This is a genomic window from Desulfofundulus luciae (assembly GCF_030813795.1).
GTDB lineage: Bacteria > Bacillota > Desulfotomaculia > Desulfotomaculales > Desulfovirgulaceae > Desulfofundulus > Desulfofundulus luciae.
The window spans coordinates 1-55,583 of sequence record NZ_JAUSUX010000004.1; the positions used below are offsets into that span (position 1 = coordinate 1).

Consider the following 55,583-nt stretch of genomic DNA (forward strand, 5'->3'; position numbering starts at 1 on the left):
CACAGTATCATTTTGTCTACCACGGCTTCCAGGGTGGATCAGTTTGACAATATCACAGGGGCTAAAAATGGATCAGTTTTATAGTAGCAAATACAAGTACAACGGCGTAAGTCCACGTCCTTGATGAAAAGGTCGCATTTTTCCCGGAACAGGTGATAAAAGTTGTTTTCCCCGAACATCCGGGACAAGATCAGGTCCGGATGATAGAAGGAGAGCTGCTCTTCTTTTGATGGCCTGTACATGAGGTTTTCCTCCCTGGGTAGAAGTCATCAGCCATAGTTTGATATTCAACGTTTTTGGTTGTTTTCCTGGCGGAGAGGGTAGTTTTATAGGGGTTTATCCTGTTTTTCGTGATTTTACATGTGATCATAAGAATCGCTGTGGAAGACCATTTTCGTCCATAGCAGGGAGCAGCATTTTCCCTGGGCTATGTTAATGTCTGCCATTTAGCTGGGGGTTTTGCGACTGAATTTAAAGGTGTTTAAAGAGATTTCTCGTGAGGCCAGTCAGTTTTAATCCTACCGCTACGAAGATAAAAAAGCCTAAGTACTAATAAGTGCGGTAACGATCTTCATCAACCCAAGACATGATCGATTTCTACACCTTTGCTAAGTCCGGGTACTGGTGTCTTGAAAACAATCTTAAGAGCTTCCTCAGCTGTTACCCTTTGATCTAGCGAGGGGGTAGAACTTCGTAGTTTAAGTAAAACCTTCTCCGCATTCAGCAAGGAAGCCACTCTGTAAGCTTCTCCTTTGAGACGCGTAAATAAAATAAGTTGCGCTGTTTTTATCGGACCAACCAACGCTCGTCCATAGTGACGAATGATCTCGATGTCGGCACTAACGCTGCTAAGATACTTCTCCAAGCTGAACACTCCTACTTCCCGGTAGAAGTGCAGAGGTGTATCTAGAACTTCAAAGCGTGAATCGCGAATTGCCCGGCACCACAACTCACGGTCTTGGGAACGTTTGAATCTGGGATTGTAAGGATGCTTCAGAAACCAAGTGCGCTTTGCCATTACGGTAGGGTGTATAAAAGGTGTTCTCTTCAAAACCATAGCCGGTTCAACCCCTGGGCTAGATGAGCGAATGCCCACTACACGATTTTTATGGTCGATCACATAAGCTGCTGTCCCAAGAACATCGATTTCGGGATAAGCCAACAAGAACTCCACTTGTGTTTTGAGGCGACTTGGATGCATTATATCGTCGGCGTCCATGCGTGCCAAAAAATCACCTTTTGCCAATTCCGCAATTTGATTAAGGCGGTACGCGAGTCCTTGATTCTCACCATCCGAAATTACCCGCACCCGTTCATCCTGAATAGAATGCGCAATCTCTAAAGAGCCGTCCTTAGAACCATCATCGACAAGGATAAGTTCCCATTCCTGATACGTCTGAGCAAACACCGAATGCAAAGCTAGCGGCAGGGTACTTTCGCTATTGAAGAATGGTAAGCCTATAGATACCCTCACCATCTCTTCATATTCACCCCAAGTCTACATCAAAATTCATTTTAATCAAAAAGCAATATCTAGCAAATAATAAGGTGGACCCCTTTGTCAAGACACGATTTTTAAAATTTTAAGCGTGGAAAGATAAGCTCAATTTGGTGAATAGTGGTATGAAATAGGTTATAGACAAATTTTTCAGATTCCAGATTTGGCATAATATGTCTTAGTCCTTTCCATAGTAAACTTCTGCCGGCGTCCTGTATTTTAAGGATTGGTGAGGTCGGCGGTAGTTGTAAAACTCTAGATATCGAGAGATACCCTGCCTGGCTTCCCGGGGACTTTGATATTCGTTGAGATAAACTTCTTCGTATTTAAGGCTTCGCCAGAGGCGTTCGGTGAAAATGTTGTCAGTAGCCCGGCATTTGCCGTCCATGCTGATCCTTATACCCGCTCCTTCTAGGAGCTTTATGTAGTCCGGGTCGGTAAACTGGGCTCCCTGGTCACTATTCATTATCTCCGGCTTGGCTTTAGCCATGGCTTCTTTTACCGCCACTAATACAAAGGCTGTCTCCAAGCACTGGTCTAAGGCCCAGCTTACCACAAAGCGGGAGTACCAGTCCATGATGGCCACCAGGTACATCCATCCCCTGACTAGCCGGATGTAGGTGATGTCTATACCCCAGACCTGGTTGGGATAAGTAATGGGAAGGCCTCGCAGCAAGTAGGGATATACTCGATGCTCATGGTTTCTTCTGCTTAAGTTGGACTTGGGATAGATGGCGGCTATACCCATTTCCCGCATGTGGCGCTGGACGGCTTTGCGGTTGACTAAGAATCCCTCCCTTCGAAGCTGGGCCGTAATGCGCCTGGAACCGTAAAAGGGAAACTCGGTGTATATTTCGTCGATGCGGTGCTTTATGGCTATTTCTTCTGGGGAAAGGGGCACTGGGTGATAGTATAAGCTAGAGCGGTTTAGGCTTAAAAGCTCCGCCTGCTTTTTGATAGATAGTTCTGGATGGCCCCATTCCACCAAACCTAGGCGTTCATCTCGGCTAAGCTCAGAGGCCACTCTTTTTTTTAAGCCAGGTCAGCTCAGTGGTTAAACGACCGACTTCTGCGCAGAGGTCTTGGATTTTCTTCTCGTATTCGGATTTCATGTTCTCTATGTTTTTCGTTTCATCGGTAAAGAGGGAAGGCAGTTTCTCTACTGCCGTATTTTTCCACCGGTTTAAGACAGAGGGGTGGATGCCATATTCAGAAGCGATTTGGGCAATGGATTTTTCTTCCTTGAGAATTTCCAGTACGATTTTAGCCTTAATCTCGGCTGGATATTGTTTCCTAGTACCCATTCTGACGCTTAGGACCCCCATTTTTCGTGTCTAAATTTCTAGGTCCATTATATAATTGCTTGTGGCACTAGACGCCAACCATAGCTAAAATCAACTCTCTATCCCAACTGTAGCGGTGCAAGTCAGCGACAATGTTCTTTTATGCCATTCAACCTCAGCAAGCTAATAACCAGGTTGCGCAGGGAAGCAAATACACGTGGCTCATTTGCCGATGCGCACTTGCGAACGGTCTTCCTTAAAAGTCCCTCCCGAACGTAAAACAAACTGTTCTCGATGCTCCAGTGGCCACGCACAATGTTCATCAATTGCCTGGCATCTACGTTCTCAGCCGTTAAACTGGTATTGAAATAGGCGGTATCCTTCCTAATCCTGTCGGTTTTAAGGTCCTCAAACTGGCGTTTTATAACTGCTACCTGGGCAAGATAAGGAAAGCAGTTTGACCAACCAGGGCATTCGAGGTTCTAATAGTTCGGGTTTCCAGGCGGCCATGCCCTTTCTCAACGGTTTTCACCGACGGGGAAAAAACTATCCGGTTTCAGCTGGCAAATAGCTCCAAATAAAGTGGACTGATTTTGCTTGACCGGCAAGACATAATCGGTCCCTTTCTCTCTCACTAAGAAACGGGCGTTCTCTACCTGCGTTCGCATGGCGTCTGCAGTCACTACTTTGCCATCCAGGTCAAGGTTTGATAGCACCGGCTTAAAAGCCTTGATGCCTTGATTTCGTTGCCCTTGTACGGCACCTGATGCTTGGGTCATGACTACTTACTCCGGGTACAGGAAGGCGGTCACCAGATGTACGCTTTTTCCATCGGGGCGCACAGATCCCTTTAGCCGTCCACGGCAACCAGGTTGCATTCTTTAACATGGATAATCAACCAGACGCCAATTGCCGCATCTACTTCCTCGGGGTCAATCGCCTGCAAGATGCGGCGAATGGTGGGCTCACGGGGCGAATGTATCATTCTAAATCTGTCACTGTACCGGCAACCCAAGCGTTTTAAAACTTCCTGGAAGAGGTTAGCTACCCATTTACCGATGGCAAGGAAACTTTTCGCCGGCCAGTAAAGGACACACCGTCACCTCCTATGATTGAAACCTGCTAATGCTGGATTCCGCGCCGCCTTCGCGGGTCACGAATGCGGATTAAGTGCTACTACAAACTCTCCTAGCCGGTAAGGTTTACCATGTTGAGGTTAAGCAAGGGCTTGGTTTCGGCTGTCAAATCGGGCGCTAAGAATTCTGCGCTTAAGATTCTGGCGGGCTTTCTTGTGTAGTGGCTCGCACAAAATGGTCTTGATGCGGCCATAACCGCTGGTGCTAATCAGTTCCACCCAACCGCCAGTTTTGTGGCAGGTGCCGCGAAAACGGTGCTGCTCGACCAATGTTTGGGCAAAGAGGATGGGATGGGATGGGGGCGTGTACCGCCTCCCAATCCGATGAAAGCCCTCTCAAGTTAAGCGCTAAGGCCTTGGAGGCCAAGTTGGAAATGCGCAGAATCAAATAGCGCTGATTGTTGGCTATGAATTTCAGCCGATGGTTTTTCTGATCCTCCGTCCAACCGAGCCAGCGGTCGCGGTTGCCACACTCGTAGACCACCGAACCCCAGCCGATTAAGGCTACCCAATGGCCGTTGAGGATGGCCACGTATTTGGGAGTTTTGCCAGTAAGGTAGATGCTCAGGTAATGGTAGGTGCGCAATAAATCGTTCCAGCGCTTTTCTTCCTCCGGTTTAATTGGCCGAACTATTAAGTTGTCCAGGTTAACATAAACTGGTTGGTGGTTGTTCTTGCCCATGGTACTCATAAGCAAGATTGTAACACACCGGAAAACAAAAAGTCAGGCTTATATGTTAATTACCGGAGTTTTTAATGGGACTTATCTTTGACGGTACACATATATTCACCCCTCCCAAAGACTTCCTAGCTTTCAACGGCAAAATTAGTTGCCCAACCAAGGAGGACATAATGAGTAAGAGCAGATAACGAAAATCTCGTAACAACGATGGTGAAAAAAACGACCAAAACACTATGACCATAAACACACTGGCTCCAGGAATCAACCAAACTGCCCCCCGCCTAATCACCTGAAAGTGTGTTAATGTGCTTGCTAAACCCAACATCAGGGGGAAAACAACAATGCCTAACCAGCCAAAGTCAAGCGCAAAGTAACGCAATGCAGTATATATATTGATTATCGAATCTCCGGTGACCTGTATAGCGACGTATTCGAAATTCGGAGGTGGCAGAGTAACATTAAACCCAAGTCTATCGATAATCGAGGCCGCGCCATAAAATGTCCATTTACCGTAGCCCAAATTCTCCGGAATCAATCTGAACTCCTCCAAAAGCACATTGAAACCAGCTAAGGGACCAACCAAATACATCAGCAGCGATTCAACAGTATCTAAAGGACTTAGCTCAGGTTGGCGCAGCTTTAACGGGAGGTATAGTGCTAACGGCAATAAACCCAGAAGCACGAAAGCAAGAACTATCTGTGATTTTCTGTCGGACCTGTGAACCGTACATTCACGTCCAAGTAAGTGCTTATGGTAATAGTAGCTGAACAGGAACAGCATTAGTGCATAAGTAAACGTTGAACGTTGAAGGGTTAACATGCTCCACATCAAGCTTAAGATCAACGGAAAAAGGCCAAAAAACCACCTGCCTCGAAGCAAGTAATAGGCTCCCCAGAAGAGGGTTATATTGCCAATAAAAAGCATATACCCCAACAATCCCAACATTAGGTTTCCTGGAGTAAAGTCGGCTTCTGCTGCCTGTTCAGTCTGATTGATCAGACCACGCCTGACGTTAATGGCTTCCCCGGGAGAGAACAAACTCGATATGCCACCTAGGGACTGAATAGTGGGCCAAATCAGATAGACCTGTAGGATAAGATAGGCGACTGCCATCAGGAAACCCATCCAATAAAGCCGTCTGAGTTTGCGATCATCATAGAGAGGCCTTAATAAGATAGAGTCGTTTCGGTTTGGCCAAATAGTACGGCAAGTAATCCACATAACAAAGCTACCAACGGAAAAGGCTGCCGCGCTAAGCATCATGGCAACCAAAGTGACGAAGTTGAGAGGGCGTAAGTCTAGCGAAGGAACAAGGTAAATTAACAAATCCAGCGACCATATACTAAAATAAACGCTCACGGGGTTAATAGTACCATACCCTAGCAATTTTGAAAGCATTATACACATAAAGCCCATTATTAAATAAAGCGCAATTAATAGAAGATGCTCCATAGATTCCATAGACAATCACATCTAGCTCCCTAGTTCCAGGCGTTTTCCCAGGTTCCCTGCCTCACCATCCTTAACGGCCGTTAAGATCAACCTGAAACGCCGTAAATACCCCTTTAGCACTGCGTATAGTCCGATAATCCCTAACACCAATGCCTTATTTATCAAATATAGCAGCAGGTGTTGCCGCCAAAACCAGTACTCAAAGTACACCCGGTTTCTAATGCTGTAGTAAACTCGGAAGTCGGATTCTGCCTCCAAAACGTGTATAAACGGGGATGGGTTCCTACTCTTGTCGCACCATGAGATATCGATGTCCATCAAACGCGCTTTTGGGATAAGAAAGAGGTATCCCCCTCTTGAATATAGTCTAAAAGTAAATTCGGTGTCATCAGAGTATACAAAAAACTTCTCGTCCGGGAAACCGATCCATTGGAGTAACGACCTGTGAAAAAAAAAGTCCTCCATATGGACCATATGGGACAGAAATTATTAGTTGGTCCTTTCTAAGTTTCGATTTCTTTGAAAAGCACCGTCTCAGTTTAGAGGGTAAGTCGACGATATTAACGCTCAAGAAGCTTGATCTGGTCGGATACACACTCGTAAGAGGCTCTCCTTCAGTTAGGCGTTTGTAGAAGTTCCGATCCTTTCTGAGCGCCAAAAGGGCTAAGCGATCAGCAGGGTACAGCAGGGACAGGTTTTCATAACTATTCAGGAGTTGTCTCAAGGCATCATCTTGAGGAACGTTATCATCATCTAATAACCATAAAAACTCGCACCCATCAAGATTCAGGGCAAATTGTAGCCCAGCCTTGTAGCCAGCAGCAGAGCCAAGATTTTCCTGGAGCGCTATAACATGGCATTTATCAGGCAAATTACCATGTAGAGTTTCTAGCCTTGCCTTACTTTCCAATGAAGCTCCGTTATCTACAAGAACAATCTTCCAAACACCATTACGGAGACAACCGTCAACTACCCTAGACCAAAAGTCATATCGGTTCCCGTAGGTAACAACAACAGCGCAAACATTAGGTTTTAAGGTCAAGTTATCCGCCATACAAAGGCTAACCCCCTAATATTGGACAATTAGACTTTAGATCTCACGATTTCACAGAATTTAATTCTATGCGGCGGCTTTTTGACTGCCACACCTCACGTGGTTTATTGAAGTCACCGACGGGAAGCCCCAGGGAACATGCCATAAATAGATTGGCCCCCCGTCCATCATTCTATTATACAACGTGCGGGGTCACCGACCGTCAAGGTTACCATGCGTCGCCGTCCAGAAAACCCTCAAGGGCTCATAAGGGAATATATAGGTCTTCCGGCCTACCAGTCCTTTTCCAACCACCCCATCAGTCTGGAGCTAATCCACCAACCGGGTACCCTCAAGGCTCGGGGTCCTCCACCAGAATGAGCATCTTTAGTCATTCATCCTTAGTCATTCCATACTTCCCGGATCCGTTGCCGGTCCTGGGGTTGATGATCACACCTAATCACAGAGATTTCGATGATCCCTGCTTTAGTTGTTCATCCATTACGTAAAATAGATAAGGACTTGCTTCTGAGGAAATAAACTGCTTGGCTCGGATTAAGGTCATAGGCCCTAGTTTTTTGCCCTTATCGTCGGAGAGAATCAGCTCCTCAATAACCTCATTTCTCATAGCTTATGCGGTATTAAACCTCACGTGGTCAATAAGCCATTGGACGAATAGTGCAAGCCCATCTTTGAAACCCACTTTTGGTCGATACTTTAATAAACGTTCGGCTTTAGTTACATCCGCCCACGTCTGAACCACATCACCGGGTTGCGCTGGTTGGAAGTCCAGTTGCGCCTTTATATCTAGAACCTCCTCAAGGGCCCGTACCATCTCAAGTAGGCTCACCGTCCGGTTATTGCCTAGGTTGATTACCTCATAGGAAATGCTATTACACTCCATGGCTGCCCGTACGCCCTGAATAATGTCATCGATGTAAGTATAGTCCCGACGGGTGGAGCCGTCCCCGTAGATGGGGATAGGCTCGCCCTTCAGCATCTTCCGGGCGAACTTATGGATGGCCAGGTCGGGCCGCTGGCGGAGTCCGTAAACGGTGAACAGACGAAGGGCAATAAACCGGATGCCGTAGAGGTAGCTGTAGACGTGCCCCAGGAGTTCCCCTGCCACCTTGGTGGCTGCGTAGGGGCTTATGGGCATGAGCACGCAATCGTCCTCCCGCCAGGGCACATTGGGGTTTACGCCGTAGACGCTGGAAGAAGAGGCGAAAACGAACTGTTTTACACCCCACTCTCTGGCCAGCTCCAGCAGGTTCTGCGTACCGCGGACGTTCACTTCCTGGTAGCCGATAGGATCGCGTATGGAAGGACGGACACCGGCCTTAGCAGCCAGGTGAACTATCACATCGTACTCCCCGGAGAGGCGCTGCCGGAGAGTCTCCATATCCCTTATGTCGGCTTCAACCAGGGTATAGTTGCTGTATTCCAGGTGGGGCGCTATGTTCCTGCGCTTGCTACCGGGGTCGTAGAAGGGATCGAAGTTATCTACAACCGTGACCCGCCAGCCTTCGGATAAAAGGCGGTCTACCAGGTGACTGCCTATAAAGCCGGCCCCTCCTGTTACTAAAGCTGATTTCACCGGCCCACCCCCAGGTAGGTCCATCCCGCTCGTCTGGCTTGTTCAGGGTCAAACAGGTTGCGCCCGTCCACCAGCACCGGGGTACGCATCATTCCGGCCAGGCGGGCCAGGTCAAGATGCCGGTACTCGGGCCATTCTGTGGCCAGCACCAGGGCTTCGGCCCCCGAGGCCAAAGTGTAAGGATCCTGGAAAAACTCCACTTCTAATCCTTCTAATGCCCGCCGCGCGTTGTCCAAGGCTACCGGGTCATGCACCCGCACGTGGGCGCCGCGATCAATCAGTATTCGGACCAAATCCATGGATGGAGATTCCCGTATATCGTCGGTTCCCGGTTTAAAAGACAAACCCAATACCCCCACCACGCGGCCCCGCACTCCTTTCAGGGCTTCCTGCAGTTTTTCTACCACCCGGAGGCGCTGGCGGAAGTTAATCTCCCGGGCAGCGGCCACAATCGGCAAGTCGTAGTCGTACTCCTGCCCCATGGCCAAAAGGGCGGCGGTATCCTTGGGAAAACAACTTCCTCCCCAGCCCAGTCCCGCGGCCAGAAAACGTAGCCCAATCCGCGGGTCCAGGCCGATGCCCCTGCTTACCTCGGTCACATCGGCCCCCACTTTCTCGCACAGCCCGGCAATTTCGTTGATGAAGCTGATCTTAAGGGCCAAAAAGGCGTTGGCCGCATATTTAATCATCTCGGCGCTGGTGGGATCGGTGGTAATCAGCGGGGGCAGGGCATAACCTTCGGGCCGGGGCAGAAAAGGAGGCGGGTCAAAGGTCTGCTCCAGGATGGGCCGGTAGAGCCGCCGCAGCATTTCCACCCCCGCGGCCTCCCGCGCACCCACCACGATGCGGTCGGGATAAAAGGTATCATAAAGGGCCATGCCTTCTCGAAGAAACTCAGGGTTGGAAACTACGTACGCGGTTACCTCTTTCGCGAGACCACGCTCGTTCAGCACCCGGTTTACCACATAAGCCACCCGGCGATTAGTACCAACAGGCACAGTAGATTTAACCACAAGGATGTAATTGCGCCCAGGCAACAAGCTTGCGGCAACCTCACGGGCCGCTGCTTCCACAAACTGGGTATCAGCCTCCCCATTGGCTTTGGAGGGGGTACCCACTGCAATTAAGATAACATGGGCTTCGGCCACTGCTTCGGCAGTAGAGTGAGTAAAAAACAGGCGGTCTTGAGCCAGCGCCAGAAGAGTTTCGAGCCCTTGCTCACGAATTGGGCTTTTGCCGGAACGCAAAAGCTTTATTTTAGACACATCTTTATCCACTCCGGTGACCTGGTGCCCTAAATAGGCCAGGGCAGTTCCGGTAGCTAAACCTACATAGCCGGTGCCAATCATGGCCACTTTTAGGGGGTTAAATCCATCCACAAGAAAAACTCTCCCTAATTAGTTTCTAGTCGAATGGCATTTGGTCATACAATTTTACCAGGTTCCAATAATTACGACGTTTAGGTATGTGTCCCTCGCTGAACCAGGAGCATTTTACAATTTCTGGCTGTTCTGTGCCGATATACCCTCACGCTTGGACAGGTCCAGTGGATTCCGCTGGAAATACTCGAGTATAAAAGCCATAAAGATACCACTCATTAACCCCAGCATCCCGGCCAGGGCTACATTAAGTTTTTTATTTGGCTTAACCGGGTAAACCGGTTCCCGGGCGCCGCGGATGACCTGTACATTTTTCAATTCATTGATTTCTTTCTGCAATGCCAGGTAACGGTCCAGAAGCTCAATGCGCTGAGACTCTTCACTCTGGAGGTACTCCAGGGTGCGGGAACGGCGCAGGTCCTTTTCCACCGGCGAAATGCCGCTGGCGGATTCTATGGCGTTCAATACCTCTCGTGTTTTCTTGATATCTGTTTCAATGGCATATAGACGGGTTCGAACTGAATTGAGCTGGTTGGCCAGTAACTGCCTGTGCTGCTGGTAGGAGGGCTCGCTGCGTTCTTTAAACAGTTCAACCATCTTTTCTACTATAGCTTTTCCCTCAGCTCGATTTTGGGTTTGCACGGAAATCTTGAGGAAATTGGTGTCCTTGATTGATTCTATCTTGATAGTTTCTTTAAAACTCCTGAATTTTTCCCTGGGAACGTTGAGCTTTAAATCTTTGATAACAGTAAGCAATAGTTCATCGCTTAACAAGATTTCCCTGGCCGATGCCTGACTGGTGTATGTAGGGTCGGGGAAAACACCCAGCGCTATGATTGTGCTCACTTCATAAGTTGGCGGGATTATAAAGCTGATTGCTGCCGCGGCAAAAACCGCGGTGATGAATATGCCCAAAATTAGACGACGTCTTTTCCACAGAATAAGGATTAGATCCCTCAGATCCAGTTCTTCTTCCAAGTGCTTCATCCTCCTAAAGCGTGGGAATCGTTTTTAATTGCTGAAAGGCAGCTTCCAAACTTTTGTTTATCTGCCCGGCTTCCTTCACCAGCTTTTTCGCTTCCTCCGTTTTACCCTGCTTTTCTCTCACCAGGGCCAGCCAGAGGGATGCTTCGCCTTTCAACTGATTATCCTGCATTGCGGCCTGCAGGCTTTTTTCCGCTCCCGGCAGGTCACCCAGCAGGTACCGGGCCTGCCCCATCCCCAGGTGCACCCCGGGCGTAACGGAAAGCATGGGGGCGACGGACCAGAGCTTCTTCTCTTCTTCCCCCAACCCCGCCACCCGGGCCTGGATCATCTCCGGTACCTTCAGGGCTTCCTCCAGGTGCCGACGGGCAGCGTCTTTATTCCCCGCCTGCAGTTCACCCCTGCCGGCGGCGGCACAGGTTGTTGCAAAAGTTTCGTACCAGGCAATTTGATAGGGCGCCAGCTCCAATGCCCGGCGGGCATAGTTGACAGCATCCGGGTACCTGCCAGCGGCCAGGGAGGCCCGGGCCAGGTCGGCCTGCCGGGCGGCGCTGTAACGGCTTAAAGCGGCGGCCCGGCGGGCCTCCTCCAGGGCCTGCCGGGGCCTGTCCGTACTGAGGTAAATGCGCATCAGGACGGTATGGTAGTCGGCATTGAAAGGATTATAAGCGGCTGCCTTCTGCATGGCGGCCAGGCCCTGCTGGACGTTTCCCTGCTGCAGGTATCCGGCCGCCTGGGTGGCATAGCTGTTGGCCGAGGCCAGGAAGAAGGCAAAAAGGAACACTATGGCGCCCGCAGCGGAGGCTGCGGCCAGGGCTACGGGGTTTGAGGGCCAAATGCCACCTTTTTTTGCTGCTTGCAGTTTATTGCTTGGAACTTGAGCAGTATCTTTAGCGCGATTATAACCTGAAACCCTGACGCAGGCAAAGAGAGTCCACAACGCCAGTGTTAGAGCCGAAAGGGACAGGTCGAAGTCAACTGCTGCGTGCAGGCCCACGGCCAGGGCCCCGGCGGTCACGGCCCAGACCATGGCCCGGCGGGTACTGACGGCGGACGCGCTCCAGTACGCCCGGTGGGCGGCCCACAGGAAGGAGGCCCAGATGCCCGTCATCACAAGCAGCCCCACCATGCCGGTCTCCACGGCCACCTGGAAGTAGTGGCTGTGCACCTCGTTGGAGTTGTACAGGTAGCCCTGGTAGGCCCGGTAGGCCTCTTCCCAGCCGCCCCCACCCCAGCCCAGAAGGGGGCGATCCTTGATCATGATCATGGCATCTTTAACAAAATAGGCACGTGAAAAAGCGTTGCGCAAATAAGTAAAGCTGGTTACCTTTTCCATAACCTCGGGGTGTGCAGCCAGCACCGCCGTGCCTGCAATCAGGCAGGCGATTACTATAGAAGCCAGGGCCGCATTCACCCGTTTTTTATCTTCCAGCCACGGGGATAAAAAGCGTTTTTCCGCAAAACCGTAAACCCATTGCCCGGCCAGAACCAGGGCCAGCCCTCCCAAGATCCAGAGCCAGGCCGCACCCACCTGCCTGGCCATGGCCGCCGCGATGAACTTATGGGATGCAATATAACCGGGGCCGCCCACATATAGCGTATGCAGCAGTACCGGCAGCCGCTTTTGCCAGTGCAGCCCGATCAGGTAGAGTACGAACACCGCTCCGGTGATGAGCAGGCCACCGCGGGATTTGGTGCCGAAAAGCACGGCCAGGATGATAAAGTTGGCCGCGGCGTAAAAATACCCGTACGGCCGGCATTCCAGGAGGCGCCGGGGCAGGGTTTTGAGCAGCGCCCGGTCGGTGATGGTTTCACCCACAGTGCGGGAACCGTAGTGCGCCCACAAGAACAGCCCCAGGAAGCCCGCCAGGGCCAGGTAGCTGGCCAGGGCGTTGGGGTACTGGAAGGTGGAATAAATGCGCCCGTTTAGAAAACCGTCCTTTATATACACCAGACCGGTGGCCGTGAAGAGACCGGCCAATGCTACACCGGCGGCTGCCAGGTAAATGACATGCAGCAGCCGGCCGGCGTCTTCTTCATGCTCCACCACCTGAACGGCCACCCAGTAGGCCAGGAAATACAGGATGTTCTTGACGATCTCGTCTGCGGCCAGGCCATAGTTGACCGCCCCGAAGGCGGCAATAACGTACACCAGCGGCAGGGCCAGGGTGAAATAGTCCAGCGGGTGCGATAAAAAGCTGTAATCCCGCTGCCCGTGCTTCCAGAGCCAGGTGAACCAGAAGATTACCGCCGCGCCCATCAGGGCCAGTTCCTGCTCGGGAGGGAAGAAGAGGCCCCGGAAAAAGGGTGGGAAAAAGAGCAGCGCCGCCAGTCCCCAAAAGGCGACCTGGTAGGTCCAGGGGCGGACAGTCGCCGTCATTGCCGCCAGTTCCCTTGTGCGATTTACCCGGGGGGTTGTGGCAGTTGCTTTGGCCATGGTCCAGCTCCTTTGTGTTACAAAATTTTGTCAGGACTCTTAAGGCACAAATTACAGCATTCTACAATAATTCCGTAATTCCTGCGTCCAACTCCTTTTTTTAAAATCTTCCTGCAGAAAAGTACATTCGATCCGTTTACTTTTCAAGGCGGGGTTTCTACCCGCCTTGGTTAATCAATGCCGCGTTCCCAGCTGTTCCACCCGCTCTTCCGGGCTGATGATGCTGGTGATGCGCACCCCGAAGTTTTCGTTGACCACCACCACTTCCCCCCGGGCCACCAGGGTGCCGTTCACCAGCACTTCCACCGGTTCATCCACCAGTGAAGAAAGTTCCACAATGGCTCCCGGAGTTAGACCCAGTACCTCTTTAATTGGCCGCCGGGTGCGCCCCAGGACCACGCTGACCTTCAGGGGAATGTCCAGCAGCAGTTCCAGCTTGCGCTGCTCCTCCTCGGTAAGGGAGGCAAAAGTGCGCCGCCCGTCGTCCGGGGGTGGTGCCGCCTGCGCAGCCACTGCCGGCTGTGGTTCGGGGGGCGGAACGGCCTCCTGCCTTCCGGCCGCCGGTTCCGGGGCGGGGGCTGCCGTTTGCGCCATTAACTGCTCTAAAAGGATGGCAGCCTCCTCCTTGGCCGTCTCCAGGCTCATGATCTGCATGATTTCCGTATCCACCAGATCGCCGATGGTCATTTTAAAAGAAACCACGACAATGGGGTCTTCGGTGGGCAGCCGGTAACCCGCCCCTTCTCCGGACACCTCAAGCACCGTGGTCCGGGGTGGGGAGATGTTGATGGTACGGCGGAAGATGGTAGCCAGGGAGGTGGAGGCGGTGCCGATCATCTGGTTCATGGCCTCCGAGGCCGCCGAAAGCTCCAGTTCGGAGATCTGTTCCGCCACGTTGGTGCCGTCGCCGCCCATCATCAAATCGGCCATGATCATGGCGTCCTTTAACTGGATGATGAGCACGTTGAACCCCTTGAGCCCCTCTTTGAACTCCACCTGGATGATCACGTAAGGGACCTTGAAGCCCGCAAAAAACTCCTCCTGCGTGCAGGTAATCACCCGGGGGCTGGTAATGGTTACTTTCTGGTTCAGCAGTTCGGACAGGGTGGTGGCTGCGGAACCCATGGAGATGTTGCCGATTTCCCCCAGGGCGTCCCTTTCCTCGGGGGTCAGGTCCACCGCCGGCCTGCAGCCTGCGGTCAGGGGGCTGCTTTCCGGCGGCGCTTCACCCGCTGCCCGGCTGGCGCCTGCCGGTTCCCCGGGTGCCCGTTCCGGATTTTCCCCGGGGCCGGCTGCCGGGACCTCCACTTCCAGGGCAGGCGCAGCCGTGGCCGCCACTTCTTCCGCCCCCTGCCCGGCCTGCGGCTCATCTTCCGGCGAAGGTTCCCCGGCAGCAGCCTTTAACAGGGCGTCTATTTCTTCCTGGCTTAAAAACTGGTTATTATCCGGCACCATTCATTTCCTCCCCGGTTAGCGATACCACCTGCACCGCCAGGTTTTGTCCCACCCGGCCGGCCTGCACGCCGAATTTACGCTCCCCTTCCACGTAAAGATCCAGGTCCTGGTTTAGATGGCGGTTAAGCACTATCACGTCTCCTTCCTGCAGTTGCAGCAATTCATGTACGGTGATTTCCGTTTCCCCCAGGATCACCTGTAGTTCCACCCGGGAAAAGCCCAGCCAGTAGCTCAGCCGCTCCTGATCCTCGGGGCGGGGCCCCCCCACCTGGCGGCTGAACTGCTGGCGTACCGAAAGCCGGGATATCACCGGCTCCATCAATATGTACGGCAGGCACAGGTTGATAAAACCCCTCTCTTCCTCGTTGATGGACACGGCAAAGGTGATCAGGGCCACCACCTCATTTGGTGAATAAAGCTGCTGCATTCTGGGGTTGGTTTCGATGGCCTGGACTTCCGGCTCCACGGAATAGAAATCGTGCCAGGCCTGGGCCAGGTGCTCCAGAATGCGTTCTACCAGCCGTTTTACCACCGTCACCTCGATCTCGGTCAGTTCCCGCATCTGATCCGTGGAGGTACCCGGCCCGCCGAAAAGCAGGTCCAGCATGGGGAAAACCACCTGGGTGTTGATTTCCATCAGTGCCGAACCTTCCAGGGGGTTCAAACTGAAAACGGCCAGGGCCGTAGGGCTGGGAATGGAGCGGATGAATTCTTCATAGATCATCTGCCCCACCGAAGCCAGTTCCACGTTGGCCGCGGCCCGCAGGTAGCCGGAAAGGAAACTGGACAAAAGCCGGGCAAAATGCTGGTGCAGCATTTCCAGGGTGCGCAGGTGTTCTTTGGAAAATTTATTCGGCCGGCGGAAGTCGTAGGATTTTACCGCGGGAGCCGGGGGTTTCTTTGCCTCCTCCAGGCTCAGTTCACCGGAGGTGAGGGCCGCCAGCAGGGAATCTATTTCCCCCTGGCTCAAGACTTCCTGCATCCAGTACGCCTCCCTTTTCCTTACTTGCGGGAGCGGGCCAGTACCCGCTCAATGGCCTGCAGGAGACGGTCCTGCTGGAAAGGCTTGACGATGAAATCCCTGGCCCCGGCCTGGATGGCGTCCATGACCATGGCCTGCTGGCCCATGGCGCTGACCATGATGATGCTGGCGTTGGGATCGACGGCCCGGATGGCCTTCACCGCCTCAATGCCGTCCATCTCGGGCATGGTGATGTCCATGGTGACAATATCGGGCTTTAATTCGGCGTACTTCTCCACGGCCTGCTTGCCGTTTTCAGCTTCCCCCGCCACTTCATAGCCGTTTTTGGTGACAATGTTTTTAATCATCATGCGCATGAAGGCGGCGTCGTCCACCACCAGGATCCTTTTACCCAATGCTGTTTCCCCCTCACATATATTAAGAGCTCTACCCTTCGCTGAAACCGAGAGCGGCCATCAGCCGGTCGATGGCACCCGGTTCGGTGAGCAGGAAAAAATGCCCTTTAATCAATGTTTCCTCATCGTGGAATAGCTCGGTTTCAATAACCAGCACCTGGTCTTCCACCCTGCCGGCGGCCACCATCAGGGAAGTCAGCACCGCCCCCAGCATGTCGAAGGCAAACAACGGCACGGTGGTGACCATGTTCAGGCCGGTCATCATGCTGATGGCACTGACAAAAGAGCCGGTTAGTACGTTGCCGATTTCCTTTATTGCCGACTGGGCCATTTCGTCCAGTTCCCCGGTCGTCCCCACCGGCAGCCCCATGAGCATGTCCACCAGGTGGAGGGTGCTTTCCCCGTCGAAGATAAACAGCACTATTCCCGGCGCATCACCCAGCACCCGCAGGCTCACGCACCCCACCAGCTCCTCGTAGCCCCCCACCAGCTCAATCATTTCTTCAAAGGGCAGAAAGCTGCTGCGTGGCACGCGCATGTTCACCCGCCGGTTAATCAACTGGGCGAGGGAAGTTACGGCGTTGCCCAGCCCGATATTGCCGATTTCTTTAAGGGCGTCCAGTTCCACCGGTGAAAGATGCCTGTAGCTCAAGAGCCTCCCCCCTTTGCCCCCCGCTTGCGGTAAAAACAGGTACGCAATTTTTCCAGACCCAGTTCCTGATAATTAAAGATCATCTCGCTTCCTCCAATAAACAGTACCCCTCCCGGGGCCAGGGCCCGGGCAAGTTTCTCGTTCAGCCTGTCCTGGGCTTCCCGGGTGAAATAAATGGTTACGTTGCGGCACAGGATCAGGTCGTAACCCTGGCCGAAGGGATCGTTCAGCAGGTCGTGGCGCCGGAAGGCCACCCGCCGGCGGATATTTTCATTAATGATAAAAGAACCGTTTTCCCGGGTGAAAAACCGGGCCAGCCGCTGCGGGCTTACGTTGCGTACAACCTCGGGAGGATACCGGCCTTCTTTTGCTTTGACCAGGACGTTTTGATCTATGTCCGTGGCCTCCAGGTGGTGCGGGCGTCCCGGGGTAAGTTCTTCCAGGATGATGGCCACCGAGTAGGGCTCGGCGCCCGCCGCGCAGGCGGCGCTCCATATTTTCAGCGTTCTTTTTTCCTTTAAAAGGGCGGGTAAAACAATACTTTCCAGCTCCCGGAACCTTTCCGGATCTCGGAAAAACTCCGATACGTTGATGGTCAGGTAATCCAGGAAGGACTGGTAGGCTCCGGGGTCGTTTTTGAGATTCTGGAACAATGCGCCGTAGCCGGAAAGCTGCCGCCGCACCAGGTAGGCGTCCAGGCGCCTTTTGAGCTGGGTTTCCTTGTAGCTGTTCAGGTCCAGGCGAAAATGCTGGTGCATCATTTCCTTGAACCGGGCAAAATCCATCTCAGATCACCTTCAGCTTGCTCCCCAGCATGCGGATGCTCACCTTGCCGTTGCTGGTGTCGAAAATCATGGTCCGCCCCCGGTTGCCTCCCACCTCTTCCGCCAGGATGGGAATACCCGCATCCTTCAACAGCGCCCGGGCCTTTTCCACATTGCGCTGCCCGATATTCAGGATCATTTTGTTGTCCAGGCCGGAGAACATCTGGGCTCCCCCCACCAGCTTGGCCTGCAGGCGGCCCGGCTGGGCGCCGTGTTTTCTCAATTCGTCGATTAACAGCGGTATGCCCAGGTCGGCAAACTTGGCCGGTTTGGTGACGTTGCTGAACTGGGTGCTGTCGGGGAGCATCAGGTGTAAAAGCCCGCCCAGTTTGAGCACGGGATCATAAAGGCTAACCCCCACGCAGGAACCCAGGCCCAGGGTAATCAGCCGGGCCGGGTCCCTGCCGATTTTATAGTCCGCTATGCCAACCTGTATTTCCACAGGGTCGCTGGCGGCTTTGGCCGGCTCCATTCCAGTCCTCCTTTTCAAACTGCCTGCCGGGGTTTTTCGGGTGTCCCGGGCAGGTACCGGTTTTACTTGCGCAGGTTGTTGGCCATGCTCCACATTTCATCGGCCGTGCTGATTACCCGTAAATCCATCTGGTAGGCGCGCTGGGCTTCGATAAGTCCGGTTAACTCGATGGTCAGGTCTGCGTTGGAGGCCTCCAAACAGCCCTGGATTAAAGTACCCGTGCCGCCGGTTCCCGGGTAATATTCCGCCGCTTCGCCACTGGCTGCCGTGGCCAGGTAGAGGTTTTCCCCCCGGGCGGCAAGACCCGCCGGATTGGTGAAGGAGTAAAGGGTGAGCCGGCCCACCTCTTCCTGTTGCCGATCACTGTTTATTATCGTCACCCGCCCGTCGGAATGAAGGGTGACGGACTGATATCCGGGGGGCAAAATTATTTCCGGTTCCAGGGGATAACCATGCTGGGTGACCAGGCGGCCGCCCGCATCCACGGTCAGCCTGCCGGCCCTGGTGTAGGCGTATCCGCCGCCGGGAAGAAGCACCCGGAAAAAACCTTCGCCCTGGATGGCCACATCAAGCGGCCGGTTGGTACGGACCAGACCGCCGGGGCGAAAGTCCCGGGAAACGGCGGCCACCCGCACACCACTTCCCTCCGGGGGCGTGGGGCCGGGGGTGTTTGCTCCCGGCGGGGTCTCCCTTTCGGCGGGTATACCTTCCCGGCCCATTTCCTGGTAGAGCAGGTCGGCGAAACTGACCCCCTGCTTTTTGTAACCGTATGTGTTTATGTTGGCCAGGTTGTTGGCGCAGGTGTCCAGGCGGATTTGCTGGGCGGTCAGCCCCGCAGCACCGGTCGAGAGGGCTCGCAGCATGGGATCACCTCACAAGGATATGTCTTATCACCCGGGCAGCAGGTCGTTTCCATGTTAAGGAGCGGCGTTACCGCAGCGCTCCCACCCGGTTGACCGCCAGGTCCAGAAGCTGGTCCTGGGCCTGGAGCAGGCGCTGGTTGGCCTCGTAGGAACGGATGGCGCTGACAAGCTGCACCATGGAAGCGGCGGGATCCACATTGGCTCCTTCGAGATAGCCCTGGCGCACTTCGGGATTGGCCGCCGGTTGGGCGCTACCAGCCGGAGCCGTATAGTAGTTGTCTCCGGTTTTGGTCAGCAGGCTGAGATCGGCAAATTGTACAATACGCAGGCGGTCTATCGTTCCCTGCCCGGGCCGGGTGATTTCTCCCCCGGCAGTTATGTGGAAATCGTCCTTCTCCACCTGCACCGGGCCGGCTTCTCCCAGCACCCGGTTGCCCTGTGAGTCCACCAGATAGCCCTCGCCGTCTATCGCCAGGTCGCCGTCCCGGGTGTAACGTTCCCCCTGTGGTGTCTGGACCACCAGAAATGTATTGGCGGTGGCCAGGGCCAGGTGGGTGCTTTTGCCCGTGGCTTTGAGGGGGCCGGGGGAAAAATTGGTTACCACCCGGGTGACCGCTGCGCCCTGGTTGGTTACGCCCACGTAGCGCCAGCGGGGCCCGGTGGCTGCGGGTCCCCGGTCCTGCTGTTCCACCAGCAGGAGTTCGGGAAAAGGTTTTTGAATGACGCCGTCCGCCTTGAAGCCGCTGGTGGAGGCGTTGGCCAGGTTGTTGGCCAGCACGTCCAGCCGGGCCTGCTGCACCCCCAGGCCGGAGGCGGCGGTATAAATGCCACGGATCATGATTGGGGTTCCCCCTTTCAGCTCAGTTCCGCCAGCTTCTTGCGCAGGCGGTTGATGGCCCGGCCGTGCAGCTGGCATACCCTTGATTCGGAAACCTCCAGCACGGCACCAATTTCCTTTAAGGTCAGCCCCTCCTGGTAATACAGGGACAGCACCAGCTGATCCTTTTCCGGCAGGCTGGCCACGGCGCGGGCCAGAAGTTCCTTGTTTTCCTCCTCGGTGATGCGGTCCAGGGGGTCGGGGCTGGTTTCGTCGGGCAACAGGTCCCCCAGCCGGACGGGCTCACCGTTGCCCGTGGCCACCATTTCATCCAGGGAAAGGGTGAACAGGCGGTACAGCTGGTTGTCCAGGTAGTGCACTTCGGCCCGGGTGATACCCATTTCCCGGGCCACTGCCTCCATGGATACCTTTTCCTGGTGCAGGCTTTCCAGTCTCTCCCGGGTGGCCCTGAGCCGCTGCAGCTTGTACCACAGGGTGCGGGGCATCCAGTTGGCCCGGCGTACCTCGTCCAGCATGGCTCCCCGCACCCGGATACTGGCGTAGGCTTCAAAATCGCACCCCATATCGGGGTCGAATTTGTCGATTGCTTCTATTAATCCAAAAACACCACAGCTTTCCAGGTCCTCCTGGCTCAAGCACGCAGGCAGCTTGACGGCCAGCCGGCCGGCCAGGTACTTGACCAGCCAGAGATAAGAGAGGATGAGCTGGTGGCGGATTTCCGGGCTCTTCGTTCGCTTGTACTCCTGCCAGAGCTTCTCCTTATTATCCACGCTCTCACATCCTGGTGAGCCGGGCCTGTTCGGCCATGCACTGGAAAATGTAGCGCATGATCAGATCCTGCTGGGCGGTTGTAATATCCACAAACTCCAGGGCCACGTGGTATTTTGAATTTTCCCTTTCCTGAAGACGCACCACCCGGCCCCGGAGTTCCATCTTCCGGGCACCGGTGCGCAGGGGCAGGTTGAACTCCACCAGCAGTTCCCTGCCGGGCAGGACCGGTTCGTCCATGGCCAGAAGCATACCCCCGCCGCTGATGTCCACCGTAAAGGCTTTTTTGTACCGGGGGCGGCGGTTTTTCTCCGGAGGATGGGCGTAGTGGACCTCGAGGAGAGTCTTCAACCGCACGTGCTGGCGCTGTTGCACCCGCTGGCAATCTCCCGTGGGAGCCAGGCGGTAAAGGGGTATGGCTTCTATGGTACGCCCCAGGCAGCGGGCGGGGAAAATGAAGCTGGCGTTTTCGTCGAAAAAACGGACCTTTACATTATCGCCCGGCGTCAGGACGAGCACATCCCCCCGCAGGCGGGGCAGGGCGATATGCAGTTCACCGCCTTTGATGTCCTGGATGGTGGAGGCATACCAGTCCCTTTCCCCCTCCCTTGCCACCTGTATCTTCTGGTTGATCCTGAGCTGGTCCAACAATATGCGTAACCTCCCGTACAGTTTCCCTAACGGTCAAACAGCCTGGCCAGGCGCCGGACAAAGCCCCGTAATCCCGGTCGGGGCGGTTCCTCCCGGGATCCGCCGCCGGTGAGGCAGCGGGCCATGGCGGCAACACTTCTGGCCGGCTGGGAGCGGGGCTCCGCCAGGTAAAAAGGCCTCTGGTTCCGCACGGCCCGGATCACCGCCCGGTCCTCATTAATGGCACCCAGGTAGACGACCGGCAGGCCCAGAAAGCGGTCGGCCGCCATTTCCACCCGCCTGACCGTGGCCCGGGCCTCCTGTTCGCTGCCGGCCCGGTTGACCACGAGCAGCACCTCCCGGTGGGCCTTGAAGCGGGCCAGCACCTTGATCAGGCTGTAACCGTCCATGAGGGAGGTGGGTTCAGGGGTAAGAACCACAATTACTTCCCCGGCGGCGGCCAGAAAGCCCAGCACATTTTTGGAAAGACCCGCCCCGGTATCGATGAGAATGAAATCGGCCAGGTTGTCCAGAAGGGCCAGGGATGTAAGCAGCCTTTGCCAGCGGGCCCGGTCCAGGTTGGCCAGTTCCAGAAGGCCGGAACCGCCGGAGATGAACTGCACTCCACCCGGGGCAGGCACCAGCACTTCCCGGATATCCCGGTCCCGGTAGAGGCAGTCGTAGAGGGTGCAGGGAGGGCTTACTCCCAGGAGCACTTCCACATTGGCCAGGCCCAGGTCGGCGTCCAGGATAATCACCCGCTGGTTTAAAGCGGCCAGGGCCAGCCCCAGGTTTACCGTCAGGTTGCTTTTGCCCACCCCGCCTTTGCCGCTGGTGACGGCGATGACCCGGGCCACGGCAGCCCGGGGCTCCGCCGGCGGGACCACGTCTTCGTCCGGGGTGACGCCTGCCGGGGGGCTGCCACCCGGGACGCGTCCGAAGATGCGCCCTCCCCTAGCCCCGGAAGGCCGCCCCCACATTGTTATCGACCCCCTCCAGGAGAAGGGCGGCCAGCCGCCGGGGGGTCATGCCGGCAATATCGTCGGGGACATTCTGCCCGCCGGTAACATATGCCAGTGGACGGCGCATCTGGTGGATCAGGTTTAACGCCCCTCCCCGGGTCTGGGTTTCATCCAGCTTGGTGAAAATGAAATCCGAGTATCCCACCCGGGCAAATTCCCGGGCCATATGTAAAAGATCCCGGTTGCGGGTGGTGGCGCTTAAGACAAGGAAAATCCGGCGGGACGGCGGCAGGGCGTCCATGAACCCCTTTAACTTGAGCAGCTGGCTGGCATTGCGGCAGGAAATGCCCTCGGTATCGACGAAAACGGCTTCCTTGTCTTGATGGGCTTCCACTGCCGATGCCAGTTCAGCCGGGGTCATCACCACTTCCACCGGTACGCCGATCGTCTGGCCGTAAAATTTCAGTTCCTCGACTACCCCGAAGCGGTGGCTGTATACGGCGATTAGCGCTATTTTTTTCTGGTCGAAAAGGGCCTGCCTGGTGGCCAGTTTGGCCAGGGTGGTGGTTTTGCCCGCTCCCGTGGGGCCGATAAAGGCATGGATTTTGCTGCTGTGGTCCCGTGCAGAATAGACATCTTCCACCAGGGAGGCCAGCCGCCCCTTTAATTGCAGGAGCAGGAAGTCCTCGCCGTCCCCGGCGGTGTCGTTTACCTCGAGCCCGCGTAAAAGGTTTTCCACTACTTCTTCCATCACTTCCATGTTCAGCAGGTGCCGGCGCCATTTTTCAAGAACGTCCCCGTCCATCATGGCTTCCTCCTGTTGCCTCAGGATTATATTAAAGGAGGAGGGATTGTTTTCCTCCTTTTCCGGTCCTGGATTTACACCGTGAGGTAATATTTGTCCAGGGCCACCTTTGTTGAAAGTACTTTCTCCCGGGAGCATCACCCCTTCCCTCCTGGTCCGCTGCACCGCCGGGGGCGTAGCCGAAGGCGGGGGAAACGTCCCGGGAGTTACCACTTCCCCCGTGGCAGGAGGCTCAGCCCCGGGCGGCCTTCCCGGAGGCAGTTCTGCCGCGGCGGGGGGCGCAGGCAGCTCGTCCAGGGCCGCGGTTACTTCCAGCTGCGGCGGGCGGAAAAAATCAAAAATGCTCTTCCTGGGCAGGCGGTAGCTGCCGATAATCACCGCATCGGGTCCCATATCCTCTTTGATCAGGCGCATGGCTTCCTGCATTTCCCTGACGATATATTTTTTAATTTTCACTCTACAATCACCGTCCCCACCACTTCCACTTCGATACCGGGTGCGATTTCATTCAGGGATAATACGGCCACTGCCGGCAGGCTGCGTTCAATCAACCGCCGGAAGGGCAACCTTATCCGGGGCGAACAGAGCACCACCGGGGTCAGGCCCTTCAGGCTCATCTTTTCGGCCTGCTCCTGCAGCCTTTCCAGGATCTTTCTGGCCAGGCCGGGTTCCAGCACCGGGTAGGCCCCGATCTGGGTCTGCTGGATGGAATCGGTAATGGTTTGCTCCAGCCGTGGATGGAGGGTGAGCACCGCCAGCTTGTTTTCGGGCGTCAGGTAGAGCCGGCTGATGGTGCGGGAAAGACGGCTGCGCACGTGTTCGGTAAGAAAATCGCTATCCCGGTTTAAGCGGGCTCCATCGGCCAGGGCCTCGCAAATGGTCACCAGGTCCCTGATGGGTACCCTTTCCCGCAGGAGATTTTGCAGCACCTTCTGCACTTCGCCCAGGGTCAGCAGATCGGGAACCAGTTCTTCCACCACCGCCGGGTCCTTTTCCTTAATGGCTTCCAGGAGTTCCTTCACTTCCTGGCGGCCCAGCAGCTCGTGGGCGTGGGCCTTGATGAATTCCGTCAGGTGGGTGACCATAACGGTGGAAGGATCCACCACCGTAAGCCCGGCCAGCTCCAGCCTTTCCTTTTCACCGGCCGGCACCCACCAGGCCGGCAGTCCGAAGGTGGGTTCGGTGGTGGGTATGCCCGGGATACCGGTAGCCTGGCCCGTGGGGTCCATCGCCAGGTAGTAGCCGGGCATCAGTTCTCCACTGGCGGTTTGTTCCCCCCGGATTTTAAAGACATAGGCGTTGGGTGATAGCTGCAGGTTGTCCCGGATGCGGATGGGACGCACGTAAATACCCATTTCTACGGCGCACTGCCGGCGCACCGCCGCCAGCCGGTGCAGCAGATCCCCGCCCTGGGTCTCGTCGGTCAGGGGAATGAGGTTGTAGCCGATTTCAATTTGCAGGGGATCCACCTGGAAGTACGTGGTCACGTTTTCCGGCTCCCGGCGGGTTTCCTGCATCTGCTGCCTGGCCCTGGCCTCCTGCCGGCGGGCCTCCTCCCTTTGCTTTTCCTGAACCAGGGTTCTGCCGGCAAGGAAACTGATTCCCGAGAGCAAAAGGAAAAGGATATTGGGCATGGCCGGGATGCATCCCAGGACGAAGAGGATCCCCGCCACCAGGTAGAGGATCCGGGGAAAACCGGTAAACTGCCGGGAGATGTCCGTGCCGAAGCTGGCATCGGAGGTGGCCCTGGTGACCAGGATGCCGGCGGCGGTGGAGATGAGCACCGAGGGCACCTGGGTTACCAGCCCGTCGCCGATGGTAAGCACGGTGAAGGTGCGCAGGGCTTCGGACACGGGCATGCCCATCTGCAGGGTGCCGATGGCGATGCCCCCCAGGATGTTGATCAGGGTGATGATGATGCCGGCGATGGCGTCCCCCCGCACAAATTTGCTGGCACCGTCCATGGCACCGTAGAAATCGGCCTCCCGCTGCAGCCTCCTGCGTCTTTCCCTGGCCTCGGCCTCGGTAATCAGGCCGGAGTTGAAGTCAGCATCAATGCTCATCTGCTTGCCGGGCATGGCATCCAGGGTGAACCGGGCGGCCACCTCGGCCACCCGGCCAGCACCACTGGTGATTACCACAAACTGGATTACGGTAATGATGATGAAAACAATGAATCCCACCACGTAGTTGCCCCCGGCCACAAAGTGCCCGAAGGCGTCGATGACGTTACCGGCGTAGCCCTGTCCCAGGATCAGCCGGGTGGAGGAGATGTTCAGGGCCAGCCGGTACAGGGTGGTTACCAGCAACAGGGCCGGAAAGATGGAAAACTGCAGGGGCTCAGTGGTGAACATGGTAATCAGCAGGATCACCAGCCCCAGGGTGATGCTGATGGAAAGCAGTACGTCCAGAGCCCTGGGGGGCATGGGGATGATGATCATCAGCACGATGCCCACGATCAGACCGGCGATAAGCAGGTCGGTGTTGCGTTTCAATTGTGATCTCAAGGTTGTGCCGGGTGCGGGTATGGTTTATCCCTCCTTAACTTACACCGGCCGTTTTTTCAGGCGGTAGACCAGGGCCAGGATCTGGGCTACGGCCTGGTAGAGTTCCACCGGGATTTCCTGCCCGATTTCCACCTGGTGGTAAAGGGTCCGGGCCACTTCGGGATTATGTATGATTGGTACTTTATGCCCGGCGGCCAGTTCCCGGATGCGGCGGGCCAGGTCCCCGGCTCCTTTGGCCACCACCCGGGGAGCGGACATTTCCTTTTCGTCGTAGCGCAGCGCTACCGCCAGGTGGGTGGGGTTGGTGATTACCACCGTAGCCCGGGGCACCTCCTGCCGGATGCGGTTGAGCAGGATCTGCCGCTGGCGGCGCCTTTGCCAGCTTTTGATGGTAGGATCTCCTTCGGTCTGTTTGAGTTCATCCTTTACCTCCTGTTTGGTCATGCGCATGCTGCGCATATATTCCCACCGCTGGTAGAAGAGGTCAATTACCGCCAGGAGCAGGAAGGTACCGCCCGCGGCCGCTGCCGCCGCCAGCAGGACGCCGGTCACCGTACCGAAGGCCGCCCGGGGGGCACGATGAAAAACCAGCAGCAGCTCGGGCAGGTGCGCTTTGACCACCAGGTAACTGACCCCCGCCACCACCGTGACTTTGATAGTGCTTTTGCCCAGTTCAACCAGGGTGCGCAGGCTGAACATGCGGGAAAGGCCGCTGACCGGGTTCAGCCGCTCCAGGTTCGGTTTAATCACCTCCGGAGCAAAGATGAAGCCTGTTTGCACCAGGTGTACCGCCAGGGCTGCACCGGTGAGCACCAGAAAAAACGGCGTGCACATCCATATCGCCCCGCGGGTGACATCATAAATTACCCGGGGCAGGTGTTCGGGTGCCAGATCAAAGGCCAGGCAGTTGCTGAAATACCAGGTGAGCTCTTTCTGCCAGTTTTCCATGGCCGGACCCCTTAAAAGGTAGGCCAGGATGACAGCCGCCATGAGCACTACTGCCGCGGCAAAGTCCCGGCTCTTCGGCACCTGGCCCCTGCGCCTGGCTTCCTGCAGTCGCCTTGGGGTTGGGGCTTCGGTTTTCTGCTGGGCGCCGCCGCCGTGGGCCAATCTCCATCCCCTCTTCCCAAATAAGTTAATAAATCAGGTGCCTGGCACGCAATTTATTAACTTATTTCGTGTCACCCGGAAAGCCCGCGGATCACTGTATACAGGTCCTGCTCCATCATGCGCACCATGGCCCGGAAGACCACGCCAAAGAGCGGAACCATCACGCTCAAGGTGATGATGCCCAGGGCGATCTTCAACGGAAAGCCCAGCATGAAAATGTTCATTTCCGGAGCGGTGCGGCCCAAAAGGCCCAGGCAGATATCGATGATCAGCACCACCGCCACCACGGGGGCGGCAATCTGGACGCCCAGGGCTACCATGCGCGCAAAAATTTTGACCACGGCCAGGGTGGTGGTTCCGTCCAGGGCGGCACCGGCCAGGGGTACCAGTTCGTAACTCCTGGCCAGGCCGGCAATGAGCACGTGATGGCCGTCCAGGATGAGAAAGAGCACCATGCCCAGAAGGTACAGGAAACGGGAGCTGATGGTGGCCTGGTGGCCCATGGCCGGGTCGAAAAGGTTGGCCATGAAAAAGCCCATCTGGATGTCCATAATCTGTCCCGCCATGGCCAGGCTCTGGAAGACCAGGCTGGCGACGAAGCCCAAAACCAGACCCACCCCGGCTTCTTCTGCTGCCGCAAGGGCAAACCCCAAAAGCCCCCCTGGAAAGTCCGGTTCCACTCCCGGCACCACGGGGAAAAGCACCACGGCCAGCACAAAGGCCATGAAGGCCTTGAACGGCCGGGGCACGCCGGGGAAGAAGAACAGGGGTCCCGCCGCCAGAAAAGCGCCGGCCCGGACGAAGATCAGGAGGAAGGTTGCTACCGCTTCATAGTTGAACAAGATGACTCTCTCCTTACCCCGTCAGGCTGGGCAGGCGACTGAACAACCGCGTGGTGTAACCGGTCATCAGCCGGACCATCCACGGAGCGGTGATGGCCAGCGTCAGGAAGACGGCTATAATCTTGGGCACGAAGGTCAGGGATTGCTCCTGCACCTGGGTGGTGGCCTGGAGGATGCTGATTACCAGCCCCACCAGCAGCGACACGGCCAGGGTGGGCAGGGACAGGATCAGGATCATCATCAGTGCTTCCCGGGCAATCTGGGTGACAAGGGTATCGGTCACAGCGTGTTCCCCCTCCGGTTGTCGGTTTACCGCCGTTTTGTTAATGAAAGCTTTCCACCAGGGACCGGACCACCAGGTACCAGCCGTCCACCATCACAAAAAGCAGCAGTTTGAAGGGCAGCGAAATCATTACCGGGGGCAGCATGAACATGCCCATGGACATCAGGGCGCTGGCCACCACCATATCGATGACCAGAAAGGGCACGTATAAAAGAAAGCCCATTTGAAAGGCGGTTTTTAATTCGCTGATCACGAAAGCCGGAATAACCACCGTTATGGGCAGGTCGTCCGCATTCCGCGGCCGGGGCATTTTGGCCAGGCTGACGAAAAGGGCCAGGTCCTTTTCCCGGGTTTGTTTGAGCATAAATGCCTTCAGTGGTTTGGCCGCGGCCTCAAAGGCCTGCTCCTGGGTCACCTGGTTGTTTAAATAGGGCTGCAGGGCCTCCCGGTTGATTTCTTGAAAGGTTGGTGTCATGACAAAAAACGTCAGGAACAGGGCCAGGCCGATAATCACCTGGTTGGGCGGCGTTTGCTGTATGCCCAGGGCTCCCCGCAGGATGGACAGGACCACCACAATGCGGGTAAAGCTGGTAACCATGACCAGGAGGCCCGGGGCCAGGGCCAGCACCGTGAGCAGGACCAGCAGCTTGACGCTGTCCACCACCTGGGCCGGGTTGTCCGTGGGGGTGATCCGCAGGTCGATGCCCGGCAGGGGCTGCGCCCGGCCTGCCGCAGGGAACAATATAAGGGCCAGCAGGAACACCAGGGCCGGCAGGCTGTAAGGCCAGACGGGGCGTTTCGAGATTTTGCGATTATCTCTTTCCGGCAGTGTTTTCATCTTTCCGTCCATCCAGATGGCTTTGATGTCGGTTCAAGAAACGCTTTTGCCCGTTATCCGGCGCAGCCGGTTTTTCGCCGGTGAACCGTTCCTTCAACCGGTTAATGGCCAGGGATAGATCCCGGCGGAATGAAGCCGGCCGGAGCCCGTCCCCGGCGGGCATATCGGGAAACGGCAGCACTTCCGGAAGGCGGTCGAATTCCTGCAGCAGGGTCACACCGCTCTCCTGCTGGGCCAGGAGGTAGTAGCGCCGGCCCACCTGCACGAGAGTCAGGGCGGCCTTCGGTCCCAGGGGTATCTGCTCGATCACCCGCATGTGCCGTCCCCGGTTGACGGCCAGGCGGCAGCCCAGCCCGTAACGCACGGCCAGGTAGGCCAGGCCGGCCACCAGGGGCAGGCTCACGGCAAGCTGCACCACCGCCCGGAACAGGTCACCGCCGCTCATTGTTTTTCCCCACCCGGCCGCGTTTTTCTTATTTCATGGATGCTTTCAATACGGACGCCAAAGTTGCCGCCCAGGACCACCACTTCCCCGCGGGCAAAAGGCTGGTCATTGATCAGCACTTCCGCCGTGTCGCCGGCCGGGCGATCCAGTTCTACCACCGAGCCTTCGGAGAGGCGCAGTATGTCCCGCACTTTCATGGTTGTGTTTCCCAGTTCCACCGTTATGGTTACAGTCACGTCGGTCAGGTAATCGAGGGGTATTTTCAGGCGGTCAGCCCCCGCCGGGGCGGTCAGGGGAGGAAAGCTTACTTTTTTGACCGTTGGTTGCCGCCCTTCCATACGCTCAATCATATCCTTGATTTCATCTTCGGTAATCACGGGTACCGCCTGCTTTCATCAGTAGTTAATCAGCCGTTCGGGGCCTGGCGCCGGTCCGGGCTCATTGCACCAGGAAATCGGTAAAGTACAGCCGTTCCACCTTGCCGTGCAGAAGCTGGCTGTTGATGTGGTCGAGTATTTGTTTTTTAATGGCCTCCTGGTTTTTCACCGGGAGCACTTCATCCGATGTTTTGCTGCGCAGAATGGTCAGCACCGCCTCGGTAAGCATGGGCTGTTTGGCCTTGATTTCCTCAACCAGCTTTTTATCATGGGGATACTCCAGCACCACCTGCACCCGCAGGTAACGGCTGGGACCTTCGTCGGCCAGGTTGATTACCCTGTCCCCCAGGTCCAGGGTTTCCATGGGGCGCTCTTTCGGCGTGGCCTGCACCGGTTTGGACAGCGGGCCGAAGAACCAGAGAGCACCGAAGGTTGCCCCGCCGCCGATAATGACGGCCAGGAGCAACAGGAGGATGGTGCGGCCGCGGCCGCCCCGTTTTTTCTCATTTTCATCGCCGGTTTGTTTTTTTCTGCTGACAGGCATTTGGAAACACCCTTTTTGTGGCTGCCGGTTCTTAATTATGAGTGCCGGCAGCCGGAATTTTTTAGCGGCGGCACCCGGCAACGGCCTGCTGAAGCCGTGCGGCTTAATGGGGTCATAACCGGACGCCGCCGGTGGTTCCATCATGGGCGGCGGTCGCCCTTTACCGCTCATATGCCCCCGGGATGACCGCCACCCGTGCGTCATGTAAATATTTTACAATACATCTACTACCGCTTCAGGTTGATCAGTTCATCCAGCATGGTGTCGGAAACGGTGATAATCCGGGCGCTGGCCTGGTAGCCGCGCTGGGTGGTGATCATGTTGGTGAACTCGTCCGTCAGATCCACGTTGGACATCTCCAGGTAACCGGACTCGATGGTGCCGTAACCGGCGGAACCGGGTTTGCCCGGGGTTGGCGTGCCGCTGCTTTCACTCACCACAAACAGGTTTTTATTCACCCTTTGCAAACCGTCCTGGTTGGAAAAAGTATAAAGGTTAATCTGGGCGAAATCCGCATTGGTAACGGTGGCCGTTCCGTCCTCCCATTCCAGCATGTTGCCGTTGCTGTCCGTGCCCGTGATCACCCCGTCATTGCTGATGTTCAGGCTGGCCGCCGGCCCGTTGATCAGCTGGATGGCTCCCGTGTATGTGTTGCCCGGGTTTTTAACGATGCCGGAAGGCAGGCCCAGGTAGGCCGCCGCGTCACCGCCGATCTCAATCTCCGCGTCGGTGCCTGTATACACGGTCCGCAACACCAGTCTATTCTGTTCATCCTTTGAAGCCCTTACACCCACGTTGGCCGTCTGGGCGTTAATCTTGGCGATTATGGTGTCCACATCATCGCCGGTGCCGGAGGCACTGGCAAAACCGTCAATAAAACCGGAGTTGGTGCCGGTGAAGATATTCTTCGGTGCTCCGGTACCATCTTTGACGGTAATGGAAAGGCTCACCTTTGGGCCACAGTCAGCGGTTCGAAAGCCAAATCCTTCATTGCCATCCCCGTCCAAACTGGCGGCTGTAACCTCGTTGCCGTTATCCGTATAATACATTTCAATTTTCCCTCCCGCACCTGCTTTGGCGGCGGCATTGGAAAGGGCCGTCTTGAAATCGTCAAGCGTACTGGTGGTGCTGACAATGCCGTTGGCCAGATCGGCAGCCGCAGCAACTTTCACCTTAAACGAGATGTTTTCATTGGTATAGTTGTTTTTAAGATTAAATACTATTTCATCATTAACGGCAAGAGTAGGAAATAAAGTACTCAACTGGTTGGTGGCATTTGCAGCAATAGAATAACTCTCACCCGCATTGATATCCGCCTTCCGGGCAGTGTCAATGGTGAAATCCGTGCGCTTGCCCAGTGGGCCGTCCTTTCCCGTTACTTTCAAGATAAGGGATGAGGTAGCCTTCTGGTAATCGGCAGTAATGTTTACACCCGCTCCAGGGGCGGTGTTAAAGGTGATTTCGCCGGTGGCATTATTTACGCTAAAATCTGTTGTCGGTGTACCGTTCAGGTAGACCTTAACACTGCCGTCCACCACTGGTGAATAGCCAAGGCTGAAGGTCGTGGTACTGCCGTCCCCCGTCCCAATGGCCTTCCCGGTAACTTGTAATTCACTGACGTCTACTTTGCTATATACTTCCGTAGATCTGGCGGCCGTGATGTTTCGCAGTTCCCCTACCAGCCGGTACCCGCTGGAGTTGACCACATAACCGTTCTGGTCGATATAGAAGACTCCGTCGCGGGTGTAGTATTCCTTGCCGCTGCCCGGGTCAATCACCTTGAAGAAACCCTCACCGTTGATGGCCAGGTCCAGGGTGCGTCCCGTGGACTGCAGGCCGCCGGGGCTCATGTTGCTGCTAATGCCGGCCAGGGAGACGCCCAGGCCCACCTGGGCCGGGTTGGTGGATGTGCCGGCGCTTTTCAGCGTCTGGTAGAGCACGTCTTGAAAGTTGGCCCGGCCGCTTTTAAAGCCCACGGTGTTCACGTTGGATATATTGTTGGCGATGACGTCCATACGGATCTGGTGGTTTTTCATGCCGGCGACGCCGGCGAAAAGAGAGCGGATCATTTTAATCCCTCCGGTTTTATTAGGTAGCCCTCTTTATTACAAAGCAGGGGTTGATGGAAAAAGGGTAGCTGTTTTACCATCCTTGCGAACTGGCCTGTTCTCATTAACCTTCGCAGGACGAACCATCATACAGCATATGACGAAATCCCGGTTGAATCTTAACGCTTCAGCTCAATGGTTTCCCGGAGCACCTCGTCGGAGGTGGTGAAGACCTTGGCGTTGGCTTCGTAGCCGCGCTGGGTGACGATCAGGTTGCCCAGTTCGGTGGCCAGGTCCACATTGGACATTTCCAGGCAGCCGGATTCGATGGTGCCGAGGCCGTCCTTGCCAGGTGTCCCTTCGACCCTTTGCCCTGCGGGGCTGTCTCCACCACCGCTTCCCGAAGTGTTATTGTCGGTATACAGGTTGCCTCCCACCCTGGTCAGGCCGTTGGGGTTGGGGAAGCTGAACAGGCCGATTTGTTTAACATCGCTGGCGGTACTGCCGTCGCTGTAGGTGACGGAAATTTTCCCCATGCTGGAAACATTTATGGAAGCAATGGGTTTGGAAACATCCAGTTGTATTTCACTTCCGCTGTCGTCCACCAGCCTCAAGCCGCTGGAGTTCACCAGGTAACCTTCCTTGTCCACTGAAAAAGAGCCTTCCCGGGTATAGTAAATTTTGTCTCCGCTTTCATCGCTTGCTTTTACCCCGAAAAAACCGTTCCCGTTAATGGCCAGGTCCAGCGACCGGCCGGTTGACACAAGCGGCCCCTGGTTGAAGTTATTGAGCACAGCGGCCAGCGTTACGCCCGTTCCCATCTGGGAAGGGTTGCTCTGGGCCGTGCCGGCGCGTATGGTTTGATAAAGGGTATCCTGAAAACTGGCCTGGGCCGCTTTGTACCCCGGGGTGTTTATGTTGGCGATGTTGTTGGCCAGAACGTCCATGCGCGTGCGGTGGCTGAGCATACCGGCCAGGCTGGTATATATGGACTGGATCATTTCTATTCTCACCTCACGTAGATCCACGGTTATTCTGAATGCTTTTCCGACTTCCGGCATCCGATGCCCGACTTCCATTCAGCGCCGCCTCCGTCGTTCAGCGGCTGCGCGGCCTCCTTGCGGTCCGGCCGTTACTCGACGATTATGGCTCCGTCAATGTTGGTGAAAATGCGCCCGGCTCCGGCAGTGCGGTCCAGGGCCGTCACTACCGTGCGGTTCTTTACACTGGTTACCAGTGCCAGGTCGTTGTATATAACCAGTGAATTCCTCACCCCTTTGCCGGCGGCCAGGCTCACCGCCCGGCTGATTTTTTCCATGTCGGCTTCATTCAGGGTGATGTTGCGCTCCCGCAGGCGTTTTTCGGCATGGGCCGATAGTTTCAGCCGACTCCCGTCCATTTCCCGGCGCAGCATTTCCCTGAAAGAGCCCGTTTGGGATGCCTTGTTTTGTTTTTCAGGACGGCCTTCCCGGGAAACCTGGAGAGTTAACGGTGCTGGCAAAAGTCCGTGAATTTTGACGTCCATGTCAACCCCGGATCTCCTTTACCCTATCATAATCATAGGGAGTGCCGTTGATCACCAGTTTGATGCCATTTTCGTTAATAATGAGCTTTTCCACCGTTCCGTCAACGTCCCGGCCGTCCTCCCCCACCGCCGTCACCTGCTTGCCGACAATGTTGGCGGCCAGCGAGAGCTCCTGGGTCCGCAGAAGTACCTCCATATTCTTGTTGAGGTTCATGATCTGCTCCAGGGCCGTAATTTGCGTCATCTGGGACATGAACTGGTCCTGGTCCATGGGACTCATGGGGTTCTGGTAGCGCAGCTGGGCGACCAGGATTTGCAAAAAGGTGTCCTTGTCCAGTTCCTTTTTGGCCGGTTGAAATTTGTCCTGCGGATGGTAATAGATGTTGCTTGCCGGATTAACTTCCATTGTACATCCCACCTTTAAACGAAAAGGTTGATACCACCCGGTAATGGATCTGCCGGCGGTTCATGTCCGGCACTGCCGCCCGGCCCTTCGCCGGATCCACTGTGCCGCCGCCCGTAATTGTATCCCGGTTGGTGGAAATCACCCCGGGGCGGGGGACCGCCCTCGTGTCCCACCGACACCGAAGCGCTCTGGAGGTGCAGATTCTGGGCGGCCAGGGCCTCGCGCAGCTGGGGCAGGGCACTTTCAATGGCGTCCCCGGCGGCGGGGTTACTTGCGAGGAAGTGGGCGCTCACATCCCCGTGCCGGTAGACCAGGCGGACCATAACCTCACCCAGGTGCTCCGGCTCAAGCTTGAACCAGAGGTGGGTTTGCCCCTCGACATGCCGCGCCACGGCCTGCCGTAGCACCCGGACGATTAGAGCCGGCATTTGCAGCGGGTTTACATTCTCCTGGTGCATTACTGGATTGGACAAATTATGGGAAGTTCCGGTAATCCCGCCTCCGCCGGGATTGGTTGACTGGTACTGTGCCGGGTTGTGGTCCGGGATGCCGGCGCTGCCATTACGGGTCATGACGGGAGAAGTTGTATCCTGTGCGATTTGCGGGGGTACCACACCGCCCCGGGTATTTGGAGCCTCCACTTGATCCGGGATGCCCCCCGGGTTTGTGCTTTGTGGGACCACCTCGACTGGTACCCGCACATTCTTAAACACAAGCCCGGTGTTGTTATTCAACAATCCTTCTTCCCCGGAACCGGCCTTTTTCTGGAGAACTTCCCCTCCATTTTGTTGCATGAATTGAAGCAGGAAAGGTTTTAACTCGTTAATTTCCACGTCATGGAAGACATCAACATCATTTTGCTGCAAGTCAAGCAGGGCTGGCTCCTTCAGCACTAACCCCCGGGACTTTATGTTTTGCTCGACCTGCCCGGCCCCATACGCAGCCTTCTGCGACGGTGAAGGGAGAAATTCTGCTGCTCCCTGGAGTTGGCTTGACGGGGCAGCTGCGGCAATTGCGGGGCTACTTTTGTTTCCGCTGTTATTACCGGCACCCAATACGGATTCCAATATTTTGTTTTCCGGTTCGTTGTAAAGGTTTAAGATTGCCGCCAGAAGGGCTGCCCAATCACTGAAAATCTCCGTCCCATTATTGCTTGCTTTTTGTTCCTTTGTCCCCTCTGAGCTACTGGTTACTGGTGGTAACGGTTCTCCGGAGAGAATACCTGCGGGCGACAACAGGGAAGCTATATCCGCAAAAGCTGCTTTAAGAACGCCGGCGAGTGGTCCCGGGGTACTACCGTTTTCCGGGTCCCCGCTAAAATCCCCACCGGCTGTGTTTGCAGCGGCTGTACCTTCCCCGGTTGTGCCCAGCAGTTGTATTAATAAGGAAAGAAACGTGCTGGAACCGGATGCGCCGGCAGCAATGCCCCCTGGAGAAAGTGGCTGTTCCGGCGCCGGGGGGACAAAATTAATTTCCACAGATCGTTTCACCCCCTTTTTCTAAAATCTTCCTTCTAGTTTTTCAGCCATCACCTCCCCCGGGTAGCTCAAACACTGCAGCACTTGTCCGGCAGTATCCTGCTTTTCGCCTGCCGGGTCAAATGATCCCGCGGGCGTCTAGCTGCTTAATTCCGGCGGCACCAGAAGAGCCTGAGCCCCTGTTCGTCCGTTTCCTTTTGCTCGGCCCGGTTTGCCTCCAGGATGTGGGCCTGGAGCTGCTTTTCCTTCAGCCTCTGCAAAATCATCCTCTGGCGCCGGGCTTCAAAGGCTTCCATCCGGCAGCGCTCCAGTTTCTCATTGGCCCTGGCCACCTCTTCCCGGCGGCGGTTCCGGTCATTTATAAGCCACTCCCGCCAGAGCAGCAGGTGAAATTCGTTCTCCGGCCGCATTGGCCCCACGCTGCAACCGGCAAAGCTTTCTTCCAGCAGGGAGGTTGTTCTGTTCAGCTCTTCCACCCGGTCCATGTATTCCCGCTGTGCCCGGGAGTGGGCCAGGACGGCCTGCTCTTCCTTCTGTTCCCTGAACTGCAGCACGGGCTGCAGGCGAAAACGAAATCTGCGCATGTCAGACACTCCTTAAGCTTCAGGTGTGCCGCAAAATGCACCGAAAGCGGCGGCCATTCTACCGCCGGACGGGCTAATCGTTTATCCGGGATCGGGTAAGGTCTTCATCGTTTCCTCAAAGCTGCTGTACTCGTGCATGTCCTGGCGTAGAAACTGCACAATACGGGGATAGGCCTTTACTGCGGCGTCAATCCGGGGGTTGGACCCGGCTACGTAAGCGCCGATGTTGATTAAATCCTCCGACTGGCGGTAGGTGGCCAGCAGATCCCGCAACCGGCCGGCCCGGGCCAGGTGTTCTGCGTCCACTATCTCCGGCATTACCCGGCTCACGCTCTGTAATACATCGATGGCCGGGTAGTGATTCTGGGCCGCCATTTCCCGGGACAGGACGATATGACCGTCCAGAATGCCCCGCACGGCATCGGTTATCGGCTCGTTCAGGTCGTCCCCTTCCACCAGCACGGTATAAAAGGCGGTGATGGAACCTGTGGCTCCCATCCCCGAACGTTCCAGCAACCGGGGCAACAGGGCAAAAACCGACGGGGTGTAACCGCGGGTGGCCGGGGGTTCGCCGATGGCCAGGCCCACCTCCCGCTGGGCCATGGCAAAACGGGTGATTGAGTCCATGAGAAGCAGTACGTCTTTACCCCGGTCACGGAAATATTCGGCAATGGCGCTGGCCAGAAAGGCGGCCTTTACCCGCACCAGTGCCGGCTGGTCCGAAGTGGCGGCCACCACCACCGAACGGGCCAGGCCTTCCGGACCCAGGTCCCCTTCAATGAAGTCCCGCACTTCCCGGCCCCGTTCCCCCACCAGGGCGATCACATTTACATCGGCACTGCTGTACCGGGCCACCATGCCCAGGAGCGTGCTCTTGCCCACCCCGCTGCCGGCAAAAATACCCAGGCGCTGTCCCCGCCCGCAGGTGAGAAAGGCATCGATGGCCCGTACCCCGGTGGAAAATACCTGCGTGATGCGCTGTCTGGACAGGGGGTTGGGTGGGGAGTTGTCCACCGGTACATAACACTGGTCCGGCGCAATGAGTTCCCGGCCGTCCATGGGCAGGCCCAGCCCGTCCAGTACCCGCCCCAGGAGGTGTTCTCCCACCGCCACCGACAGGCCCCGGCCCCGGGGCACCACGCTGCAGCCGGGGAAAATGCCCCGCAGTTCCCCCAGGGGCATGAGCAGGGTGACATCTTCCCGGAAACCCACCACCTCGGCCACCACCGGCGCTTCACCGGGCACGTGGATGTTGCAGATTTCACCGATACGGGCGGCAATGCCCCGCACCTCCACGGTCAGGCCGATGACCCGTACCACCTGCCCGGTGGGGCGCAGCAGTTTGGCCGCCCGCACCCGCCGGCGCCAGCGTTCCAGGTCGATTTGGGGTAAAGCCATCTGCGTTATCCCCGCTTTCCAATCCAGCCTTTATGGCTCTCGCTTACTCCGGAAAGCTTCCAAAAACTATGAGGGATCGGCTCTGCTTTGCCCGGCGACCTGCAGCCCTGTTTCCCTCAACACTTCCTCCAGGGCTTGCCAGCGGGCATCAAGGGTGGCGTCCACCCTGCCGTCGGCCGTTTCGATGCGGCACCCACCCGGTTCTATGGCCGGGTCGCCTATAATATTCAGGACCGTTCCGGGGGGCAGGGTAAGGAGTATTTCCTCCCGTCTTTCTTCCATCAATTTCTTCTGTTCCGGGTTTACATAAATAACCACCTGCCCCCGTATCCGGGCCGCTTCCAGGGCTTCCCGCACTATATTCAGCACTATGGCGGGATCGATGGTCAACTGGGCGGCCACAATTTTTTCCGCCATTTCCCTGGCCAGGGCCACCACTTCTCCCTCCAGAGCTTCCAGGGTTGAGCGGCGGATTTCTTCGGCCTGCTGCAGTACCCGGCGGGCTTCTTCCCTCAAGGCCCGGGCCTCGGCCGCGGCATCTTCCACGGCCTTGCGGTAACCTTCCCGGTAGCCTTCCTCCCACCCTTCCTGCAGCCCTTCTTCCCGGGCCCTGGCGGCCGTTTCCCGGGCCAGCGCCTCCGCTTCGTGCCGTGCCTTTTCCAGGATGGCTGCGGCTTCCCTTTGAGCCGCAGCCAGGATTTCTTCGCTTTTTGCCCGGGTTTCATCCGGAGAAACCATTTCCCCCCGGCTGTTCCCGCTGCCCTCGTGGTGTTCGTCCCGGTTTAAAGGCAGTACGGGAAAATCGTATCGGAGAGCTATAAAGACGGGGTCCTCATCGCAGGATACGCTCCCCCGGATGATCCTAAATGATGATCGCATCCTCTCCACCCCGTGCGATGATAATTTCGCCCGTTTCGTCCAGGCGGCGGATAATCTGCACTATGCGCTGCTGGGCTTCTTCCACATCCCGCAGGCGCACCGGCCCCATGAACTGGATTTCCTCCCGCAGCATATCGGCCGCCCGGCGGGACATGTTCTTGAAGATACGCTCGTTGACTTCCTCGTTGGCCCCCCGCATGGCCCTGGCCAGATCTTTGGTATCCACTTCCCGCAGAACCCGCTGGATGGCCGTATCGTGAAGCTTGACGATATCCTCGAAAACAAACATCATCTTGCGCACCTCGTCGGCCAGGTCGGGGTCGGAAACCTCCAGTTCTTCCAGGATGGTTTTTTCGGTGCTGCGGTCCACCCGGTTTAAAATGTTGACCAGAGTTTTTACCCCACCCACCGTCTGGTCCTGTTGAACCACCATCGAGAGCTTTCTTTCCAGAACTTTTTCTACTTCTTTTACTACCTCCGGGGGTGTGCGGTCGATGACCGCTATCCTCCGGGCGATATCGCTCTGCTTTTCCGGAGGCAGGGAGGAAAGGATCAGTGCCGCCTGCTCCGGCACCAGGTGGGTGATGATCAGGGCGATGGTCTGAGGGTGTTCATCCCGGATGAAGTTGAGCAAATGTTTGGGGTCGGTCCGGCGCAGGTTGCTGAAAGGAACTTTCTGAATGGCTACCGACACTTTGTTAAGGATTTCCTCCGCCCGCTGGGGACCCACGGCTTTTTCCAGTACTTCCCGGGCATACTTGTAACCGCCGTGCATCAGGTATTCCCGGGCTTTGTTCAACTCCAGAAACTCTTCCAGCACCGCCTGCTGGACTTCTTTGGGCACGCTTTCCAGCATGGAGATTTGCTGGGTAAGCATTTCTATTTCATCATCGGGAAAATGTTTCAATACCCTGGCGGACAGATCCGCACCCAGGGCGATCAGGACGATGGCTGCCTTTTGTAAGCCGGTCAGCTTGCCAACCACGGTGCATCTACTCCTTGAGCCACACTTTTAAAATCTCGGCCACTTGAGCCGGCTTTTCCCGGGCTATGTCCCTGATCTGCTTGGTCCTGCTGGGCTGTGCGGGCGTTTCTTCAGGTGCGGGCACATGCCCGGTTACTACCGGAGTTTTCGGCACCTCTTCCACAGCTTCCAGTTCATATGCCCGGCGCCTCCGCCGGCGGATGAACAGGATCAACAGGAGCAGGCTCATTAACAACCCGGCTGCTCCCACCGCCACGGGCCAGTATTTTTTCAGACCGGCCAGCATGGTGGGGGGTTGTGCCATTTCCCGCTGAAGCTGGTCCAGGTAAGAGGTATCAAAGGGCATGGCCGAAACGTTAATCTGATCCCCCCGGTTTTGCTGCAGGCCCACCGCTGCCGAAACCATATCCTGGATCTGCTGCAACTGGGGTGCGCTGTAGTTGCCGTTTAAAACTACGGCTACCGAGAGCCGGCGCAGGGTTCCCGGCGCGGCGACCAGGGTTTGCTGCTGGCTGCCCAGTTGATAGTTGGTGATGGTCTGCTGCTTCTGGTACTGGGAATTGCCGCCTGTCAGTGCGGGAATGGTATTTCCTGGTGGTTGAGAGCTTGGAGGTCCCGGTACCCCACCTGCACCCGTGCCCGAGCCGCTTTCGGTAATGGTTTGCTGGCTCAGAGTTTGTCCCGGCTGGACGGTGGTGGTGGTGGTCTGGCGCTGGTCAAAATCCAGGTCGGCCGTAACCATGGCCACCGCTTTGTTCGGTCCCAGGATTTTGGTCAGCATCTGCTGAATGCGGGTCTCCAGTTCCTTTTCATACTGCCGGCGCACCTGGTATTGATCCATGGACAGGCGGGCCAGCTTGGCCCGCTCGTCGGCCAGGGCCAGGTTGTCGCTTAAGACGTTGCCCTCCATGTCAATGATGTGTACGTTTTCCGGCTTCATTCCCTGGACGCTGCCCACCACCAGATCCATAATGCCCTTTACCTGTTCGGGCTTCAATTCACCCTTGAGTTTTAAGGCTATCGAAGCAGAAGGTTCCACCTGGTTGTCCAGGAAGAGGCTTTCCCGGGGCAGCACCAGATGCACCCGGGCCTGTTCCACCTCCTCCAGGCTGGTGATGGTGCGGCGCAGTTCCTCCTGCAGCGCCCGCTGGTAGTTGACCTGCTGCTCAAAATCGGTGACACCGAACTTTTGCTGGTCGAAGAGCTCCCACCCGGCCCCCGAATCGGCCAGCACCCCCTTGCTGGCCAGTTGAATTCTGGTGCTGTACACCTGCCCCTCCGGCACGGCGATGGTTTTACCCTCGTCTTCCAGCCGGTAAGGTATTTTCATGTTTTTCAGTTCTTCGGCGATTTTGCCCGCCTGTTTGGGCTCCAAACCGGTGAAGAGGGGAGCGTATGCAGGTTGGGAGATAATAACGGCCAGGTAAATTACGGTTGCCAGCAGTCCCGCCGCAGCGGCAGCGAAAAGGACCTGCCGGGACCGGGGCAGCGCCTGCCACCGCTCCTTGATGGGGAGCAGGATCTGTTTGGGGTCCATCAATTACAACAGCTCCTTAAACCTGCATGCGCGAAATTTCCTGGTAGGCTTCTACTATTTTATTGCGCACCTCCACAGCCAGGGACATCATGATCCGGGCTTCTTCCATGGCAATGGTCACCTGATGCAGTTCCTGCACCCGGCCGGTAAGGAAGTCGAGGCCCACCCGGTCGGCCCGCACCTGGGCGTTATTCACCTCTTCCAGGGCCCGTTCAAGCATCCGGCCGAAACCGGGGGCGCCGGCAGCAGCGTCCGGTTTTGCGGGCTGACTTACCGTGGGTGCCAGGGTTAAGGGGGAGACGGGTAAAATTTGCATCTATGAGTGCCCCTTTCGTCAGCAATATGAATAATTAGCCCCTGCCTATTTCCAGAGCCCTCAGGGCCATATCCTTGGCTGCGTTCAAAACCGTGACGTTGGCCTCGTAGGCCCGGGTGGCTGCAATCATGCTGACCATCTCGTTGGCAATATTGATGTTGGGATAGGCCACGTATCCCGTATTGGGGTCGGCCAGGGGGTGGGAGGGCTCGTAAACAAGCCGGGGCGGGGAAGGATCCTCCACTACTGCCGCCACGCTCACGCCGGCGGCGTTGAAGGAGGGTTGGCCGGGCGGGGAGTCCAGGGCCTGGCGCAGTTTCTCGGCAAAGACGGGAACTTTCCGGCGGTAGGCCGGGTTCAGGGGGTCGTTGGGCCTGCCCGCCGTTTGCAGGTTGGCAATATTGTTGGCCGTAATATCCAGCCACAGCCTCGATGCTGTTAAGCCTGAGGCACTAATGCCGAATACATCTAATAGAGGCATCGCCTGTTACCTCCCCCGGATGACATAGGTTAACAGGGACAGGCGGTCGCCCAGCGCCCGGGCGGCGGCCTGGTACGTCAGGGTATTGGCGGCCAGGTTTACCATTTCCTGATCAATGTCCACGTTATTGCCGTTGTAACCCATGGTGGTGCCCTCCTCCTTCACCACCGTGGGTTCCACCCGGGCCAGCGGGACCGGAGCCCCGATATGCCTGGGGTCACTGGTAACCAGCGGCAGGACGTCCTCCCCCAGCGCCCGCCGCAGTTCCTCCGTAAAGCTGACGGAAGATTTTTTAAATCCCGGCGTATTCACATTGGCCACGTTATGGGCAATTACCCTTTGGGTTAGTGCCGCTGCATCCAGCTGCTTTTGCAGCGCCACCAGAATGGGACTGGCGAAAAGATCCAAAAAAACCACCTCCCGGCTGCCGTGATCTTCTTCGGGGGCCGCTCCCCGCAATGTACCACCTATGTAAATTATTGTTAACAAAAAACCGACCCGGAGGTCGGGAAGCATTGTCGCAACCCGGCTGCCTTAGCGAGAGTCCGCTTTAGGCCCGTGGCTTTGCGCCCCTCCCTTTCGGTGAAGTTTGCCCCTGGACAATGTGCTAAAGGTCAGGTTATTTTCTTTTGAAAGCAGGTTGACTTTGGTAACTAAGTGGTAAATTATTTGACACGTTCTCCCAAATTCCTTCTATAGAGAAGAAAAAAACACAAAAAAATAACAAAAACTTGAGTTTTTCAAAGCAAGACACGGAGTAAAACCGGAGAAAAGTGTCGAATAAAGTCGAAGAAGGAGGAAGTTCCCTTTCACCTTCGTGCCCAGGCTATAACCCTGCGTACCGCCGCGATCACGTCCCGTACATCCCCGTCACTCATGGCCGGATAAAGGGGCAGGGTGATAATCCGCTCGTACAGCTCTTCCGCGTGGAAACAGTAAAACCCGGAAAGGCTGCAGCTGTCCGGGTCCCCCAGCCAGCGGTAGTAGGGATGGCGGTACACGGGGATATAATGCACGTTTACCCCGATGTTTTCCGCCCGCAGGGCTTCGAAGACCTGGCGCCGGTCGAATTTTAGATGCTCCAGTTTTAAAGCCAGCACGTAAAGGTGCCAGGACGAACGGCCATATGGCGCCTGGTACGGGATTTCCACTTCGGGCAGGCCGGCAAAGGCTTCGTTATACATACGGGCGATCTGGCGCCGCCGCTCCAGGAAACGATCCAGCTTGCGCAGCTGGCTCAAACCCAGGGCGGCCTGGATATCCGTGAGGCGGTAGTTGAAACCAACGTCCAGCATTTCGTAGTACCAGGGGCCCTGATCCTCCACCATCAATTCCCGGTCCCGGGTGATCCCGTGGTTGCGGAAAAGCAGCAACCACTGGTACAGTTCGCCGGAATTGGTGGTCACCATTCCCCCTTCCCCGGTGGTGATGTGTTTCACCGGGTGGAAGCTGAAGACGGTCATATCGCTCAAGCAGCCGATGGGCTGCCCTTTATATTCCGCCCCCAGGGCGTGGGCGGCATCTTCGATGACCACGAGATTGTGCTTTTCAGCCAGGGCGTGAATGGCATCCAGATCACAGGGCTGTCCGGTGAAATGTACGGGAATGATCGCCTTTGTTTGCGGGGTGATCTTTTTTTCTATTTCCACCGGGTCGATATTATATGTGCGCGGATCTATGTCCGCAAACACGGGTTTCGCCCCCAGGTAGAGGGCGCAGCTGGCGCTGGCCACGAAGGTGATGGGGCTGGTGATCACTTCGTCACCCCTGCCCACACCGGCGGCAAAGCAGGCCGCGTGCAGGGCCGCCGTCCCGCTGGAGAAGGCCACGGCATAACGGGCGCCCACCCGGGCGGCAAATTGCTTTTCAAATTCGGCCAGGGTCGGGCCGGTAGTCAGCCAGTCGCCCCGCAGTACCCGGGTGACGGCCTCGATGTCGTCTTCTTCAATCCACTGCCGGGCATAGGGAAGATACGTTTCCCGCACGGGTACACCCCCGGCAATGGCGGGTATTTGTAGATCAAGGTGGTCGGCACGAGTTCCCATGTGCAGGTTATTGCTCCTTTTTCAAGTTTTTTGATAAACTATACACAAGGCTTAACAAATTCTGCCGGTGAAACAATGATAATACCCTGGAACTCTTTCAGGGCTAAGAGGTGCTCATCTCCGGAAACAATGTATTGAACCCCACCCTCCAGCGCGCACTCCAGAACTCTATTATCGTCGGGATCATTTTCTATAACGTTTAACTGGAAATCAGGAGATACCAAAACCGTATTTTCCAGGTCAAGGAATTGCTCTAAAATACCCTGTCTCTCATTGATTGTACCTACCTTATTAAACTTTGGACGCAGCAATACCTCCAGATATTCCTCCAACAGTGACTGGCTTATAACAACGGTGAGTTTGCCTTTCGCCCAAAAATCTACAATCATTCCAGGAGGCCCGTTAGGAACGAAAATACCGGATATAATAACATTAGTATCCAGAACTACCCTCATTGCCTGTATCCTCTTTTTCGGTTCCTTACGAGCCGTACCTCTTCCAGAACATCCTCTTCCGTAATCTTTGCCTTCCCGGCACTTGACCTGATCTTTTCCATCGCCAGCTGGAGGGCTAAACGTTTACAATCTTTTTCAATTTTTCGGAGCCGGCAATATTCCTCATAATTAAGCAGCACGCTTTTGGGTTCACTGTTAACGGTGAGTATAACCGGCTCCGCGCCGAGGGTCAGTGATTCGATAATGGACGTGAGTCTGGGCCGGGCCTCGTTAATCCCGATAATCCGTTCCATGATTGATTCCTCCATTAAAGAATAATTTAATGTTAACATTATTGTATTCTTTAATGTTTCCGCTGTCAAACCCTGCATTCATTGAGTCCGCGTCAAGATCACGGGCTTCTCCCCTCCCGGCACCTGCTGAAATCTTACGCGGCTGCTATCTGTAGAGCAAAGTTGCACAAAAACGAAAACGGCCAGCCCGATGACTGACCGGCCTTAATCTCCTTGCGGCCTGATTACCAGGGTCGCCATTTGTACCGTGAAACGGGCGTCCTCCATCGCCCTAGATGCATCATCTTTCGTATACTCTTCCGTGGGAATGAAGTCCACATCGCCGTAAAAGGCAAATTCCCGCTCTTTCCGCAGCCACTTGGATATTTTGGCCAGCCTGTGCGCTTCCCGCCCAACTTCAGGCGGCAGGCGGTCTTTGAACTCCACCAGTAAATAGCCCACATCGTGCTGTTTGGGCGGATCTACCCCGATCTGGCGCAGCATGCCTTTCAGGGCCAGCTCCACAATTTCCTGGGCTTCGCGGATTACGTCGGAATAGGTTTCTTCCTCAAATAGAACGGGCAGTATTTTCAACCTTTTGGTGGCTTTGAGCAGGTAACTCTGGGCCAGGGTGGTGCTGGTCAAATTTCGATCACCTCACCCTGTTTGTAATCCTTCTTTAATACCCAGTACCAGGCGCCGCCGTGGTAAATTTTCCGTGCACCCAATTGCTGCAGTTTTTCCCGCAGGCGGGCCAGGTAGCGGGCCAGAAATTTTCCCCGGTCGTATAAAATTTTTACATCGTCAACCATGTCCAGAAACAGCAGGCTGCCCTGCAGCACTTCCTGTTTTTCCTTAATTACAGGGGACAGGTCCAGCACTATATGAGTGAACCGGGAAGATTCCTGCTGCATTTTTTCTTCCACCCTGGCAAATTCAGCCATTCTCTTCATCCGGCCCCGCGGCAGGTTTTCAGCCACCAGCAGCAGGTCGATGTCCGAATCCGGCCGGGGCGTACCGCGGCCCACCGAACCAAAAACAGCCAGGGACACCAAACGGGAGCCGTAAACCTCCTTTACGGCCGGCACCAGCAGTTCAAGGACCAGTTCAAATTCCCGGCGGTACATGATATCACCTTAAAACATACGGGTGGCTTCAATTTTTTAATATCGTATCATACGGCGGCACGAACATCAAGGAAAAGGAATCGTTACCTGAAGACAAAGTTGCCCGTCTATAATGATTCAAGGTATAATTTAACTACCGTGGAACTGCCTAATAAAAATTCCCTGCCGGAATACGCGGGAGTGAAATTCATGCCCGGCTATGAGAAATATATCGCCAGCTGGAAACACCGGAGCTGATGAGGTGAACCTTCGATGACAGCGAAAAATTCCCTTCCGGAATTTGAGCAGAGAAGTCTGGAGCAGGTGGCCGAAAAACATGGTTTGGCCATGATTTTGTTTTTTGGCTCCCGGGTTACCGGAAAGCACCGGTTCAACAGCGACCTGGATGTGGGTGTCATTTAACGATAACAATACTACCGGGGAGTAACGCCGTCACAAAAGCTTAAATCCCCGGAAATAAAAATTTTACCGGCGAAACCGGCTCAAGACCTAAAGAAACTTGACGTTGCTTCCGAACTATAGAGTAGAGGCTGCAGAAAGACTGCCGGCCGGAAAGCGGCCTGCAGCCGGTTTGCAGAAGGAGTAGATGGGCGATGAGGATAAATAATCTTGATCCCGGACAGGTGGCGGACGTTTATTTCAAACGCTTGAAGATAAAAGAACAGGATAAAAAGGATAACGTTACCAGAAGTTACTCCCAGACCGACTCCGTGGAAATCTCCGACCGGGCCCGGGAATTACAGCTCTACCGGGCTCACTTAAAAAAGCTTCCCGAACTCAGGGATGAACTGGTTGAATCGGTAAAAAAACGGCTTGCAGAAGGCACCTACCTTATCGACCGGGAAAGGGTGGCGGCGGGTATCATGGAAGAACACCGGCTGGACAGGAAGGTTTGATGCCGGGTGACGGTGGGCAGGCTGGTGCAGCTCCCGGTGAAGCGGCCGGTCGGGCATGGGTGGTGCCGGAGTGGTGAGCCGGGTTGAGCGCAGGTGTAAAAAGCACCGCCGGTTTTTCGCCGGCGGTTTAATATTGCCGGCAACCGGGTTTTAAACCCGGCAGCGCCGGCAACTGAAACTCTTTTTACCGGCCATTTCCCGCGCCGCAGCGGGTCCGGTGCTAAATAAACCTGTCCAGGATCAGGCCCAGCATCCTTTTCACGCTGGCCACAATTTTCAAGGCCCACTCCGGAGGGATCTCCCGGATCACTTCCTGCGTCTCGGAATTAATTACCTTTACCATGATCTCCCCGCTTTCCTCGTGCAGGACGAACCGCAGTTCCGTGCGGTAGAGTTTCATAGTCTCGTTGATCCGGTTGACGGCCTCCCGCACCTCCTGGACGGAGGGCCTTCCGTCCTTCCCTTTTTCTTCCACAAAAAGCGCCTCTTTATCCCTTTGTTCCCCGGTGCCGGGGACATCATTCTTGAAGGTTTGGGACATTCTTACCATGGAGGAAAGATCCGGCCTGCCGGCTGGTTCCACCTTGCTCATCTTCATCCTGCCTTTCACTGGATAAACTTGTTGTTTTTTTATTCGTCAAATTCGGCAAAAAATTTAAGGTGCCAAAAAGTTTTTCGGAAACGGGAAGCTCAAGGATATTTTCCCCCTGCCGAAAATAAACAAAGAAACACTTTTTTGATGAGCGGTGGCCGCTTATGCAGGAACTTATGGAAGAACTGGTTTCCATTTTAAAAGAGGAACTGGCCGCGCTGGAAAAGATGGCAGCGGCGGCAGAAAAGCAAAACGCCGCCCTGCGCAAAAACAGCGGGGACTCGTTGAACGAGGCGACAAGGGAGCTGGAGTTCCTGGCGCGGCAGATGGAGGGGTTGAAGGCGGCCCGCACCAGGGTGCAGGAATACATCGGTCGGGCCTGCGGCCTGTCCCCGGGGGCACCGCTGGCGGAGCTGGTTGCCGCCATGCCGCCGGTGCCGGGCAGGCAGGAAGCAATGAACCTGGTGGCAGACCTGCGGGGGAAGGCCAGGGAACTGGCGGAACTGGTCAGGCTGAACAACCTGCTGGCCCAGAACGCCCTGCGCTTCTGTGAGCGCTTTTTAAGGGCCGTTGCCCCGGCCCCTGCAAGGACATACCTGCCGGACGGCGCCATGGATAAAGGCGGCACCGGCCTGTCTTTTGTTGATAAGTCCGTATAAACCCCTCATGAGAAGAGGTGCATTTTTAGCATGCCCGGAACGTTCTTCGGTCTGGAAATTGCCCGGCGGGGGCTGCAGACTCACCGCACGGCCATGGACATTACCGGCCACAACGTGGCCAATGCCGACACGCCCGGCTATACCCGGCAGGAGGCGGTCATCGCCGTCACCGGCCCGTACGCCAACCCGACACTGGGCAGCAGGCTGATCCCGGGACAACTGGGCACCGGCGTGGAAGCGACCATGATCCGGCGCATTAAAAACGAGTACCTGGATGTGCAGGCGCGGGACAGCATTTCCTCCCGGGAGTACTGGCAGGTGCAGGAGGAAATCTTCGGCCGCATTGAAGCCGTCTTCCCCGAGCCCGGCGCCAGCGGCATTGCCGGCACCCTCACCAGGTTTTTCAACACCTGGCACGACCTGAACAACACCCCCCAGGACCCCGGCGTCAAGGCCGCCGTGGCCGAGACGGGTGACGAGCTGGCCACCATGATGCGGGAGGCGTACCAGCAACTGGAAGATATTTCAGGGAGTATTTTGAAGGTCGATTCCAGCAACAACGTTACCGGCGGCCAGCTTAAAGACCAGGTGGACGCGGTGAACGAAATCCTGCGGCAAATTCGGGAACTGACGGAATCCATCAAGCGGGTCTACGCCCAGGGCAACCAGCCCAACGACCTCCTGGACAGGCGGGACCTGCTGCTGGACAGGCTGGCGGAGTACGGGCCGGTGAGCGTCACTTACCTGACCAATGGGGGTAAGCCGACGGGTGAAATTGCTTTGACCTTCTTCGGGGTGGATGTGAGAGCTGCGGACGTTGCGGTGGAGCTGGTACCGGTCGTCGAACAATCTTCGGGGAAAGTGAAAGAGGTAAAGTTGCAGATTGGCAATAATCAGCCGGTTTCCCTGACCAACTACCCGGCAGATTTGCCCAGGGCGGGCAGCCTGGCGGGGCTGGAGGAAACCCGCGCGAGGATTGACGGCTACATCGATCAAGCCGGCAATAAAGTAGAGGGATATAAAGACAAACTGGAAAATTTGGCCGGGGCACTGACAAGCGTTCTCAACCAGGCCCTCAACTACGGTCACGATACAGATCCCAGTACCCCCAACCCGGATAAAATCGACTTTTTTACCGGCTCGCTGGCCGGGAAAGACTTTGCCGTAAACCCGGAGATTATGAAAGACCCCACGAAGATCGATGGTACAAACGCCCTGTACGTGGCCAGGCTGGCCACCACCGGGATGGACGGCACGCAAGGCTTCGTGCTGGGAGAAGACGCCGGCGGTAACCCGGTTAAAGTAGACCTGGCCAACCTGAGCGGTACCACGTTCAATGAATACTTCAACGCCCTGCTGGCCGACATCGGCGCCCGCTCCGGCAGCGCTTCGGACATGGCCGACACCCAGCGGGCCGTGGCCGAACAGGTGGAATCCCTGCGCCAGTCCGTATCCGGGGTCAACCTGGACGAAGAACTTTCCCGGCTGATCCAGTACCAGTACGGCTACCAGGCCAGCGCCCGGGTGCTGGCTACCATCGACGAGATGCTGGACTACCTGATCAACAGGACCGGTTAAGAAGCAACATCAGGAACGATGTACAGGCGTGGAAAGCCCGTGTTGCCGTACGCCTGTAATTACGGCAAAAAGATAAATCCCTGATTCGGAGGGAAAAACAATGCGTGTCACCCACATGCTGGTTGCCCGGCGCACCCAGAACTACATCCAGGATGCCATGGAGAGGTTGGCCCGCACCCAGGAGCAAATGTCCACCGGCCGCAAGGTCCTGCGCTTGAGCGACGACCCGCCGGCCCTGAGCCAGCTCCTTAACGTGCGAACGGCGGTGGAGCGGAACAAGCAGTACGCGCGCAACATCACCGACGGCCTGAGCTACCTGGAGGGGGCCGACACCGCCCTGGGCACGGCGGGCGAACTGCTGCAAAAGGCCATTGAATACGCCATCCAGGGCGCCAACGGCACCCTGGAACCGAACGACATGGCCGCCATCGGCGAGCAAATCGACAAAATGATCGACGAAATGGTGGACATCGCCAACACCACCGTAGGCGGGAAGTACATTTTTGCCGGCACGAAAAACAACCAGCCGCCGTTCTGGCGGGATGGTGACAAGATATATTACCGGGGTAACCTTGAGCGCGTTTCCCGGGAGATCCTGGACCAGGCAAATTATACAATTGATGTTCCTTCTGTTACCTATGCAGCTGTAGATCTTGGTCGTCCTCTTGACGGTGGGACAGGAATAGATAAGGATGAAACTCAAGCTAATACTGATGGTAAGTTAATAATTAATGGGGTTGATGTACCATTTTCAGCCGGGGAAAGTTACACAGATATTGCGAAGAGAATTACCAGCACGGTTCCTGGTGTTTGGGCTACTTTTATTGATAACGGACTCGGCAACCAAAATGCATTTATAATTAAAAGTGCCAGCGGAACACTCAGAGTAGAGGAATCCAGCGACGGAACCCTGGGCGCTTCAACTACTTTTGCGTCAAGGCCTGAAACCGAAGATGTTGTCCCTGGAGTTTTCGGCTTTTATAATGAGAATAGTCATGCAGTAGTTGGCGGCGTTTTCGACGTACTGATGAAGTTGGCCAAAAGCCTCAAAGATGGTGATGTGGCCGGTGTTCAGAGCTCTATTGGTAAATTGAACGACCAGCTCGACCACATCCTGCGCTATCGGGTGCAGGTGGGAGCTCGCACCAGCCACTTCGAGTCGGTGCGCAGTCAACTCCAGGACCAGGAGGTACGCCTCACCCAGGTGCTGAGCAGCCTGGAGGACGCCGATGTGGCCCGGGTGGCCGTGGACCTTTCCCGCCAGCAGCTCTCCTACCAGGCGGCCCTGGCTGCGGGGGCCAGAATTTTGGAAACGTCTTTGCTGGACTATTTGCGCTGACCGTTTTTACACTTGACCCGGCCCCCATCTTTAAGAATAAGCTGGAAGTTTACAGAAAACTTCCAGCTTCTTTTCTGCATTTCCGTAAATGCGGCGGGTCAACGGGACTGCTTTTGACTGATTCTATTATATTTTCTCAGGAAACGGAAAATGGTATAATAGTGCCGGGATGCAGAAGCGTGGGGGGGTTACCTTTGCCGCCAAAAAGCAGGTGGTGTTGTTATGCGGGAAATAATAATCAAATCCGATAAATGGTATACCTATGAAGATTATTTACAGTTAGACGATGAGTACGAATATGAAATTATCGGGGGAAAGCTGTTCATGACGCCAAAGCCGCGGCCGCTGCACCAGGAGGTTGTTGGCAGGTTGTATGTCGCCCTGCACAACTTTCTCAAGCGGCGAAATATACAGGGGAAAATTTTTCTGGATGTGGACGTAGTTTTTGGCAACCAGGTGGTTTCTCCCGATATAATTTATATCACTCATGAACGTTTGTCCATTATATCAGAAACAAACATTCAAGGGCCACCGGACCTGATCATTGAAGTCCTTTCCCCATCCACACAAAAATACGACCGCAAACAAAAAAGCCAGTTATATTACACCAACGGAGTAAAGGAATACTGGCTCATAGATCCGGCAACGCAGCTTGCGGAGGTTTTTGCCCGGGAGGATAAAGGCTGGTACCGGGCAGGTGTTTATGACGAAGAGGATACGCTGGTTTCCCCCCTCCTACCGGAGCTGGAAATTAAGCTGAAAGAGATTTTTGACGTTTCTTAAGAGGGGCCGCGGCCATTCTCGAACATAAAATCCGCCAACTGCGCCATTTCCAGCATCGTGGATATCCCGGTTACAAGGGACGTGGAACGATGAACAATTACCGGAAATACCTGCAGGGCCACCTGAAAGAAGTGGCCCGGGAAGAAAAAGAGCTGGAGCAAAAAGCAGGCCTGGCCCGGGAAAAGGCCGGGGAAATAGCCCGGCAGCTGGCCCGCCGGTTCGGCGTAACAAAGGTCTGCCTTTTCGGCTCCCTGGCCACGGATGATTTTGATCAGTTTTCGGACATAGATCTGGCAGTGGCCGGCCTCCCGGAAAGGGAATACCTGAAGGCCTACGGGCTGGCGGAAGAGATAGCCCGCCCTTTTGCGGTGGATCTGGTGCTCCTGGAAAATGCCGTGGAAACATTAAAGGAACGGGTGCAAAAAGAAGGGATCGTCTTATATGACCGCCAGGGAGAGGAAAATAGCCCGCTTAAAACGCCTGATATCGGAAATAAATGAAGACTTGCGGGCAATTGATCAGATTGCCGGTAAAGCCCAGGCTTTATTAGAGGAAGTGAATGCCAGAACCGGTCCCGTGCCCGACCGGGATCTGATGGCCATGGCGGCCTATTTGCATCATTTTTACACCGGTGTGGAATCAATGTTCGAGCGCATTTCGCGCCAGATAGATGGTGGTCCGGTTAAGGCCGGAGACTGGCACCGGGAACTTTTAAGAAGCATGGCCGTAGAACTGGAAGGACTGCGGCCCGGGGTCATATCCCGGGAATTAATGGAAGAGCTGGATGAATACCGCCGCTTCCGCCACCTTTTCCGCCATGCCTATGCCGGTGAGCTGCGCTGGCTGAAAATGTGCCACCTGGCGGAAAATATGGGCGATATCCTGGGTCTTTTAAAGGGCAAAATGGACCAGTTCAAGGCATTTGTCACGGGTGTGATCGAAGAACTGGAAAAGAACATTGAATAATCGCTTTTATACCAGTCGGCCTGTTTTTTACAAAAAGGCATTTACCGGGAAAATATCTCTCGCCCTTGCTTCCAAACCGGGCAGCACCGTGGAAGCGATGAACTCTTCATCCTCTTCCTCGTACACCCCGGTGCGCTGCCAGTCTTTTTCGCCGGGAACAAAGACTTCCACCAGCCGTTCCTGCGGGTCTACAAGCCAGAATTCCCGCACCCCGCTCTTGAAATACTGCCGGCTTTTCCTGCCCCGGTCCCGCCGGATGGTGCCCGGGGAAAGAACCTCCACCACCAGATCCGGGGCGCCGTTGATCCGTGTTTCTTCTATAATGCCCAGCCGCTCATTACTGATAAAAATTATATCAGGCTGGAAAGTGTTCATTTTTAGCGGTTCGTCTAAAACCACATCCAGGGGGGCAATAAAAACTTGCCCGGAGCTGGTTCTCTGGGCATATTGATCAATTATCTTAAAAAGCCTGCCCACCAAAAGCTGATGTCGTGTGCCCGGCGATGGCGCCAGGACCAGTTCCCCCTCGATCAGTTCATAACGGTTGCCATCGCCTATCTTCAAATAGTCGTCGTAAGTATAGAACTTTTTGACTTCTTTAGCGGGCTGAGTCACCATGGGCTATCCCCCCTTTCATCGCAATGCTGCTCCAGTCTTCCTTTATCATTTTCACCCTCGAGGAAGCCGGGGCCGTAACTAACAAATTTAGATCGCCCCGATCTCTTGCAGCGCCTCCACCCCGGCCGGGGGCGGGTCCTGCCAGAGCCAGGCCGTTTTAAGCCAGAGGCCGGGGATAACTTCGGAATGGTAGACTCCTTCGGCACCGGCGGTGTGCAGCCGGTAGCACCCGTCTTCCCCCAGACGGTAAAATTCCGCCTGCTGCCGGTCGGGATCGATCAACCAGTACTCCTTTACCCCCGCCGCCTCGTACTCCACGTACTTTTCGCCACGGTCCCGGGCGAAACTTTCCGGGGAGGTGATCTCCACCACCAGGTCCGGAGCACCGTCGAAATAGGTGGGCTTCAACCGGTGCAACCGCTCCCTGCTGATAAACACGATGTCCGGCTCGCGCCCTCGTTTTTGTGGTGCAGGCAGCTTGATGGTAAAAGGCGCCGGAATTACCTCACCCAACTGCCGCATGAGAACGAAGTTTCCCAGCAAATCCACCAGGAACCTGGCAATTCGCTGGTGCTTTACCGCCGCCGGGGTAAGGACCACCACCTCCCCGTCCACCCACTCCACCCAGATATCCTCGTCCCCCCACGCCAGGAATTCCTCGAAGGTCATGCGACTTAGTGACTTTTCGGATTCACGGTCAACCGCGTAAGCTACGGTGGTCTCCCGCACCGCTTCTTCTTTTTTTTGACAGCTCACGGCCTCACCTCCCGGTCAGCATAACGGGCGGCAGAAATCAGAAGTTTTCCTTAGCAACATTATACCATTCAAATGCTTCTCCTAAAAAGGGTTCATGCCAAAAACCCCCTTCAAGATGTCGATAAACTGTTCCTTTGTCAACCTGGCATAAATCTTTCTCCCCCGCTCCTGCAAATGCACCCACCCTTCATCCGGTGATAGGAAAAGGAACGTTAGTAATTTTTTTAAGGAGCGAATTCTTCTTTCCGGTGGAGAAGCTCTTGTTCCAACACCGCAGCCAGGTAGCGCAGGTAGGAGGCGCCTTGCGCCTGTGCCTCGCGGGACTCCAAAATACATGGATTTTTATATATTCATAAACAAGTAAAACAAGTAAAAAATGAACTATGGTTTTATATTGAAAAAATGCACGTTTATATTTAATTGCTAATAATAAACTAAAGAAAAAGAATACAATTACAAATTCAGTTATATGAGTAACTAAGTATAGCAGAATAACGATTAAGGTAAAAGCTATACTCCTTAATGTAGTTCCGCTTGTTATGCTTCCATCTGGATGGTCATATATTAGTCCATAATACTTTTCTCCTACATGTAGCCTTTTATATAAATTGTAACTAACACTGCCCCCATCAACTTTTTACGATCAGTTGCGCTAGCAACAAGTCCATCTCCCCATCAATATCCACCGACCTCTCCCGGGGCATGATGTAAGCATATGTCCCCGGACCGTACCAGTTATCACACTTGCGGATAAAATCCCAGCGTGCCAGGTAAATGGCGCCGTTGAGACGGTAGTACCTGGGCAACTCCTGGCGGTTGGCCGGAATGCCGGGTCTGAGGAAATCTTTCATACAGCCGTCTACGGGCAGGGTGTTGCACCACCACGGGTGATGGTCGACTTCACAAACGGAAACGATGGCGTCGGCACTGCGTTCGATCAAAAGATCCAGTGCGTTCGTTATATCCTCTGCGGAACGCAGGGGGCTGGTGGGCTGCAGGGTCATTACACAGTCATACTTTTTGCCCCGCTCTTCCAGCCAGGACATGGCGTGGTAGAGCACGTCAATACCCCTGGCGGTATCGGTGGCCAGGTCGGCCGGGCGCATAAAAGGCACGTCTGCCCCGGCCTGCCGGGCAATCCGGGCGATCTCATCCCCGTCGGTGGAAACCAGCAGGTAGTCAAATACGCCGCTTTTTCTGGCCGCTTCTATTGTATGAACGATCAGCGGTTTGCCGGCCAGTAGCCGGATGTTCTTTCCGGGAAGCCCCTTTGAACCTGCTCTGGCCGGAATAAAGCCCAGGACAGATAGACCTTTATACAATTGTTACCCTCCAAAACCCATGGTTTCAAAGAACTTGAGCGTTTGCTGATATTCGTCCCATTGCCCGATGTCAAACCAGCGGCCATGATGCGGGTAAACTCCGATCTTGAATCCCTGGTCCTGCGCGGCATGGATTAACTCCGGCATGTCAATTTTTGTCCCGCCTGGCACCAGGGGCAGCACGGCGGGTTCCAGCACATAAACCCCAGTATTCACCAGGAAGTGAAAATTCGGTTTCTCCTCGATACGGAAACTGTTATCCTCTGTACGCAAAACACCGTAGGGAACCACAAATTCTTTCAACGCTCCCACTATGGTTATAGAATTTTGCTGCTCCCGGTGGTACTGCAACAAATGGGCATAATCCATTTCCACTATAATGTCACAATTGGTTAGCAAAAAAGTATCATCAAGATAGCCATTCAGCAGGGAAAGGGCGCCGGCCGTACCGAGAGGGGAATCTTC

Annotated in this window: 63 protein-coding genes and 1 riboswitch (1 of these 64 running past the window's edge); of the genes, 8 read left to right on the top strand and 55 right to left on the bottom strand. The window is 55.7% G+C overall.

The features are described 5' to 3' along the window. Positions 1 to 38 precede the first annotated feature (38 nt). The 50 genes from J2Z49_RS03230 to J2Z49_RS03475 all read right to left on the bottom strand — a co-directional run bounded on the left by J2Z49_RS03230 (position 39) and on the right by J2Z49_RS03475 (position 45,609). Positions 39 to 242, bottom strand: a complete 204-nt coding sequence (locus J2Z49_RS03230) for a hypothetical protein (RefSeq protein WP_307399804.1) — start codon at positions 240 to 242, stop codon at positions 39 to 41. A 332-nt stretch (positions 243 to 574) separates the two neighbouring features. After that, the gene (locus tag J2Z49_RS03235) at positions 575 to 1,477 is read right to left on the bottom strand and encodes a glycosyltransferase family 2 protein (RefSeq protein WP_307399806.1); all 903 of its coding nucleotides are present in this window, start codon (positions 1,475 to 1,477) and stop codon (positions 575 to 577) included. Between the two features lie 199 nt (positions 1,478 to 1,676). After that, a protein-coding gene (locus tag J2Z49_RS03240; RefSeq protein WP_307399807.1) for an IS3 family transposase occupies positions 1,677 to 2,802 on the bottom strand; the annotation gives its coding sequence in 2 pieces (ribosomal slippage) (positions 1,677 to 2,534 and positions 2,536 to 2,802; 1,125 coding nt in all). 497 nt (positions 2,803 to 3,299) lie between these two features. Continuing rightward, complete coding sequence (locus J2Z49_RS03245; protein ID WP_307399808.1) at positions 3,300 to 3,560, bottom strand: hypothetical protein; 261 nt, start codon at positions 3,558 to 3,560, stop codon at positions 3,300 to 3,302. 71 nt (positions 3,561 to 3,631) lie between these two features. Continuing rightward, a complete protein-coding gene (locus J2Z49_RS03250; RefSeq protein WP_307399810.1) occupies positions 3,632 to 3,766 on the bottom strand; it encodes a hypothetical protein in 135 nt (44 codons plus the stop codon). Positions 3,767 to 4,121: 355 nt separating this feature from the next. Then, positions 4,122 to 4,598, bottom strand: coding sequence for a Druantia anti-phage system protein DruA (locus J2Z49_RS03255; RefSeq protein ID WP_307399812.1), 477 nt, complete (start codon positions 4,596 to 4,598; stop codon positions 4,122 to 4,124). A gap of 55 nt (positions 4,599 to 4,653) precedes the next feature. Then, entirely contained in the window at positions 4,654 to 6,060 is a 1,407-nt protein-coding gene (locus J2Z49_RS03260) for an O-antigen polymerase (protein WP_307400065.1), read from the bottom strand. Positions 6,061 to 6,439: 379 nt separating this feature from the next. Beyond that, complete coding sequence (locus J2Z49_RS03265) at positions 6,440 to 7,105, bottom strand: glycosyltransferase (protein WP_307399813.1); 666 nt, start codon at positions 7,103 to 7,105, stop codon at positions 6,440 to 6,442. A gap of 610 nt (positions 7,106 to 7,715) precedes the next feature. Then, complete coding sequence (locus tag J2Z49_RS03270) at positions 7,716 to 8,681, bottom strand: GDP-mannose 4,6-dehydratase (protein ID WP_307399815.1); 966 nt, start codon at positions 8,679 to 8,681, stop codon at positions 7,716 to 7,718. After that, the gene (locus J2Z49_RS03275) at positions 8,678 to 10,060 is read right to left on the bottom strand and encodes a UDP-glucose dehydrogenase family protein (RefSeq protein ID WP_307399816.1); all 1,383 of its coding nucleotides are present in this window, start codon (positions 10,058 to 10,060) and stop codon (positions 8,678 to 8,680) included. Before J2Z49_RS03275 ends, J2Z49_RS03270 begins: the two co-directional genes overlap by 4 nt. 114 nt (positions 10,061 to 10,174) lie before the next feature. Beyond that, positions 10,175 to 11,047 (bottom strand): Wzz/FepE/Etk N-terminal domain-containing protein, encoded by an 873-nt coding sequence (locus tag J2Z49_RS03280; RefSeq protein ID WP_307399817.1) that lies wholly within the window; start codon positions 11,045 to 11,047, stop codon positions 10,175 to 10,177. A gap of 4 nt (positions 11,048 to 11,051) precedes the next feature. After that, positions 11,052 to 13,481 (bottom strand): O-antigen ligase family protein, encoded by a 2,430-nt coding sequence (locus tag J2Z49_RS03285; protein ID WP_307399818.1) that lies wholly within the window; start codon positions 13,479 to 13,481, stop codon positions 11,052 to 11,054. Positions 13,482 to 13,655: 174 nt separating this feature from the next. Then, on the bottom strand, positions 13,656 to 14,936 hold the full coding sequence (gene fliY / locus J2Z49_RS03290) for a flagellar motor switch phosphatase FliY (protein ID WP_307399820.1): 1,281 nt from the start codon (positions 14,934 to 14,936) through the stop codon (positions 13,656 to 13,658). Next, a complete protein-coding gene (gene fliM / locus J2Z49_RS03295) occupies positions 14,923 to 15,918 on the bottom strand; it encodes a flagellar motor switch protein FliM (RefSeq protein ID WP_307399822.1) in 996 nt (331 codons plus the stop codon). Before fliM ends, fliY begins: the two co-directional genes overlap by 14 nt. A 20-nt stretch (positions 15,919 to 15,938) precedes the next feature. Then, positions 15,939 to 16,313, bottom strand: coding sequence for a response regulator (locus tag J2Z49_RS03300; RefSeq protein WP_307399824.1), 375 nt, complete (start codon positions 16,311 to 16,313; stop codon positions 15,939 to 15,941). Positions 16,314 to 16,344: 31 nt separating this feature from the next. Beyond that, positions 16,345 to 16,965: a chemotaxis protein CheC gene (locus tag J2Z49_RS03305; RefSeq protein WP_307399825.1), complete on the bottom strand. Its 621-nt coding sequence runs from the start codon at positions 16,963 to 16,965 to the stop codon at positions 16,345 to 16,347. Continuing rightward, complete coding sequence (locus tag J2Z49_RS03310) at positions 16,962 to 17,750, bottom strand: CheR family methyltransferase (protein WP_307399826.1); 789 nt, start codon at positions 17,748 to 17,750, stop codon at positions 16,962 to 16,964. The genes J2Z49_RS03305 and J2Z49_RS03310 overlap by 4 nt, the downstream gene beginning before the upstream one ends. 1 nt (position 17,751) lies before the next feature. Continuing rightward, positions 17,752 to 18,261, bottom strand: a complete 510-nt coding sequence (locus J2Z49_RS03315; RefSeq protein ID WP_307399827.1) for a chemotaxis protein CheD — start codon at positions 18,259 to 18,261, stop codon at positions 17,752 to 17,754. Positions 18,262 to 18,323: 62 nt separating this feature from the next. Beyond that, positions 18,324 to 19,124 carry a flagellar basal-body rod protein FlgG gene (flgG, locus tag J2Z49_RS03320; protein WP_307399828.1) on the bottom strand — a complete coding sequence of 267 codons (801 nt, stop codon included), beginning with the start codon at positions 19,122 to 19,124 and terminating at the stop codon, positions 18,324 to 18,326. A 67-nt stretch (positions 19,125 to 19,191) separates the two neighbouring features. Further along, on the bottom strand, positions 19,192 to 19,962 hold the full coding sequence (locus J2Z49_RS03325; protein WP_307399829.1) for a flagellar hook-basal body protein: 771 nt from the start codon (positions 19,960 to 19,962) through the stop codon (positions 19,192 to 19,194). 17 nt (positions 19,963 to 19,979) lie between these two features. After that, a complete protein-coding gene (locus tag J2Z49_RS03330) occupies positions 19,980 to 20,732 on the bottom strand; it encodes a FliA/WhiG family RNA polymerase sigma factor (RefSeq protein WP_307399831.1) in 753 nt (250 codons plus the stop codon). Positions 20,733 to 20,736: 4 nt separating this feature from the next. After that, positions 20,737 to 21,381 carry a flagellar brake protein gene (locus J2Z49_RS03335; RefSeq protein WP_307399833.1) on the bottom strand — a complete coding sequence of 215 codons (645 nt, stop codon included), beginning with the start codon at positions 21,379 to 21,381 and terminating at the stop codon, positions 20,737 to 20,739. Between the two features lie 26 nt (positions 21,382 to 21,407). Further along, complete coding sequence (locus J2Z49_RS03340) at positions 21,408 to 22,340, bottom strand: MinD/ParA family protein (protein WP_307399835.1); 933 nt, start codon at positions 22,338 to 22,340, stop codon at positions 21,408 to 21,410. Then, positions 22,315 to 23,583 (bottom strand): flagellar biosynthesis protein FlhF, encoded by a 1,269-nt coding sequence (locus J2Z49_RS03345; RefSeq protein WP_307399836.1) that lies wholly within the window; start codon positions 23,581 to 23,583, stop codon positions 22,315 to 22,317. Before J2Z49_RS03345 ends, J2Z49_RS03340 begins: the two co-directional genes overlap by 26 nt. Beyond that, the gene (flhA, locus tag J2Z49_RS03350) at positions 23,580 to 25,622 is read right to left on the bottom strand and encodes a flagellar biosynthesis protein FlhA (RefSeq protein ID WP_407650038.1); all 2,043 of its coding nucleotides are present in this window, start codon (positions 25,620 to 25,622) and stop codon (positions 23,580 to 23,582) included. Before flhA ends, J2Z49_RS03345 begins: the two co-directional genes overlap by 4 nt. A 51-nt stretch (positions 25,623 to 25,673) precedes the next feature. After that, positions 25,674 to 26,744 carry a flagellar biosynthesis protein FlhB gene (gene flhB / locus J2Z49_RS03355; RefSeq protein ID WP_307399837.1) on the bottom strand — a complete coding sequence of 357 codons (1,071 nt, stop codon included), beginning with the start codon at positions 26,742 to 26,744 and terminating at the stop codon, positions 25,674 to 25,676. Positions 26,745 to 26,815: 71 nt separating this feature from the next. Further along, positions 26,816 to 27,586 (bottom strand): flagellar biosynthetic protein FliR, encoded by a 771-nt coding sequence (fliR, locus tag J2Z49_RS03360; protein WP_307399838.1) that lies wholly within the window; start codon positions 27,584 to 27,586, stop codon positions 26,816 to 26,818. 13 nt (positions 27,587 to 27,599) lie between these two features. Next, on the bottom strand, positions 27,600 to 27,869 hold the full coding sequence (gene fliQ / locus J2Z49_RS03365) for a flagellar biosynthesis protein FliQ (RefSeq protein ID WP_307399839.1): 270 nt from the start codon (positions 27,867 to 27,869) through the stop codon (positions 27,600 to 27,602). Positions 27,870 to 27,909: 40 nt separating this feature from the next. Next, positions 27,910 to 28,707 (bottom strand): flagellar type III secretion system pore protein FliP, encoded by a 798-nt coding sequence (fliP, locus tag J2Z49_RS03370; protein ID WP_307399840.1) that lies wholly within the window; start codon positions 28,705 to 28,707, stop codon positions 27,910 to 27,912. Beyond that, positions 28,682 to 29,152 carry a flagellar biosynthetic protein FliO gene (fliO, locus tag J2Z49_RS03375; protein ID WP_307399842.1) on the bottom strand — a complete coding sequence of 157 codons (471 nt, stop codon included), beginning with the start codon at positions 29,150 to 29,152 and terminating at the stop codon, positions 28,682 to 28,684. The genes fliP and fliO overlap by 26 nt, the downstream gene beginning before the upstream one ends. Beyond that, entirely contained in the window at positions 29,149 to 29,529 is a 381-nt protein-coding gene (gene fliN / locus J2Z49_RS03380) for a flagellar motor switch protein FliN (protein WP_307399843.1), read from the bottom strand. The genes fliO and fliN overlap by 4 nt, the downstream gene beginning before the upstream one ends. A gap of 61 nt (positions 29,530 to 29,590) precedes the next feature. Beyond that, the gene (locus J2Z49_RS03385) at positions 29,591 to 30,073 is read right to left on the bottom strand and encodes a flagellar basal body-associated FliL family protein (RefSeq protein WP_307399844.1); all 483 of its coding nucleotides are present in this window, start codon (positions 30,071 to 30,073) and stop codon (positions 29,591 to 29,593) included. A gap of 227 nt (positions 30,074 to 30,300) precedes the next feature. After that, positions 30,301 to 32,142, bottom strand: coding sequence for a flagellar hook-basal body complex protein (locus J2Z49_RS03390; protein WP_307399846.1), 1,842 nt, complete (start codon positions 32,140 to 32,142; stop codon positions 30,301 to 30,303). 158 nt (positions 32,143 to 32,300) lie between these two features. Continuing rightward, on the bottom strand, positions 32,301 to 33,182 hold the full coding sequence (locus J2Z49_RS03395; RefSeq protein WP_307399848.1) for a flagellar hook-basal body protein: 882 nt from the start codon (positions 33,180 to 33,182) through the stop codon (positions 32,301 to 32,303). A gap of 71 nt (positions 33,183 to 33,253) precedes the next feature. Beyond that, positions 33,254 to 33,646, bottom strand: coding sequence for a TIGR02530 family flagellar biosynthesis protein (locus J2Z49_RS03400; protein ID WP_307399849.1), 393 nt, complete (start codon positions 33,644 to 33,646; stop codon positions 33,254 to 33,256). A gap of 1 nt (position 33,647) precedes the next feature. Beyond that, on the bottom strand, positions 33,648 to 34,052 hold the full coding sequence (locus J2Z49_RS03405; protein WP_307399850.1) for a flagellar hook capping FlgD N-terminal domain-containing protein: 405 nt from the start codon (positions 34,050 to 34,052) through the stop codon (positions 33,648 to 33,650). A 14-nt stretch (positions 34,053 to 34,066) separates the two neighbouring features. Next, positions 34,067 to 34,945 carry a flagellar hook-length control protein FliK gene (locus tag J2Z49_RS03410; RefSeq protein ID WP_307399852.1) on the bottom strand — a complete coding sequence of 293 codons (879 nt, stop codon included), beginning with the start codon at positions 34,943 to 34,945 and terminating at the stop codon, positions 34,067 to 34,069. A 731-nt stretch (positions 34,946 to 35,676) separates the two neighbouring features. Then, complete coding sequence (locus J2Z49_RS03415; RefSeq protein WP_307399854.1) at positions 35,677 to 36,114, bottom strand: flagellar export protein FliJ; 438 nt, start codon at positions 36,112 to 36,114, stop codon at positions 35,677 to 35,679. A gap of 81 nt (positions 36,115 to 36,195) precedes the next feature. Then, the gene (gene fliI / locus J2Z49_RS03420) at positions 36,196 to 37,512 is read right to left on the bottom strand and encodes a flagellar protein export ATPase FliI (RefSeq protein ID WP_307399856.1); all 1,317 of its coding nucleotides are present in this window, start codon (positions 37,510 to 37,512) and stop codon (positions 36,196 to 36,198) included. A gap of 66 nt (positions 37,513 to 37,578) precedes the next feature. Then, the gene (locus J2Z49_RS03425) at positions 37,579 to 38,391 is read right to left on the bottom strand and encodes a FliH/SctL family protein (protein WP_307399858.1); all 813 of its coding nucleotides are present in this window, start codon (positions 38,389 to 38,391) and stop codon (positions 37,579 to 37,581) included. Beyond that, the gene (fliG, locus tag J2Z49_RS03430; RefSeq protein ID WP_307399860.1) at positions 38,375 to 39,376 is read right to left on the bottom strand and encodes a flagellar motor switch protein FliG; all 1,002 of its coding nucleotides are present in this window, start codon (positions 39,374 to 39,376) and stop codon (positions 38,375 to 38,377) included. Before fliG ends, J2Z49_RS03425 begins: the two co-directional genes overlap by 17 nt. A gap of 7 nt (positions 39,377 to 39,383) precedes the next feature. Next, the gene (gene fliF, locus J2Z49_RS03435; protein WP_307400069.1) at positions 39,384 to 40,913 is read right to left on the bottom strand and encodes a flagellar basal-body MS-ring/collar protein FliF; all 1,530 of its coding nucleotides are present in this window, start codon (positions 40,911 to 40,913) and stop codon (positions 39,384 to 39,386) included. 16 nt (positions 40,914 to 40,929) lie between these two features. Next, positions 40,930 to 41,229 carry a flagellar hook-basal body complex protein FliE gene (gene fliE, locus J2Z49_RS03440; protein ID WP_307399862.1) on the bottom strand — a complete coding sequence of 100 codons (300 nt, stop codon included), beginning with the start codon at positions 41,227 to 41,229 and terminating at the stop codon, positions 40,930 to 40,932. Positions 41,230 to 41,263: 34 nt separating this feature from the next. Further along, complete coding sequence (gene flgC, locus J2Z49_RS03445) at positions 41,264 to 41,710, bottom strand: flagellar basal body rod protein FlgC (RefSeq protein WP_307399864.1); 447 nt, start codon at positions 41,708 to 41,710, stop codon at positions 41,264 to 41,266. A gap of 6 nt (positions 41,711 to 41,716) precedes the next feature. Beyond that, complete coding sequence (flgB, locus tag J2Z49_RS03450; protein WP_307399866.1) at positions 41,717 to 42,199, bottom strand: flagellar basal body rod protein FlgB; 483 nt, start codon at positions 42,197 to 42,199, stop codon at positions 41,717 to 41,719. A gap of 27 nt (positions 42,200 to 42,226) precedes the next feature. After that, positions 42,227 to 42,314, bottom strand: a riboswitch (cyclic di-GMP riboswitch). A 205-nt stretch (positions 42,315 to 42,519) separates the two neighbouring features. Beyond that, a complete protein-coding gene (gene pseC, locus J2Z49_RS03455; protein WP_307399868.1) occupies positions 42,520 to 43,755 on the bottom strand; it encodes a UDP-4-amino-4,6-dideoxy-N-acetyl-beta-L-altrosamine transaminase in 1,236 nt (411 codons plus the stop codon). Positions 43,756 to 43,793: 38 nt separating this feature from the next. Further along, positions 43,794 to 44,210: a putative toxin-antitoxin system toxin component, PIN family gene (locus tag J2Z49_RS03460; protein WP_307399869.1), complete on the bottom strand. Its 417-nt coding sequence runs from the start codon at positions 44,208 to 44,210 to the stop codon at positions 43,794 to 43,796. Beyond that, positions 44,207 to 44,503 carry a type II toxin-antitoxin system Phd/YefM family antitoxin gene (locus J2Z49_RS03465; protein WP_013822873.1) on the bottom strand — a complete coding sequence of 99 codons (297 nt, stop codon included), beginning with the start codon at positions 44,501 to 44,503 and terminating at the stop codon, positions 44,207 to 44,209. Before J2Z49_RS03465 ends, J2Z49_RS03460 begins: the two co-directional genes overlap by 4 nt. A gap of 204 nt (positions 44,504 to 44,707) precedes the next feature. Beyond that, the gene (locus J2Z49_RS03470) at positions 44,708 to 45,127 is read right to left on the bottom strand and encodes a HEPN domain-containing protein (protein ID WP_307399872.1); all 420 of its coding nucleotides are present in this window, start codon (positions 45,125 to 45,127) and stop codon (positions 44,708 to 44,710) included. Next, a complete protein-coding gene (locus tag J2Z49_RS03475) occupies positions 45,124 to 45,609 on the bottom strand; it encodes a nucleotidyltransferase family protein (protein WP_307399874.1) in 486 nt (161 codons plus the stop codon). Before J2Z49_RS03475 ends, J2Z49_RS03470 begins: the two co-directional genes overlap by 4 nt. Before the next feature lie 252 nt (positions 45,610 to 45,861). Between J2Z49_RS03475 and J2Z49_RS03480 the strand changes: the two genes are divergently transcribed. Then, positions 45,862 to 46,011: a nucleotidyltransferase domain-containing protein gene (locus J2Z49_RS03480; protein WP_307399876.1), complete on the top strand. Its 150-nt coding sequence runs from the start codon at positions 45,862 to 45,864 to the stop codon at positions 46,009 to 46,011. A gap of 191 nt (positions 46,012 to 46,202) precedes the next feature. Then, a complete protein-coding gene (flgM, locus tag J2Z49_RS03485; RefSeq protein ID WP_307399877.1) occupies positions 46,203 to 46,505 on the top strand; it encodes a flagellar biosynthesis anti-sigma factor FlgM in 303 nt (100 codons plus the stop codon). A 220-nt stretch (positions 46,506 to 46,725) separates the two neighbouring features. Here the strand turns inward: flgM and J2Z49_RS03490 are convergent, their stop codons facing one another. Next, positions 46,726 to 47,097 carry a flagellar protein FlaG gene (locus tag J2Z49_RS03490; protein ID WP_307399878.1) on the bottom strand — a complete coding sequence of 124 codons (372 nt, stop codon included), beginning with the start codon at positions 47,095 to 47,097 and terminating at the stop codon, positions 46,726 to 46,728. A 164-nt stretch (positions 47,098 to 47,261) separates the two neighbouring features. On the opposite strand from J2Z49_RS03490, the gene flgN reads away from it, so the two are divergent. From flgN to J2Z49_RS03520, 6 genes are all read left to right on the top strand, one after another. Continuing rightward, the gene (gene flgN, locus J2Z49_RS03495) at positions 47,262 to 47,756 is read left to right on the top strand and encodes a flagellar export chaperone FlgN (RefSeq protein ID WP_307399879.1); all 495 of its coding nucleotides are present in this window, start codon (positions 47,262 to 47,264) and stop codon (positions 47,754 to 47,756) included. A 30-nt stretch (positions 47,757 to 47,786) separates the two neighbouring features. Beyond that, a complete protein-coding gene (gene flgK / locus J2Z49_RS03500; protein ID WP_307399880.1) occupies positions 47,787 to 49,334 on the top strand; it encodes a flagellar hook-associated protein FlgK in 1,548 nt (515 codons plus the stop codon). 100 nt (positions 49,335 to 49,434) lie between these two features. Continuing rightward, the gene (gene flgL / locus J2Z49_RS03505) at positions 49,435 to 50,673 is read left to right on the top strand and encodes a flagellar hook-associated protein FlgL (protein WP_307399881.1); all 1,239 of its coding nucleotides are present in this window, start codon (positions 49,435 to 49,437) and stop codon (positions 50,671 to 50,673) included. Between the two features lie 222 nt (positions 50,674 to 50,895). Beyond that, positions 50,896 to 51,456, top strand: coding sequence for a Uma2 family endonuclease (locus J2Z49_RS03510; protein WP_307399882.1), 561 nt, complete (start codon positions 50,896 to 50,898; stop codon positions 51,454 to 51,456). Between the two features lie 89 nt (positions 51,457 to 51,545). Continuing rightward, positions 51,546 to 51,956 (top strand): nucleotidyltransferase family protein, encoded by a 411-nt coding sequence (locus J2Z49_RS03515; RefSeq protein WP_121451313.1) that lies wholly within the window; start codon positions 51,546 to 51,548, stop codon positions 51,954 to 51,956. Continuing rightward, complete coding sequence (locus tag J2Z49_RS03520) at positions 51,898 to 52,422, top strand: ribonuclease toxin HepT-like protein (RefSeq protein WP_307399885.1); 525 nt, start codon at positions 51,898 to 51,900, stop codon at positions 52,420 to 52,422. Before J2Z49_RS03515 ends, J2Z49_RS03520 begins: the two co-directional genes overlap by 59 nt. 27 nt (positions 52,423 to 52,449) lie before the next feature. Here the strand turns inward: J2Z49_RS03520 and J2Z49_RS03525 are convergent, their stop codons facing one another. From J2Z49_RS03525 to J2Z49_RS03540, 4 genes are all read right to left on the bottom strand, one after another. Beyond that, a complete protein-coding gene (locus J2Z49_RS03525) occupies positions 52,450 to 53,040 on the bottom strand; it encodes a Uma2 family endonuclease (protein WP_307399886.1) in 591 nt (196 codons plus the stop codon). 87 nt (positions 53,041 to 53,127) lie between these two features. After that, the gene (locus J2Z49_RS03530; protein ID WP_307399888.1) at positions 53,128 to 53,796 is read right to left on the bottom strand and encodes a Uma2 family endonuclease; all 669 of its coding nucleotides are present in this window, start codon (positions 53,794 to 53,796) and stop codon (positions 53,128 to 53,130) included. A gap of 629 nt (positions 53,797 to 54,425) precedes the next feature. Then, positions 54,426 to 55,118 carry an acylneuraminate cytidylyltransferase family protein gene (locus J2Z49_RS03535; protein ID WP_307399890.1) on the bottom strand — a complete coding sequence of 231 codons (693 nt, stop codon included), beginning with the start codon at positions 55,116 to 55,118 and terminating at the stop codon, positions 54,426 to 54,428. A gap of 3 nt (positions 55,119 to 55,121) precedes the next feature. Further along, positions 55,122 to 55,583, bottom strand: partial view of a nucleotidyltransferase family protein gene (locus tag J2Z49_RS03540; protein WP_307399892.1) — the 3' portion only. 603 nt of this gene lie beyond the right edge of the window; the window shows 462 of its 1,065 coding nt (coding positions 604–1,065); its start codon lies beyond the right edge, outside the window; the stop codon is at positions 55,122 to 55,124.

Excerpts from the sequence above, each read along its gene's own strand:
- J2Z49_RS03230 (WP_307399804.1), bottom strand. The coding sequence starts at position 242 with ATGTACAGGCCATCAAAAGAAGAGCAGCTCTCCTTCTATCATCCGGAC.
- J2Z49_RS03235 (WP_307399806.1), bottom strand. The coding sequence starts at position 1,477 with ATGGTGAGGGTATCTATAGGCTTACCATTCTTCAATAGCGAAAGTACC.
- J2Z49_RS03245 (WP_307399808.1), bottom strand. The coding sequence starts at position 3,560 with ATGACCCAAGCATCAGGTGCCGTACAAGGGCAACGAAATCAAGGCATC.
- J2Z49_RS03250 (WP_307399810.1), bottom strand. The coding sequence starts at position 3,766 with ATGATACATTCGCCCCGTGAGCCCACCATTCGCCGCATCTTGCAGGCG.
- J2Z49_RS03255 (WP_307399812.1), bottom strand. The coding sequence starts at position 4,598 with ATGGGCAAGAACAACCACCAACCAGTTTATGTTAACCTGGACAACTTA.
- J2Z49_RS03260 (WP_307400065.1), bottom strand. The coding sequence starts at position 6,060 with ATGGAATCTATGGAGCATCTTCTATTAATTGCGCTTTATTTAATAATG.
- J2Z49_RS03265 (WP_307399813.1), bottom strand. The coding sequence starts at position 7,105 with ATGGCGGATAACTTGACCTTAAAACCTAATGTTTGCGCTGTTGTTGTT.
- J2Z49_RS03280 (WP_307399817.1), bottom strand. The coding sequence starts at position 11,047 with ATGAAGCACTTGGAAGAAGAACTGGATCTGAGGGATCTAATCCTTATT.
- J2Z49_RS03285 (WP_307399818.1), bottom strand. The coding sequence starts at position 13,481 with ATGGCCAAAGCAACTGCCACAACCCCCCGGGTAAATCGCACAAGGGAA.
- fliY (WP_307399820.1), bottom strand. The coding sequence starts at position 14,936 with ATGGTGCCGGATAATAACCAGTTTTTAAGCCAGGAAGAAATAGACGCC.
- fliM (WP_307399822.1), bottom strand. The coding sequence starts at position 15,918 with ATGCAGGAAGTCTTGAGCCAGGGGGAAATAGATTCCCTGCTGGCGGCC.
- J2Z49_RS03310 (WP_307399826.1), bottom strand. The coding sequence starts at position 17,750 with ATGGATTTTGCCCGGTTCAAGGAAATGATGCACCAGCATTTTCGCCTG.
- J2Z49_RS03315 (WP_307399827.1), bottom strand. The coding sequence starts at position 18,261 with ATGGAGCCGGCCAAAGCCGCCAGCGACCCTGTGGAAATACAGGTTGGC.
- flgG (WP_307399828.1), bottom strand. The coding sequence starts at position 19,124 with ATGCTGCGAGCCCTCTCGACCGGTGCTGCGGGGCTGACCGCCCAGCAA.
- J2Z49_RS03325 (WP_307399829.1), bottom strand. The coding sequence starts at position 19,962 with ATGATCCGTGGCATTTATACCGCCGCCTCCGGCCTGGGGGTGCAGCAG.
- J2Z49_RS03340 (WP_307399835.1), bottom strand. The coding sequence starts at position 22,340 with ATGTGGGGGCGGCCTTCCGGGGCTAGGGGAGGGCGCATCTTCGGACGC.
- fliP (WP_307399840.1), bottom strand. The coding sequence starts at position 28,707 with ATGAAAACACTGCCGGAAAGAGATAATCGCAAAATCTCGAAACGCCCC.
- fliO (WP_307399842.1), bottom strand. The coding sequence starts at position 29,152 with ATGAGCGGCGGTGACCTGTTCCGGGCGGTGGTGCAGCTTGCCGTGAGC.
- J2Z49_RS03385 (WP_307399844.1), bottom strand. The coding sequence starts at position 30,073 with ATGCCTGTCAGCAGAAAAAAACAAACCGGCGATGAAAATGAGAAAAAA.
- J2Z49_RS03390 (WP_307399846.1), bottom strand. The coding sequence starts at position 32,142 with ATGATCCGCTCTCTTTTCGCCGGCGTCGCCGGCATGAAAAACCACCAG.
- J2Z49_RS03395 (WP_307399848.1), bottom strand. The coding sequence starts at position 33,182 with ATGCCGGAAGTCGGAAAAGCATTCAGAATAACCGTGGATCTACGTGAG.
- J2Z49_RS03400 (WP_307399849.1), bottom strand. The coding sequence starts at position 33,646 with ATGGACGTCAAAATTCACGGACTTTTGCCAGCACCGTTAACTCTCCAG.
- J2Z49_RS03405 (WP_307399850.1), bottom strand. The coding sequence starts at position 34,052 with ATGGAAGTTAATCCGGCAAGCAACATCTATTACCATCCGCAGGACAAA.
- J2Z49_RS03415 (WP_307399854.1), bottom strand. The coding sequence starts at position 36,114 with ATGCGCAGATTTCGTTTTCGCCTGCAGCCCGTGCTGCAGTTCAGGGAA.
- fliI (WP_307399856.1), bottom strand. The coding sequence starts at position 37,512 with ATGGCTTTACCCCAAATCGACCTGGAACGCTGGCGCCGGCGGGTGCGG.
- J2Z49_RS03425 (WP_307399858.1), bottom strand. The coding sequence starts at position 38,391 with ATGCGATCATCATTTAGGATCATCCGGGGGAGCGTATCCTGCGATGAG.
- fliF (WP_307400069.1), bottom strand. The coding sequence starts at position 40,913 with ATGGACCCCAAACAGATCCTGCTCCCCATCAAGGAGCGGTGGCAGGCG.
- fliE (WP_307399862.1), bottom strand. The coding sequence starts at position 41,229 with ATGCAAATTTTACCCGTCTCCCCCTTAACCCTGGCACCCACGGTAAGT.
- flgC (WP_307399864.1), bottom strand. The coding sequence starts at position 41,710 with ATGCCTCTATTAGATGTATTCGGCATTAGTGCCTCAGGCTTAACAGCA.
- pseC (WP_307399868.1), bottom strand. The coding sequence starts at position 43,755 with ATGGGAACTCGTGCCGACCACCTTGATCTACAAATACCCGCCATTGCC.
- J2Z49_RS03460 (WP_307399869.1), bottom strand. The coding sequence starts at position 44,210 with ATGAGGGTAGTTCTGGATACTAATGTTATTATATCCGGTATTTTCGTT.
- J2Z49_RS03465 (WP_013822873.1), bottom strand. The coding sequence starts at position 44,503 with ATGGAACGGATTATCGGGATTAACGAGGCCCGGCCCAGACTCACGTCC.
- J2Z49_RS03475 (WP_307399874.1), bottom strand. The coding sequence starts at position 45,609 with ATGTACCGCCGGGAATTTGAACTGGTCCTTGAACTGCTGGTGCCGGCC.
- J2Z49_RS03480 (WP_307399876.1), top strand. The coding sequence starts at position 45,862 with ATGACAGCGAAAAATTCCCTTCCGGAATTTGAGCAGAGAAGTCTGGAG.
- flgM (WP_307399877.1), top strand. The coding sequence starts at position 46,203 with ATGAGGATAAATAATCTTGATCCCGGACAGGTGGCGGACGTTTATTTC.
- J2Z49_RS03490 (WP_307399878.1), bottom strand. The coding sequence starts at position 47,097 with ATGAGCAAGGTGGAACCAGCCGGCAGGCCGGATCTTTCCTCCATGGTA.
- flgN (WP_307399879.1), top strand. The coding sequence starts at position 47,262 with ATGCAGGAACTTATGGAAGAACTGGTTTCCATTTTAAAAGAGGAACTG.
- flgK (WP_307399880.1), top strand. The coding sequence starts at position 47,787 with ATGCCCGGAACGTTCTTCGGTCTGGAAATTGCCCGGCGGGGGCTGCAG.
- flgL (WP_307399881.1), top strand. The coding sequence starts at position 49,435 with ATGCGTGTCACCCACATGCTGGTTGCCCGGCGCACCCAGAACTACATC.
- J2Z49_RS03510 (WP_307399882.1), top strand. The coding sequence starts at position 50,896 with ATGCGGGAAATAATAATCAAATCCGATAAATGGTATACCTATGAAGAT.
- J2Z49_RS03515 (WP_121451313.1), top strand. The coding sequence starts at position 51,546 with ATGAACAATTACCGGAAATACCTGCAGGGCCACCTGAAAGAAGTGGCC.
- J2Z49_RS03520 (WP_307399885.1), top strand. The coding sequence starts at position 51,898 with ATGACCGCCAGGGAGAGGAAAATAGCCCGCTTAAAACGCCTGATATCG.
- J2Z49_RS03525 (WP_307399886.1), bottom strand. The coding sequence starts at position 53,040 with ATGGTGACTCAGCCCGCTAAAGAAGTCAAAAAGTTCTATACTTACGAC.